Genomic DNA, 57,671 nt, shown 5'->3' on the forward strand with positions numbered 1-57,671 from the left:
TAGTCAGCTATTTGGTTGAACGAGCTAAACTATTTGGTTTGGTTAAAGCTGAGCGAAAGCGACACCGAGAAAAAGTCGCTCTCACTCAACAAATTTGGGAGGCTATACCGTTAAGTTGACACCAATGACCGCCGTTGACCCCTACATCGTCCGCATCTGTATAAAACGCCCTAACCCTAAAGGGTTGGGCTACAGGAACAAAGCCCCCCTGCGCGGGCTATCAGACGAATTATTAATATTTGAGCCTGCGTAGACAGGCCTCGTTTCTATAGCTCCAGGCTTCAGCCTGCGAGCATTTCAAAAGAATGAAATAGCCCCGGTAGAGACGTTTCCTGAAACGTCTCTACAATTATGGATTAATTATTAATAGAATAAACCCTTCCTTTCCAACCGCCTCCTTTACCGCGCCAATGTCGCCAAGCAGAATCTAAAGTCATTAAACTATATAAAAGACCAATAATAGGTAAACTAAATCCCCACAGTGGAGAACAGCGATATAATTTTAAGGTAGGCATATAAGAAATTGCCATCATTAACCAAGTAATTCCCCCCATAATTGCGATTAATTGATTTCCCATTAGTAACCCCAACATTAAACTAAGTGGCGCAACTAAATATACTAAAATCATTCCTAACAACGTTCCTAACAATAAGAAAGGGGAATAATATAACTGAGTATAGGCAGTTCTGGCTACCATATTCCAAATAGAATCTAAGCTATCATAAGGTCGTAAACTTCGGGTTTTTTCACTTAATCCTAACCAAATTCCTTGGCTGGGATTTTTGGTATTTTCTTGTAATTTAGCTTTAACTGCAGCCGCTAAAGAGCAATCATCAATTAACGCTTTCCGAACGACTTCTATACCACCAATTTCTTCTAAAATATCCCGACGAATTAAAATACATCCCCCTGCTGCTGCTGCCATTTTATGACGAGGATTATTAACCCAAGAAAAGGGATAAAGTTTCTCAAAGAAAAAGACAAAAGCAGGAATTAAAAATCGTTCCCAAAAACTCTGACACCGTAACCAAACCATCAAAGAAGTTAAAGCCAAATTTTCTTCTTCTGCTTTGGTAATTAATTCCCGTAAATTGCTAGAATGATGCTCAATATCAGCATCTGTTAAAAGGAAATAATCTGGCTTATTTTCTTGTTGTCTGGCTTGACAAATTCCCTGTTCCATGGCCCATAATTTTCCTGACCAACCTGGGGCTAAAGGTTGTCCTGAAATAACCGTTAATCGCGCTGATTGTTGACAGTTTTGAGCGACTTCTTGGGCAATATTTCCCGTTCCATCACTGCTTTGATCGTCTACTAAGATAATGGAAAAGTTGCCAGGATAATCTTGAACTAATAAAGATTTTAAACTAATGGGTAAGACATCCGCTTCATTACGAGCAGGAATCACAGCACAAACAGAAGGATAATGATTTAATGGCTTTAAATTAGGATTAATTCGTTGATTACTGAACCAAAATTCTCCCCTAAAGAGTAATAAATATAGCCAAATAATCAAAGATAAAATTGCTATTGAAACGAATATATTCATCATCATTGAAAATAACTAATAATTAATTATTGGCTGTTGAAAGTTCCCTTTTAAATAGTTAGCTGTGCTTGTTCATTAAAGCATTGACGATAAACTCCTTCTGTAACTAAAATAGCCGTCAGGATATTTGTTAACATAATCATAAAAAGGATCAAAATTTGATAAGAAGCCGCATTTAAAGGATCACTTCCCCCCAAAACCTGTCCCGTAAACATTCCCGGTAAACTGACAATTCCCACCACCATCATTTGATTTAAAGTAGGAATTAAACTCACCCGAATGGCATCTTTTCGATAAGCAGCGATCGCCTGTTGCGGAGTCGCCCCGAAACATAAATAGGTTTCTACCTCCCGTTGATTATGATTAATAGAATTAACCAAACGTTCCCCCGACAATGATCCACTATTCATGGCATTTCCCAAAACCATACCAGTCAAAGGAATTAAATATTGGGGAGAATACCAAGTTTCCGGCTGAATAATCAAAATTAGGGCATAACTGAGGGTTAAACCACTACTAACAAATAAAGACCCCCAAATCAACGCAAATAAGCCTCTACCCTTATGAGGAATGCGATTTCGGCTGACTTTGGCCGCAATAGTTAACATTACCCCTAAAATTGCTAAAACAGGGAGAGGATGATTTAATTCAAAGATGGCCGCGATCACATAACCTACCACTAATAGTTGTAGCACCGATCGCCCCGTCGCTAACAATAATTGTCCTTCTAAGCCTAATTTTTGCCAATTTGATAGAACAATAGCCATCGCCATAATGCCTAATGACCATCCTAAATCTACCGTATCTAATTCAATAACGCCTTTCACCCTATTTATCTCCTAAAACAATCCCTGTAGGGGTAATTCATGAATTACCCCTACAACATAAATTATTCTTATACTTAACCAAAATAAGGGGGTTCATTGCCTGGTTTCCATTTGATATTACAGCCAATACTGGGTTTTTGCTCAGAATCAAGAGATTTATCCCCTAAAACCCCTTCAATCGCTGCCCGTAAATCTTTACCCGTCACAGGGAGATCATTTCCGGGCCGACTATCATCCAATTGTCCACGATAAACCAGGGTTTTCTTCTGATCAAATAGGAAAAAATCGGGAGTACAAGCGGCAGTATAAGCTTTAGCAATTTCTTGACTTTCATCATAACAAAATGGAAAGTTAAAACCTAATTTTTCTGCCATTAGCTTCATTTTTTCGGGAGCATCATCAGGGTGTTTTACAATATCATTAGAACTAATAGCGACAATCCCTAGACCTTTTTTAAGATAATCTTTTCCGAGTTTTGCTAATTCTTCTTGAATGTGCTTAACAAAGGGACAATGAACACAAATAAACATCACTAACAGGGCTTTTTTGTCCCCAAAAGTATCTAAAGATATAGTCTTTTCTGATAGGGCATCAACTAAAGCAAAATTAGGGGCTTTTGTGCCAAGGGGTAACATAGTTGACAAAGTTCTTACCATAATAATCGCTCCTTAAAAAAATCTCTTTTTAACTTAGTGTAATGATCAGGAAATCAACCTATTTTTGTTGTCCAAAATACATTTTTACAATTTCTTCAACAACTCATCGACTTTAGCAATTCCCTCCTTATTATCATATTGTTGATAAAGTTTACGAGCTTGATCTAAGGCTTTTCTCGCTTCTTTTTTTCTGCCTCTTTCTTTAAAAGCAACCCCTAAATAATAATAAGGTTCAGGATTTTGGGGAATAATTTCAATTAAATCTTTATAAGTGACAATGGCACCTAAATAATCTTTTTGGGCCAATTGAATTCTTCCTACTCCTGCATGAGCTTCAGGAGATTTGCGCTTAACATAGGAAATTCTTCGATAAATTTTTAAGGCTTCATCTAAATTATTTTGAACTTCAAGAATACGAGCAATTTTCAATTGAACTTTATAATTACTTGGATCAATTCTTTCAGCCGATTCTAACTGCTGTAATCCTAAATCTAATTGTCCTTGTTGTAAAAAAGCACTGGCTAATTGTAATCTTAATTCACTATTGCTCGGAAACCGATCCACCGCGTTACTTAAATATTGAATCGCCTGATCAACCTGTTTTTGTTGCAGTAAAGAAGACCCCATAATAGCAAAAGCTTCAGGATTATTGGGATTAAGCGCAATTACTCGTTTATAGGCTTCTGCTGCCCCATCATAGTCTCCTTGACGCAGTAAAACCACCCCTAAACCGATATAATATTGCAGAGATTTTGGATCAAGTTGAATAGCATAATAATAAGCTGAAGCAGCGTTCCTATTATCCCCAATATTGGCCAAGCTATATCCTAACGCATAGTAAAAATCAGCATTACTGGAATCCAATTTGAGAGCTTGTTGATAATATTTAACTGCCCCTTGATAATTACCTTGTTGTGCGTGTAAATAAGCTAATCCAGAAAAGATTTTCGCATTGTCCCCATCGAGGGTAGATGCTTTTTCATAAATAGCGATCGCTTGTCGATAATCTCCCGCATCCACCGCTTCCCTTCCGGCCCGTAGCAAATCATCAAGTTGTTGATTATTAACCCGTTGAGCGAGCATTAAAGAGGGGTTAGGGTAGGCGAGGGCAGGTGAAATAGAACTACTCAGTAAAAGTGTTGCTATCCAGGGTAAGGTTGCTTTAGCAAACATGGCTTCAAACATTGGTAACTTCAACACCAGCATAGTAACAGATGAACTTACCTTCTTACTTGTTCCTTTGCCCTTATCTTGCCCGTAACTCGATAGTATTTTCCTTAATCATCACATCATAGTGGCCATAAAATGATTGTCCCAACAATCCAATGGGAAGGGCTGGATTAATGGCAATTTCTACACTGGATGATACCAGTTCCCCCGCCTTCACAGAAGCCACCTTACTAATACCAATGGGAACTACACCCCCGGCTGTCTGAGAGAAAGAGCCTCGTTCGGGTTTTAAGCCAATTATTGATGCCATATCGGTACTAATGGTAATGCCACTGGCTCCTGTATCAAAGAGCATCTCAAAGGTATGTTTACCATTAAACGTCACATCAACCACCGGAATACCTGAATCTCGGCGTTTAATGGGAACGGTAAAAACAGTTTGGTTGGGTGAGATGTTAGACTTGGGTGGATTAGACGAACCTCCCCCACAGAGATGACCTAAATCAATATTTTGCCCGTTGGCCCCTTGTAAAAAGCAAGCTTGTTGGGCTTGGGTGTGGGGAACCTGCGCCGTTAACGTGATGCTTGTAACCACAACGAGAGTGCTGAGGATTCGTTGAATGACCATAACAGCTAATAAACTAATGAGTATGAAAGCTTCTTGTTTAATATTCCCAAGATGATCAAGAAAATTAACAGCCCTCGGCAATCTAACTAAGTTGAGACAGTTTTCTGTGATAGGAGTCACATTTCAACTGTGATCAAAATCATCTCCTCAACTGAGATTTTTCAGAGAGATTGGGGAACACTCAACAATATAGCAGTACATTCCCAAATGCCAACAGGCTCAAGCCTGTGGCTATACAAACAAAGTCGGCCTTCGCGGACTTTCAGTAACATTAGCCTGCGTAGGTAGGTTTTGTACCGTTAACCCCACCCCAGAAGGGTGGGGGTGGGATGCGGGGAAAGGCTTGCACCCATTGAGTTTCACCTTAAGTTGACACCAATGAATAATATTAAGCCCCCACTGACTACTGACTACTGCCATAAGCCCTATTGTGAGAGTCTATGACCCATGAGAACAACCATTGCTTTTTGTGCTTCTTTGGTTTCTAGCAGCTTCATTTTGGCTGCCCCCGTAATGGCAGAAGAATTGTCCCGTAACAGCCCTTATAATATCAAAACTTGTGATTATGGCAATTATTTAATTACCAATAATGGACAGTGCGTCGATTTATCGGGAGATGGTTCCAGTCGCTATAATTTTTATGAAGGTAAATTTTTAACTGCCTTACAAAAAGCTGGGGTTTCTATTAGTTACGAAAGTTGTGAACCAGGTTTATTAGGTCATTATCAACCCGAACCTAACCGGATGACTATTTGTCAAAATAATCGAGAAGATTTTACCCTTTATATCGAAACCTTAGCCCATGAAAGCTGGCACGTAGTTCAAGACTGTGCCGCCGGATTTAATAATGGTAATGTTATCCCGATTATGAAGACAGATTCATCTACCTATCGTTCCATTTTAGTCAGTTTAGGTTCGGCTGATTGGGAAAGTTTGAATCTTTATGATCCCCAAGATTTACCCTATGAAATGGAAGCCTTTATGATGGAAAAACATCCTGATCAGGTTTTACAAGCGTTGAATGCTTGTGCTGCTCGTCGCTAAGTTGTGATTAACGAACTTGATCAAATAATTCACTTAATACCAATTTTCTATTCTAGCTAAACATTTTCTTAGGGGTTAACGGCCGTTGACCCCTACAACATCCACATCTGTAGTTCAAGTTGATGAAAATGGTATAAGATGATTGCCATTATTTCCCCAAAAATTGCCCGATTTGCTTCTCGCTTAAAGGCCTCGGTTCTATCCGTTGAAAATGCTCAATTCCTCTTAATTGAGTTTGGGCCAATTTCAGATTACTGATTTGGATTAGTACCATATCTTTATACATGGGATCTGAAGGGGAGATGCTATCAAGAAATAATTCTCTTAGCTGATTTTTATCAATGGCAAAATCTAAATGCTTTAAGAATAAATCTCGCTTGTTGGGACGGACAGACACTAGATACCAGTTCACTAAATTTTCAGAAAATATGGGTTATTTAATGTTACTTCAAATCAATTCTATTAGCAATTGACGGCCCACATAGGGAGTTTAGTTAGGGTATTTCACTTTGTGACTGTTGTTTGTTCCCTTGATTTCAAGACTAATTCTACTGTTTCCCCAGGTTTAGGGGTCATTACTTCCGTACAAAGATGATGATCGTTTAATTGTTGACGGAACCCCTCTATCGTTCCCTCTTGTCGCAAAATACTAGCAAGTATTCCTTGATATTCTGTCTCTTTTGCCTCTGCAGTAGGAAGAATAACTTGAGGTTTCAAGGTTTGACACAATTTAAGGGTGGTATTTTGCCCTTGTAAGACGGGAAGAAGATGCAAAATGCTAATTCCCACCACAGGGGTTAAAATCACATCAATGGGGGCTTCTTCCGTTAAGCTGGAGCTATGATAACCGTGGGGTTCATAGTAAAGTTTATGTTGTGTCATTAAATCAATGATGACATAAGCATTTTCCACTAATTGGGGGCCAATGGGAGAACCTGGAAACGCCTTAATTTTTACCTGCTTATCTAAGCTGTAGCTTTCCCCATGAGCTAAGGATGTAACTTGGGTGTAACCTAATTCTTGAGCGACTTTTGCCCCATTGGGAGAAGCTACCACAGGAATATTATGATCTAATTCTTTTAGGGTAGGAATGTGAGCATGATCATCTAATCCTTGGGACAAGAGAATTAAGTCAATGGGTTGCTCAAAATTATAGGTTTTTGATTTAACCCCTTTAAACAACCATTCTAAATTACCAAATACTAAAGATCCTACTAACCAAGGATCAAGAAGAATACGTTTTCCAGCGATTTCTATTAACCAGGAATTGTTATCAAGCCATGTCAACTGCATAAATCGTTTGATTAATTACTTTACATCTTCTCTCTATTGTAAAGATTTATGATGAAGAGTGGAGGCAATATCTGTCTTTTCTAGGGGGAATTCATGAATTCCCCTTACAGATAGGGTTATGCTTAAATAAAATCCCTTTTGCCTTTTATTATTTAACCCCTAATAATTCCACATCAAAAATCAGGGTGGCATTAGCAGGAATGACACCACCGGCCCCCCGCGCACCATAACCCAAGTCAGCAGGAATAATTAAAGTTCGTTGTCCTCCAACTTTCATGGAAGCAACCCCTTCATCCCAACCTTTGATGACTTGTCCTACGCCAATTTTAAAGGAAAAAGGCTGACCCCGATCACGGGAACTATCAAATTTCTTGCCATTTTCTAGGGTTCCGGTATAGTGAACTGTTACCGTTTGCCCTTTTGTGGGACTGGCTCCGTCTCCTTCTTTGACTTCAACATATTTGAGTCCAGAGGGAGTTTCTACTGCGTTTTCTAAGTCCATTTTGGTTAGTTCCTTATTCGTAATATTTAGGGATAAAAGGGTTTCTGGGGTAATTTGGCTGGTATTTTCCGTAAGTTCACCTTTTAGGGTGGCTGCGATCGCCGTTGGTTGTTTCGGGCTACTAAACACAGAACTCAGTAGCAATAGTAAACTACAGGTAGCAATAATGCCAAAACTAATCAAAATTTCTCGCATAGATTTTCTGTTTCCCTGGTTGGTTGTCTTTAACGCCATAACTTATTCTCTAAATCTCTCACTTGACGTTCTAAACGGTCAATACGTCCCCTTAATTCATCCATTTCTGACTGACGAGGTACGCCTAAATCTTGTAACATATTGCGGAGTTGACGTTCCATGTTACTCTCAAAGTTACCTTGTCCCGTTTTGATCTGTGTCATGAGATCATCCACAAAGTCTTGAGCTTGATCAGGATTAATTTTACCTTCTTTGACCCATTGTTCGCTGACTTCTTTTAATCTTTCTGCTACCAGTGACGTTGTTCCAATTCCCACTAGCAATAACTGTTTGAGCCAGTCATTATTGTCCATGGCTTCTCCTTGCCTCCCCAGCAAATTACAGGTGATGACACCTGTATTGATGACTTGACTATCTTATCGCAAGATATCATCAACCATGATTTATCTCACGGCAACTCAATTGCAGCAAATTCGTCTCCATGCTCAAACTACCTATCCCCAAGAGTGTTGTGGGTTACTTTTGGGAACCCTTGAAAATCAGCACAAATTTGTGTTAGAAGTGCGAGAAACTGAGAATAATTGGAGTTCTCAAACCGATGAAAGTTTACCTCATCTCCCAAGTTCTACTGGACAACCGTTAAGTAAGAACAACCGTTTTAGTATTGCGCCAGAGATTCTTTTACAAGTACAAAAAGAAGTCCGCGATCGCCAAATTAATCTCATAGGAATTTATCATTCTCATCCTGATTATCTGGCAATTCCTTCTGAGTTTGATCGCGTTATTGCTTGGCCAGAATATTCTTATTTGATTGTTTCTGTTGTTTTAGGAAAAGCCACTGAACTAAAAAGCTGGACAGTCAATGAGCATCAGCAGTTTCAATCAGAAATCATTAAATATGTTGCCTAATTCCCATAGACTCTATACAATGTCAGTGATTGTTCTTTAACTGGATAAATTGATGAAAAAGATCACAACATTTTTAGGGTTCTTTACTGGAACAACCTTGACTTTATTGATGGGTAATACAGCAGCATCTGCGGCTTCCTTTAATTTGTCTTACACCACAGCAGGAGGGAGTATGTATACAGGAATGCTTGATGGTGATCTTCAATTAGATGAAAATACTATTAATGTCACTTCTTTTATAATGAGTCAATTAAATGGAAGTTCTCTCCCTGAGACTCCTATTGTTCGTAGTAGTTCTGGTTCTTTAGGTTCTCTCGGAATTGTTTCTTTAAATGGTTCAATAATGAACTTAGGAGCTTGTACTAATACGACTTGTAACAGTGGAATTTTTATTGGTAATTTAGGATTTGAAGGTGGTGACTTATTTAGTGCAACTACCGCTTTTGGACCTAACTTTGAACCCTTTGAATCGAGTCGTTGGACGTTAACAGAAAAACCCCCTATACCTGAACCTTCTGTGACATTAGCATTAGTTAGTTTGGGTTTAGTTGCAGTTGCTAAGTCTTCTTTAAAGAAGCAATAAAAACATCAATAAAACAATATTTAAGTTTACTTCCCTCAGTGATGGGGGATTTATTTTTTGTGATAAAGCTGTAATAAAATATCTTGGTGAACCTGTCGGGTAATAGGATAAAAGTAAGCTAAAACTAAACTAATTATTAATAACAAGGTGGGTAAGGGGCCAATAATCATCCGAATGGCCCATAACGCTGTATCTGGTTGTTGTCCGGTACTTCCAGGAATATAACCAGCATTATCTAATAGTTTGCCAACCATAAATAAGGCTAAAGCGATGCCAATTTTTTGTAATTGTACCACTAAGGCAAAAAAGATTCCTTCTCGTCTTTCCCCTGTTTTTAATTGATCTAAATCGACAACATCAGGTAACATTGACCAAGGAACAATATAAGCTGTTGCAATGCCAATTCCGGCCATAATAGCAATGACATACATTAAGATTACTTGCCCTGGTTGTAATAAAAATAAGCCAATTACTGCTATAATTGTGAAGGGAATACCCATTAAATAAATCGCTTTTTTTCCTAGACGATGGCTGAGAAAATTCCACACAATCATCATCATTAATGCTGTTCCTTGAACCGTAATTGCCATGCGGGTAAAATGTTCCTCTGTTAACTGCATACAATTAATCACAAAATAGGGCAAAATTGCCGCAATTGTTTGAACACTTAACCAAGAACAAAGATAAATTGCCATCACACATAAAAAAGGAAAATTTGTCAAGATTACTCGTAATTTTTGCCAAAGAGATAAGGGTGATGATTGAGGGTGATTACCTGGTTCTCTTTGTACATAATGATACCTTTTGTAAGTTCCCCAAACACTTATATAAATAGCAATTACGGCAATAATTCCTGCTAATAATCCTAAAATTAAATATTGTTGTTGTTTATTATCAACCCAGAAAAAAATTAGTTCAGCTAAAATCAAAGAAAAAATACTCCCCCCAATACTAAAAGCAGAGCGAAAACTAATTAAATTAGTCCGTTCATCATAATCTTGAGTGAGTTCAGCAGATAAGGCACTATAAGGAAGGAGAACTGCTGTAAATGCAGCATAAAAAATTAAAGCAATGATGGTATAATAAACCATGAGCAATGTTTGATTATTAGTTGGGGGAACTGTCCACAACAAAAAACAACTTAACCCCAAAGGAACTGCACCCAAAATCATCCAAGGATAGCGTCTACCAAAACGAGAACGAGTATGATCGCTTAACCAACCAATTAACGGATCATTAATAGCATCCCAAATTTTTCCCACCATGACAATAAGTCCTGCTAAACTGGGATTTAATCCGACAACATCCGTCAAAAAAAAGAGAAAAAAGAAAACTAAAATATTACTGGGTAGAGAACCACTTAACTCTCCGATACCATAAGCTAACTTTGTTGAAAATTTTAGTTTTGCTTGGCATTCAAAGCTTTGAGAAGATGACATTTTTAATCTTTAAATAGTATTAAGTTTTGAGTGAATCGTAACCTTCAAAATCGCTCTATCATAGGAAATCGAAAGACATAATTAAGCAAAGGTTAATTAAAATTAACAGAATCAGGGTAAATAAACAGTCAAATAAATCTGCTACAATAAATAGTCCACGCCCCTCAAAAATCGTGCGTTTACTTAGGTAAAACAACACCTATGCTAAATCCTAATTTGGAAACCATCGAACTCAATAGAGAGGAATTCCAAAGATACTCTCGTCACATTATTTTGCCAGAAGTGGGGCTAGACGGTCAAAAACGCCTAAAAGCGGCCAGTGTTCTCTGTATTGGTACCGGAGGCCTCGGCTCACCCCTTCTACTGTACCTAACCGCCGCCGGAATTGGACGCATTGGCATTGTGGACTTTGACATTGTTGATAGTTCCAATTTACAGCGTCAGATCATTCATGGGACTTCCTGGGTAGGAAAACCGAAGATTGAGTCAGCTAAAGACCGAATTTTAGAGATAAATCCCTACTGTCAAGTAGATTTGTACGAAACTCGTATTTCTTCCGAAAATGCCCTAGAGATCATGAAACCCTATGACGTGATCATTGACGGGACAGATAATTTCCCCACCCGGTATCTTACCAATGATGCTTGTGTGTTGTTGAATAAACCCAACGTTTACGGGTCAATTTTCCGATTTGAAGGCCAAGCAACCGTCTTTAACTATCAAGGTGGCCCCAACTACCGTGACTTATATCCCGAACCCCCACCACCCGGAATGGTTCCCTCCTGTGCAGAAGGAGGTGTCTTAGGGGTGCTTCCTGGTATCATTGGCACCATTCAAGCCACGGAAACCATTAAAATCATTCTGGGGGCAAAAAATACCCTTAGCGGGCGTTTATTGCTCTATAATGCCTGGGATATGGTGTTTCGGGAATTGAAGTTACGGCCCAACCCTGAACGGCCAGTAATTGATAAATTGATTGATTATGAGCAATTTTGCGGCATTCCCCAAGCACAAGCAGCAGAAGCACAGGAAAAGTCTGCTATTCCCGAAATTACCGTTAAGGACTTGAAGGAATTAATGGATCATGGAGCCGATGCTTTTGTACTAATTGATGTTCGCAATGTCAATGAGTACGAAATTGCCCGCATTCCTGGTTCTGTGTTAGTTCCCTTACCAGACATTGAAGATGGGTCTGGCATTGAAAAAGTGCGAGAATTAGCCAAGGAACATCGTGTCATTGCCCATTGTAAGATGGGAGGGCGATCGGCCAAAGCTTTAGGCATTCTTAAAACTGCTGGCATTGAAGGAACTAATGTCAAAGGAGGTATTACCGCTTGGAGTCAAGAAATTGATCCCAATGTGCCTCAATATTAAGGTTAGCTAGTCCACTTTTCCCTAGTAGAAAAGTGGACTTTTTTACTCAATCTGTTGATATTTATAAAGTTTAACAATCTGTCAACCTTGTTCTTGGCTGACTTACAGAATTTTACCGATTTGAAAGCAATCCCATTCTCAAAATCCTCTTTTAGAATGGGATGAGGAGGGCAACCATTATGAATACAATAACAAATTATCAAACCAAAATCAATACTCTTTGGGCAACTTTTCTCTTAGGAACTTTATTCCACACTCAACTAGGTTTAATGCCTCTGTTTCATGGACAAGACATTGCCCATTCTCATGATACCAGTGATATTAGTTGGGTTTTATGGCTAATGTTAGGCTTTTTCCTTTTACCTATGTTTGCCATGATTGGGGCAGTTTTTACCCAGTCTAAACCGTTCCGTGTTGGGCATTTTTGGTTAACATTAATTTACTCTGTCCTAAATTTTAGTCATATTACGGCTGATTTATTTGTGACTCCTATTGCTTGGTTTCAAATTACCTTAATGGCCATTCTTTTCTGCATTGGATTATTACTCAATATTGTCTCTTTCCAATGGATGAGATATTACCCAAACCGTAGACGTTTAGAAGTGCAGGAAGTTATGTGATCTTGGTCTATCAAATTTGCCAAATAATTTAAAAGTAGATTTGAACCCTAAAGGTTCAAACTAGACAAACAAAACCTGCCTTTGCAGGTTGATATTTGGGCTGTGTAGACAGTCTTTATTTTATAGAATCAGGTTTTAACCGGTATACAATTATCAATCATGAAAATAACACTTCTCGAAAATAAAAAAATAGGATAGATTCTCAACCCATCCTACCAAAATAAAAGATCACTTAAGGAATTTGTAAGGACACTAAATTATTTTCTGGTAAATAGCTACGAAACTTACCATGATCTGCAAACACAGCAATTAAATGTAACCAAGCGTCCGGTTCCCGATGTAAGTCTGCCCAAGGAACAGCTAATTCTAAACATTGATTAAAGGCAACCTCTACCCGACTATTTTTAGGATGCCATTCATGATTATGCCAAGCTTGTTGTAACCACACTGACTGGGTAATTAAATTAATGCCCACATGATGATGAAAATGATAATTTAAAGGAGCTTGATCAGGCAAATCAGCAATAGGGGCAGGACTATTATAAACAGGAGAATCCGCATAGTACCAAAGCAAATGTAACTCATTGGGTAAATCTTTCCCTGGTTTAACCCCAGTTTTCAAATCAAACCGCAGATAAAAATTGAGGTGATCTAACCCATAAAATAACCGTTGCACCGTACTTGCTTTGTGCATAGTTCCCATGGCCCCACCAATTTCAATTCGTCCTGCTTTTTCCCAGTCCTGTTCATCCCCATAACCATCAATAATCGGTTGAATAAACCCTTGAGGACGACGATCTCCTTTGCGTCTATGATCCTCTAAGGGTTGATAAAATGAGGGGGGAACGGGTTCATTGAGACTATGATAAACTCCCCGTAAATGTTCCCGAAATAATTCATCAAACAGGGCATCATCATTAGAAGAATGACCTTCCCCAAACCACCAAAACCAGTCCGAACCTTCTGCTGCATATAACGCTTCCCAAGCATTGGGGTTCGTTTCTTCTGTTGCTTCAGGATGTTTGGCCATCATCTTACGGGTTTCGGTAAGCAAGTCCCAAGCTTTATTTTTAACAGGATCACCGATCCAAGTGCTAAAGCTTCCATCTACCCATGATCCACTATGTAACTTCTCCGCAGGAATCGTTTCTGTGGGAGGAAATCTGTCTAAAAATTCGGAAACTGTTACCAGTTTGATGTCTTGATCTTGACTTAATCGTTTATATAACTCTCTTAAGAAGGGTAAACCATCATCTTGATAGTATTCCCAACAATTCTCTCCATCTAAGGCAATGGTAACTAACCAAGGTTCTTGTAGACTGGTTTCTTCTCCTTTCTGTTGTTCAATTAAAGAACGGGAAATAGCTTCTAAATGACCCGCTAAATCAGAAACGGCATGATGGACATCCATTCCTCCATAGGTAAACCCAATTAAGTCCGATAAACGGTGATCCCTAAATACAATCGAAATATCACCATAGAGGGTTTCTAGGCGATAGGGACGATAAATTAATTTGGGTTCGTAGACGTTTCCGGTTTCATCTCGATGGAAAAAGTGTTTCAAACTCCATCCTAATACCGCTTCATCGGAACAAATCCACTTAAATTTGGCTTGGGCAATATATGGCAAAATGGCAGGACTCACGGACTGTTCTGAGGGCCAAAGTCCCCTCGCTTCTCGACCAAAACGGTCAGAATACATCTCTCTCGATTTCCGCAGGTGACGAGGGATGTCCTGGGGATACTGAAACCGTTTTTCGGGTAATTCCATCTGAGGAATAGCCACGAGTCCAGCATTAGTATCCGCGAGTAAGGGTAAAATAGGATGAGTATAGGGGGTTGTCGTTACCTCTAATTGCCCCGCATCCTGCATCTTTTTATGTTGGGGAATGATTTGACTGATAATCTCCCGATGTTTGGCAATGATTCGCTGGCGATCGCCGAGGGTAAAGCCTTTTCCTTGTTCAAACCAAGCGGCAATATCGGGATCTTTTTCCCGGAAAACAGGATCGATCCACGCTAAATTATGCCACGCTAATAAGTCACTATAATCTCGATCTGTCCAGTTTTCTAAACACCATCTGATGCCTTTTTCTTGTCTTTGTTCATACAGTTTGGCATAACGAGGATGGGGATCAATTAAAGTACGATGGTGGGCATCAAAGAAGTGTTTAATAATGCCTTGTTTTTGGGTCTGGGTAAGTTGTTCTTCTGGGGTTAGGGTCAAGGCCATATAAGGATCAATGGCTTTTCCTTGACTATAATCCTCTAGTTGCAAAATTAAGGACGGGACTAAATTTACAGTCTGATGTAATTGGGGATATTCTTCTAAAACGAGAACCAGATCTAAGTAGTCTTTTACACCATGTAACCGCGCCCAAGGCATCCGATATTGTCCATTGGGATCGGCAATGGCTTCACGGGATTTATATAAGGGTTGGTGTTGATGCCAAATAAATGCAACGTATAGGGGATGGGCCATTATTAATCTTTAATCTCTTTGCTGAGGTCACTTACCTATTTAGATTAACGCGAAATTTCCCCTTATTTGTCCTTTAGTCCTTACTTGTTCACATTTTCTGCTCCACCTGTATACATAAAATGTCTTTCGTGTCAAGCTCACTTTATAAAACTTGATAATCTAGTAAACAAATCTTCATAAGGCTGTCCGCTCACCCCCTAATAGTTAGGGATTATTTGTCAAGAATACTTAACAAAACTTGAATTCACTGGGTTATTTGCTTGTTTTATGAAATTTGCCTATAAAGCAAGCCTATCATATCATAATAGCACTTAAGTGTTAAAATCGCCAAAATCTGATTATGGAGCAAATTTTGGCAAAATCCGGCAAAATAGATCAATGATTTAGTTTTGTAAAGTTTCTGGATTGATTAAAAAGAATGATTATTTTTTTTACATATATAAATTAAATTAATTAATAAAGGTAATTTATCAATCTTGTAGAGATTTGTCTAAGTTTAGAACTCAAAATATTTGGTTTTAAGTTCAGCATAAATAAATGGGTTATGCCTATAAAAGAAATCACACAAGGTCAGTAATTCTTGTTCTTGATAAACTCAGCAAAATGTTCAAAACTAAAGAAAGTTGAGTTCAATATTTCGAGTTTTTTATGTTACAAAAAATCAAAGCTGTTTATTGGCAGGGAGCTTTTATTCCCACCGAATATTATGAACTTCCTGATGACACAAAAGTGGAAATCACGATTAATTTACCTCAAACTTGCTCAGCACGAAGTCTTAATTATGAAATGAGAAAGAAATTTCGTCAAGAGCTTTTACAGCGAATGAGAAGCAAATCAATTAGGGATTATAGACAAAGGTTTGTCAAGGATAAAGAATCTTAATAACACAAGTAAAAAACGACAGGCAGTTGAAAAGTTAGATGATGAATGCGATGGTAATAATGAATAAAGCTGATAAAGTATTAGAAAATAAAGGACAACAAACTTGTCAAGAGATTACTCTCCTTTATGAGCATTTCTTTAATTATGTTCAAACCGAGTCATCTGCTAAGATTGTAGAACGTTTTGGTTGGCTATTGAATGAGTATGAAAAGTATCCTAATTCCAACATTCAGACAGTCTTAGAAACCATGAACGACTCTTCAATTACCCAGAAAGATTGTTACTATTTTTTAAATCGTTGCTGTCAGTTGTTTATCAGTTATTGGTCAATACAATCAGAAAACAAGGCAGCTATTTTTAACTTATTAGCTCTATTTAAAAATTTACAATTGTCAGAAAAAAGTTCTTATAAACTATCGAAAACTTGGCAACAAAGCATCAAAAAGTTTCCTGAAACTCCTCAATATATTAAACTACAAAGACTGGCACGGATTCTTAATCCTCGTCTAGCATCGGATGCTCCTAAACCTGAATATTTAGGGGATTTACTAGGACGTTATCCATTTTTATATAAACATTGTTTACTCGATAATGATAATATCAAAGAATATCGTCGCTTACTGAGTCGCCTTAAACTACAACAACAAAAAGCCTTTGAACAAGGGTTGACTAAATCCGTAATTGATCATAAACAAAAGCTTCAGATAGAAAGAATTCGTCAATTATCCGGCCAGTCAAGTCAACTCTTTTCAATCGTTAAAAATCCAACTTTATTAAGTGGTAAAGCCTTCAGAATTGCCTTAGAATACTTTACTGAAATATGTCAGAAAAAGACCATTACTCTTTTCAGTAATGAAGGGGAGTCTCTCCAGTTCAGAGAATTCAAAATTTGGTTAGAAAACTATTTAGTACAAGACGTTGGAGAACAATCTGGCCAAAGACCATTAAAACAGCATCTTACTGCTAAAATTCCGCTACTTTTCTCGAATTGCGATGAACAACCTCTCAACGAATTTCTGATTCTACGGACTTGTACTCAGTTATTAAATGAGTTAGGAGTCGATCCGAATCAAAAGGCTAATCATCTTACCTTCATTAACTTAACCAATTGTTTAGGGGCAACCCAGATGGCTAGTTTACTGTTAAAATTAGTATTATTAGCCCCGAAACTTCAATCTTCCTTAAGACAAAGATTAGCACGACTCTTTGAATATTATGAGTCAACTTCCATTGAACAATCTCTTTGGTTAATTTATGTCCTAGAAAACTTTTTGCTTGCTTTTACTATGTGGGAAGAAAAAGGCAACCTTTTAACTCAGTCTAACCCTGATTAAAAATTCAGCGATCGCTCAAATCCATCCGCTAAAATAAAATAGTATTCCCCAGACTCAAGAATCATGACCATTACCACTCCCGTTGACTTCCAAGATAGATTTGATGTCATTGTTGTGGGTGCGGGCCATTCGGGATGTGAAGCTGCCCTGGCGGCGGCTCGCTTAGGGTGTCGTACCCTGATGTTAACCCTCAACCTCGATCGCATTGCTTGGCAACCCTGTAACCCGGCTGTGGGTGGCCCCGCAAAGTCCCAATTAACCCACGAAGTGGACGCATTAGGGGGAGAAATCGGCAAAATGGCCGATCGCACCTATTTACAAAAACGGGTTCTCAATAGCTCACGGGGCCCCGCAGTTTGGGCATTACGGGCCCAGACAGATAAACGGGAATATTCGGCAGTGATGAAGGAAATTGTCGAAAATCAAGACAATTTGAGCATTCGTGAAGGGATGGTCACAGATTTAGTTTTGGGGAACAATGATGAGGTCATAGGAATACAAACGTACTTTGGAACTTGTTTCGGGGCCAAAGCAATTATTTTGACCACTGGAACCTTTTTAGGGGGAAAGATTTGGATCGGTAATAAATCGATGGAAGCTGGCCGGGCCGGAGAATTTGCGGCTGTTGGGTTAACCGATACCCTCAATCAGTTGGGGTTTGAGACGGGACGACTGAAAACGGGGACTCCAGCGCGGGTAGACAGGCGATCAGTCGATTATACTAACCTGGAACCCCAACCCCCTGATGAGGAGGTGCGTTGGTTCAGTTTTGACCCCGATCTTTGGGTAGAACGAGAACAAATGAATTGTTATCTGACCCATACTACTGCTCAAACTCATCAATTAATCAGAGATAATTTACATTTATCCCCAATTTATGGCGGGTTTATTGACTCAAAAGGGCCTCGTTATTGTCCTTCTATTGAGGATAAAATTGTTCGGTTTTCTGATAAAGAAAGTCATCAAATTTTTATTGAACCGGAGGGGAGAAATATCCCTGAATTGTACATTCAAGGGTTTTCAACGGGTTTACCAGAAAATATTCAATTAGCCATGTTAAGAACCCTTCCTGGGTTAGAAAACTGTGTGATGTTGCGTCCTGCCTATGCGGTGGAATACGATTTTTTACCCGCAACCCAATGTTATCCTACCCTGATGACAAAAAAAATTGCCGGGTTATTTTGTGCTGGCCAAGTCAATGGAACGACGGGTTATGAAGAAGCAGCAGCACAGGGTATTGTGGCCGGAATTAATGCGGTTAAATATGTGAAAGATGAGGAGATGATTATATTTTCCAGAGAAGAAAGTTATCTGGGTACCTTAATGGATGATTTATGTACCAAAGATTTACGAGAACCCTATCGGATGTTAACTTCTCGCTCTGAATATCGTCTCATTTTACGGTCTGATAATGCCGATCAAAGAATGACTCCTTTGGGTCGAAAAATTGGCTTAATTGATGATCGTCGCTGGGATCTATTTCAACAAAAACAGGCTAATATTATAGCAGAAAAAGAACGTCTCTACGAAACCAGAATTAAAGAACGAGATGAAGTCGGAATGATGATTGCTAAGGATACTCAACAAAAAATTAAAGGCTCAGTTACCTTAGCAGACTTGTTACGTCGTCCCCAATTTCATTACAGTAATTTAGAAGACTATGGCCTAGGAAATGACCAATTAACCCTCGTTGAAAAAGAAGGGGCAGAAATTGATCTTAAATATTCTGGTTACTTAAAACGGCAACAAATTCAAATTGAACAAATTAGTCGTCATAGTAACCGAAATTTACCCGCAGATCTTGATTATATGACCATTGAAACCCTCTCGATGGAAGCTAGGGAGAAATTAACGAAAATTCGTCCCTTAACTCTTGGCCAAGCGTCTCGTATTGGGGGAGTTAACCCCGCAGATATTAACGCTTTATTAGTCTATTTAGAAATGCGATCGCGTTATCATTCCCTATCAGCTTTATCAGAATAAGGAGACTAGAGTGACATAGAAGATATAACTTTTATCGTCTTTTAAATTATGGCAACAAAGGTAAGGGATGTGATTAAATTACTAGAAAAAGATGGCTGGTTTCTGGTTAATACAGTAGGAAGTCATCGACAATATGAACATCCCAGCAAAACAGGAAAAGTGACGGTTGCAGGAAAGTTAGGTGATGATGTAAGAAAAGGTACATTAGCTAGTATTCTTAGACAAGCAGGATTAAAATGATCAACAAATATTTGATTGTTCTCGAAAAAAGCGAAACCGGATTTTCTGCTTATTCACCTGATGTATTAGGGTGTATTGCTACAGGTGAAACCTTGGAAGAAACCACTAAAGAAATGGAATCTGCTTTAGCATTACATTTATCAGATATGGAAGAATTACCTCAAGCACGAGGAATTGATTCTTATTTAGAAGCATTACAAGATTCAGAAGGAGAAGAATTTTATTTGACTTTTATTTCAATTCCAGTTTCCCGTCAACTATCACCAAGATAAAGAATTAAACTTAAAGAACCATATTTTTCAGGAAATTAATAATTATATCCTCAAACCCTTAAGGGTTAAGCTATACAGACAAAACCCGCCTACGTGGGTTTAATTTAGCCTCCCTTCGGATGCTTAGTTTCTATATCAGGCTTCAGTCTGTCTGTCGGTATTGATTTAGCATAACAAGTTCGGTAGAACCAATTTCATTAATCAATTCCCTCTGGCACACGAATACTAACACGGCCTTCCGGAGTGACAATGATCTCTCCTCCTAATGCTTTAATTTCTGTTAGGGCCCTTTCTTGGGTTTTGGTATCAGCTGCCCCCGATAAAACCTGTGTCCAAGCACCAATTTGAGCAACTTTACTCTGGGGATTTTCCTCTAAAAATTTAACCGTTTCTCGCCTACGTTTGGCAGTATTTTGACTGCCCTCATCAGGATAAGTTTCCGCCCAATTAGCTGCCATTGTATTTGAGTTTTTCGCAGCTTCAATATCCCCTAAAAATAATAACTCATCTATCCCTTTATAAATCCACAGATAATAGGGAGGATAAACAGGAGAGATGACTTTACTCGGTGTCTCTTTTAAACTTTTTTCTAGATAAGCCACAGTTTTGTCAGGTTGCCCTGCAAAAATAGAAGTAGACACCGCAATTTTAAGATTCGCATCAACAAACCGAGGATCGCGCTCAACCACTAATTCAAAATAATCAGGACTCAAAGAATATCCTGTCTCACCACGAGCTTCTCCATCACCAAAATATTGAATAAAACGCAAATAAAACCAATCAGCTAATAAGTTATTAAACCCAATATTGGGAACCCCTTTATACACATCTAATTGAACTTTTTCCAGTTGTTCTTGTTTTTTATATTCGGCGGTAGTTAACTTTGCTTGGTTGGGGTTAAGGCGAGATTTTTGTAGCCAAATAACCCCCGTTAAACTTAAGGAAATAATAGCCAAGGTTCCTATCATTTTTCCTACCTGTTGTGGTGGCAATTGCAGCTTCATTGATAGTTTTTGGGAGTAAGACTAGAATTAAGAATATCAATTCTATCCTAGCTTAATCAATGCTTCATTGTCTGTGCTACTCAACAATTTGTTAATGTTTCTTAATGGCTGCCACTCCCTAATAAAAATAGACTAATCAGCGTCCCACTATTCCAAAGACTATGAACTAACATTGAGGAAAGAAGATTCCGCGATCGCGTATAAACAACTCCTAACACAATTCCTAAGATGGCTAAAGGTAGCACCTCTGATAAATTTAAGTGAGCAACCGCAAAGATTAGACTACTCACAATAATTGCTCCCCATACGGGAAAATACCGGGTTAAGGAAGGTAATAAAAAGCCTCGAAACATGATTTCTTCGTAGACAGGGGCTGCGATCGCTGCGGTAACGTAGAAAATCCCTAAAACCACATTATCTTGTGCTTCTAAGGCTAGAGAAAGCAAGGGGTTACTGCCTCCTTGTCCCTGCCAAATTTGTTGATTAATTAAGGAGACAATTACCACTAATGGTAAGGCGACTAAATAGCCAGAAATTCCCCAAACTATCCAGTTACTAAATAACTTAAATTGAAACCAATCTTTCGGTAAGGGAAAAAAGGGTTTAATCGAAAAATATAGTACCCCAATTCCGCCTAATGCCATAGAAAGATAGCTTGCTAATACATAGATAGCTTTTCCCCTTAAGTCAGCATGAGTAAGATCAATGTTTAAAAAACTAAATAAAATGGGAAGGACAATTTGTCCCACAAAAAAGAAACCAACGACTAAAACTTGCCAAAAAGTTTCGGCTGTCCAAGGCGTTTGCCAATTGAATTGTTGATCAATGGCTAAAATAGCATTCCCTTTTTTAATAAATAACTGAATTAGGAGAAAGACCAATAATCCAAAGCCAATTAATCCCCCTAATATGGGAATAAATGCTACTAAAGTGAGTTTAATAATAGCTTGACTAGCGATTTTTTGCTGTTGAGTTTGTAAGCTCATTAAGTTAGCTTGACTATCTTGCAGTTGATAAATTTTACTGAGGGCATAATCACGAAACCACCCTGTTAATTGATCTGTGATTATTGTTTCTGAATTTGCTAAGATTTGGGCATTAGAACTCCATAAATTAATTAAGACATCAGCCAACATTTGAGAAGAAAAAATAGAGTTATTTCCCTTCTGGTTTGGGCCTATATTTTCCCAGGTTTCTAAGGCAAGTTGAACCTTTCCTTGATGAGCTTCAAGTAGACCTATTTTTAAGGCTAATTTATTGATTTCTTCAGCTTGTTTTTGAATTTCTAATTGTGATTTTTCTTGATCGGTAGACAGAGAGAGAATAGGGTTTAAATTGCTGTTAACATCTTCTTCTAAAGTCACAGATGGAGAATTTAGACTGTTTAAATGAGCTTCTAATCTGCCTAAATTCTTTTGCGAAAGTTGACGAGCTTCTTGATATTGCCTCAATGCTAATTGATAAGTATTTTTGCCTAATATAGCTTCTCTAATTTGGGCAAAGTCAGCGAGATTATCTCCAGAAAATTCTGACGCTTGAAGAACTAAATTAGTTTGATATAATTGTAAGTTTGATTGAATTTGTGGTTGATTAATACTCCCAATAATTGAGAAGAATAAAGGAATCACTGAAACAATAGTGATGACTATTAAGATTAATCGTTTTGTTGTCATTAAAAATCCTCGATTTTGTTAGTGATTTTCAGAGGTTGAAACCAAAATAAATCCTTCTGCTTTCCCTAATATTTTAGCATTAGATAGTGGTAAATTTTTCAAGCTATTTTGATCGAGAAGAAGATAAGAAGAGCTTAAAGCTAATTTTTCTAATGCGCTTTGATCTTGAGCAAGCACTTGGCGATCACTATAAAAATCTAAACTAGGACGACTGTAAGCAAATGAGGTATAAATGATTGTATTGGCTGGAGTATGCTGTTTAATTAAAGTAGCTACAGGTTTCACGGGAAATGCTTCATTTAATTCCCAAATCCACGACTGAGAGGTCATAAATATTCCCAGACTCATATATAAACCGATGATTAAAATTATAACAAAATCAGGAAAACTTTTGCGGATTTTTTGCCAAGATAATAAGAAAGTAAAGAAAACAATAAAACCAGTGATGATTAAACTAATTTCTTTTCCTTCTATCAATAAGTAAATTGCCCCGAATAATGAAGCAATACTGGCAAGAAAAAAGCCAAATATTAAACCGCTAGGAGAGGATTTATGCTCTTGCCAAAACTGAGATAAATAAGCACCAATTCCTAGGGCAAGAAAGGGATAAATTGGCATAATATACCAAGGAAGTTTCGTTCCCATCAGGGTAATAATTGCCAGAAATAGACAAAATCCGGTTAATACTAATTTCGCCCAAGATTGTTGTTTTTGTCGCCAAGCTAATATTAAACTTCCAGGTAAAAAGAGTAACCAAGGAAAACTATATTTAATCAATTCAAGTCCATAATACCAAAAAGAACCGCTATTTCCTTCTACTGCAGTTGCAAGACGATCAAAATTTTGTTGAAGAAAGTGAACTTGAATAAAGATATCTCCATAGTGATTAATTTGTATACAATACCAAATAAATACTGGCATAAATCCGAGGCATATTCCTAACCATAAAGCTGGATTTTTTAGATAGTTTGCAGGTTTATCTAGGAGTATATATACCCCTATAATAGCACCTAAAGCAATAACTAAAGTGCCTTTACTTAAGGCAATTAATCCTAAGCCAATACCATAACCAATGGCCCATCTAGGGTGTTTTCGAGATTTTACTAAACAGAGAATAGAAAAGATTAAAAAGGTGTTAATTATTCCATCTATCATCCCTAAGCGTCCATGACGAATAACAGGTAACAATGTTAGATAAACTAAACTACTTAAAATGGCTGGTAGTTGCTGAGAAAAGATATTTTTACCGACTAAATATAACAAAGGAACCCCAAATGCTGTTAGCAATGCACAGGGAAAACGAGTCGTAAATTCACTAATTCCTCCTAATTGATAGCTGAGGTTAATTAACCAAATAATTAAGGGGGGTTTTAAGAGAAAAGGTTGGCCATAATAAGTTAAATAAAGCCAATTTTCTGTTTTAAACATATCCTTAGCAACTGTTCCATAGTAACCTTCATCCCAGTCTCTTAAGGGTAAATTGCCTAAGCCAATAAACCAGAGAAATAATGCTAAAATCAATAAGATAAAGAAACAGAAATAGGTGCTTTTCAACGGATAACTTAAATCGAATTTATTCATTATTTTTTGGGAGTAATGAAGTAAAGATAATATTTCTCATTGTAGATAAATGCTTTTCTAAAACTTGCTAATAATTTAATATTTAGCTCAAAAAGAGGTTGATGAAATTCTCTATTTATAATTAATAAAATAGGTTTGTTTTGTTGATTAATTAACTGATTTATCTCTAGCATTAAATCAGAATCACTGATTAATTTTCTTTCTTGAGTAAATAAGACATAACTAGCTAAGCTTTGAGTTTCTGGATAGTAAATTTTTTGATTAAGATAACCACTAATGGGAGAGACAGCAAAATCTTCGGTTCCGATCATTAAATTGGTTGTTAAGTTGTTTTCTTGAATAAATTTTGCCGTTGCTTTACTTGCTGAGTAAGGGGTAATTAAATCTCGACTAAAAGCCACAATTCCTGCGATGACTTGTAACCATAATATTATCATAATTAAAGTTTGTTTATGAAGTTCAACAAATTTAAACCATTTTAGCCACATTCTTGAAAATTGGGCAGGAAGTTTGGCTAAATATTTAACAATTACATCAGAGTCAGGATAATAATAAGCGATCCACAGGGCGGTAATTAGGATAATATATAAATGCCCATAGTGTCTCTGAGAACCTAAAAACTTAAGATATGTAAAGAGAAGAATTTGTAAACTTCCCATGAGATAAAAACATAAAGCAATTGGTTTTTTGATGAGAATAGTAATTGCAAATCCGAATAACCCTAAAGAAAGAAAAGAAAAAAGAATAAGATCAGTGGGTTTAGAATCACTCGGAATAAGCACTAAAATATAGCTTCTCCAAATTCTTGTAATCGTTTGAGTAAGTCGGTTAAAATCAAACTGAAATAACCATTGATCAGCCCCTCCTTGTAAGGTACTATCTCCAGGAGGTAATAACATAAATACAGATATAATGATACCTATACCCAATAATATCAAAGCGTAAACAAGATTATAAATATTAGCTTTAGTCTCATAATTTAGCTTGTTTTTAAAAGCATACTCAATCATTAATGTCAATGCTAATGCTAGTGAAATTAGCAAACAATAAGCATTCGTATTCGCCATTAAAGCTAGAATCAAAGCTAAAAGCAAATAACTTTTATAACGACTGGGAAAAAAGACGCAAAAAAGAAATACAAATAAAATGCCAATAGAGTAATTACGACTAATCAAAGAATATTCATAGAGGGGAAGATAGCCAAAAAGAAACAAAATTTTTTGTAGTCTTTTAAAAGGAGCAAATAGCATAAATAAAGCGAAAGCCCCCGTTGCAATTAACCAATGAAAAATTTGCATAGCGAGGGGATTAGGAGTTAATTGATTAAGTATCCATAGACAAAGATACCAAAGCAAAGGATGTCCTTCATACTTAATATTGTGAAAAAAATCAACAAAAGAAACACTATCTCTGGCAATTAACCAACCATTTAATTCATCACGCCACATGGCATGATTTAAAGTACCTATTAAGATAATAATAGCAAATAAAGCCAGAAAACTCAGCTCAAAAATTTTATTTTGTTTGAGTTTAAAATAAGACAACATAGAAAATTTTAGCTGTTGTAAAATCATTAATGTTTTAAAATATCAAGAAAAATCTAACAACTTAAAAAACAAGTGATGAGAAAGCTCCAATAGCCTGTAATCTAGAAATTAAATAGAGCCTAGAGAGGATAGAAAGATTGGCTACTCGCGTTATTATAGTGCGTCATGGACAAAGCAGCTACAATGCTCAAAAGAGAATCCAAGGTCGTAGTGACGAATCTGTTGTCACAGAACAAGGTCGTCAGGATGCTCAAAACGTTGGTCATACCCTCAGTTCCCTTCCCATTGATGCTATTTATTGTAGTCCCTTACAACGGGCAAAAACCACTGCTGAGATTATCCAAAACTGCTTTATTAAAGCACCCAGTTTATCCCCCAGTGAGCAACTTAAAGAAATTGACCTTCCCCTTTGGGAAAATTTGCATAAACAGGAAGTCATTGCCAAATTTCCTACAGACTATCAATGCTGGAAAGAAAGACCTCATGAATTTAAAATGGTCATTGCCAGCCCTGAAGGACAAAAAGACCATTTTCCTGTCATTTCCTTATACAAACAAGCCCAAGAATTTTGGCAAAATCTCCTAGCTAAACATTCAGGAGAAACCATTTTAATTGTGGCCCATAATGGCATTAACCGCTGTTTAATTATGAGTGCCATTGGTATTCCTCCCTCTCATTATCATCGGATTCAACAGTCTAATTGTTGTATTAATGTGTTAAATTTTACGGGTAATTGGGGCGAAACCGTCCAACTGGAATCCCTCAATCAAACCTCCCATTTAGGCATTCCCATTCCTCCAACCCGTGCCGAAAATAATCGATTAAGGTTATTATTTATTCGTCATGGGGAAACCCAGTGGAACCGAGAATCTCGCTTTCAAGGAATCAGGGATATTCCCCTCAATGATAATGGCAAACAACAAGGGCAAAAAGCTGCTGATTTTCTCAAAGATGTGACTCTAAATTTTGGGGTGAGTAGTCCCTTATTACGTCCCAAAGAAACCGCAGAACTTATCTTACAATATCATCCTGACCTTACCTTAGATCTGCGTCCTCAATTAACAGAAATTTGTCATGGACTGTGGGAAGGGAAATTAGAAAGCGAAATCGAAACCGAATTTCCTGGACTACTTCAGGAGTGGAAAGATGCCCCAGAAACGGTGCAAATGCCCGAAGGAGAAAACCTACAACAAGTGTGGGATAGGGCGGTTGCTTGTTGGCAAGAGATTGTCAAAGATTATAGCAATTCATCCCATCCTCAAACCGGAATTGTTGTAGCCCATGATGCCATTAATAAAGTAATTTTATGTGATTTATTAGGGTTACAACCCGCTAATTTTTGGAATATCAAACAGGGCAATGGTGGAGTGAGTGTCATTGACTATCCCCAAGGAATAGAAGGGCCTCCCGTCTTACAAGCTATCAATTTAACCACCCATTTAGGGGCGGGAGTATTTGATAAAACAGCAGCCGGGGCCTTATAAAATTTTCTTGAAAGGGGTGAGGGTTTTGATACTGTCTTGAACCTCTTCTATTTAGCCAGAAAATTGATTTGCTTTTAGGGCTTGCTGAATAAAGCTATAAAGTATACAAAACAAGGGTTTTACGCTGTAGAAACTCTAAGTTACTTCGGTAAGCTTTATTCAGTAAACTCTGTTTATTTAATGCTCTAATAGAAAGGACTTTTGCGGTTAAAATTGAATAATTATTTAAGCCATGTTTATGATTTCCGATTCAGTTTTTTCCCCATTGAACTAATCCCTAAGCCACCTAAAATCAATAAAGCCAAGCTAGAATCACCCTCAGGAACATTAGTCATATTATCAGTATCATCGGGTGTTAGTTCAACTATATCTGGTATTTCTGCAACTACTCCAGTCTGTTGAAAATCATCTGTTAAAAGAATAAAATCTCCGTTTCTAAATCCATCAAAATTCCTCGCAAAATTAACATTAAACTCAATGTTTGGATCAATGACAGGATTTTCCGTTGGTCTATCGGTTCTGACATTGAAAAATAAGTTATTGGTTCCTATTGCATAGCTAAATTGATTAACAACTTTTGGTTCTGATGCTTCTAAGCTCAAGCTGGATTGATTACCATAATTAAACGTAGCTTGAAAAGTGTTAAACTCAACTTCATCAGCCAAAATAAAGCCGTCATTATTGTTGTCAGTTGCTTTAAAAACCCCCTCAAGTAAAGCCTTATTTTTCATGGTTTCATTGGCAGCATATTCTCTCGAAAAAGAGAACGTTAAAGCCTTAGCTGAAGTCACCCATAATGAGTTAACCAAAACACCAAATCCCAGAATCAATAAACTTTTATAATTCATTTTTTTACCTACTATCGATTATTACGAGAGCAAATGTACTGCATTTACTTTCTCATTAACCAAGAAAATACTCAGGGTCTTGTGGCAGACAAATCAATTTAAGCATATATAATTTAATTTCTATGTATATTTTCTGAGTTTCTTTGTATAACTTAATTCGATAACACTCCTTCAGGCTGAACTCAGATTGACAGTCCCACGGCTAATTGAATCAGGCAATGTAGCGGGTTATAATTGTTTCGCAGACTCGCCATCAGCCAGCAGTATTGGCTTACCTGCCCCAGAAAAACTAGACAGTCATTGCCAAGATAGTACCAATTTGTGGAAAAAACGGCCATAATAGGAGGCGTTAAACCCCTAGATTTAATTCTAGGGGCCAGACAAAATCGTCAATCTCGAATTTTAAATGGCTTGACTCTCAGCCAAATTCTAGTAAGCTACTATATCAACATGAAAAAATCCTAAAATCATAAACCCCCGTTTATTGAAATCTCTATTAATCTTTCGGAGTGAGGAAGTAAAAACATCGTGTCGTTTAGCACTATTCGACAACTGGCCAAAGGGAAGAAGCCCTCTTCTTCTGAGCCTTCATTTCAAAAAGGCGTTCTCAGAGTTGCCGGAGGAACCGTCCTCAGTCTCAGTTTATTAGCGAGTTCTATCTTTGCCGGAGGACTTGTCGGACTCGCCATCAGCTTTCGTAACCTTCCTGATGTACGGATGCTGAATACCTACGCCCCGACAGAAACCAGTTATATTTATGATGTCAAAGGGAGACTACTGTCCCGACTTCATGGAGAAGCTAACCGAGAGGTTGTCACCCTCGATCGCATTTCCCCTGAACTGAAACGGGCTGTAATGGCCATTGAAGACAGTCATTTTTACTTACATCATGGCATCAACCCCACCAGTATTGGTCGGGCCATCTGGGTTAACTGGAAAAGTGGCGGTGTGGTAGAAGGGGCATCAACCCTCACCATGCAGTTAGTCAAAAATATCTTCCTCTCCAGTGAGCGCACCGTCAGTCGCAAACTCTCGGAAGCCGTTTTGGCCATTCGGGTTGAACAGGTTTTTGACAAAGACGAAATTATGGAAATGTACCTCAATAACATCTATTGGGGTCACAACAATTATGGGGCCCAAACGGCTGCCCAAAGCTATTTTAATAAGCCAGCCTCTAAATTGAACCTAGCGGAAGCTTCCATGATGGCGGGTTTAATTCAAGCCCCAGAAAACTATAGTCCCTTTACCGACTATCAAAAAGCCAAAGAACGCCAGGCGGTTGTTCTCAGCCGTATGGCGGATTTAGGCTGGATCACCCCCCAAGAAGCAGAAGCAGCCCGTAAAGCCCCCTTAGGCATCGGTAAACCGACCTCATGGCAAGGCAGTAAACTACCTTATGTCACAGATACCGTGATGCAGGAGTTAGGGGAAAAGTTTGGCAAAGAAGCAACCCTGAAAGGCGGGATGCGAATTCAAACTACTGTTGATTACTTCATGCAAAAGCAGGCCCAAGAAGTAGTTCAGCGCGGCTATAAAAACCTACGGGGACGGGGAATTTATGCGAAAGATTTACAAGTCGCTTTAGTATCCGTTGATCCCCGTACCCACTTCATCAAGGCTATTGTTGGGGGTACTGATTATGATAAAAGTCAGTTAAATCGGGTGACTCAATCCCATCGTCAACCGGGATCATCTTTTAAACCCTTTGTTTACTATACTGCCTTTGCCAGTGGGAAATTTACCCCTGACTCTATCGTTAATGACAGTCCCGTTAGTTATCGTGATGGTAGTGGCCTTTATACCCCGAAAAACTACGGTGGTGGTTTTTCGGGGGCCATGCCTATCCGTACGGCTTTGATGCAGTCCCGTAATATTCCGGCGGTGGTCATTGGGCGCAAAGTGGGGGTTGATAAGGTGATTGAAGTTTGTCGCCGTATCGGCATTAAAAGTCCCTTACAACCCGTTACCTCCCTACCCTTGGGGGCGGGGGATATTACCCCGTTGGAAATGGCTAATGCCTATGCTACCTTTGCCAGTAACGGCTGGTATGCTGACCCGACCATTATTTTACAGGTCACGGATAGTCGGGGGAATATTTTATTAGATAATACCCCGAAACCCCAATTAGTCCTTGATCCTTGGGCAACGGCCTCCTTAACCTCTGTCTTACAAGGGGTAATTAGCGGGGGAACGGGAAGGGCCGCCAATCTTGGTCGTCCTGCTGCCGGAAAAACTGGGACTACTGATAATGAACGCAATGTCTGGTTTGTGGGCTATGTTCCTCAGTTGGCAACGGCTGTTTGGATCGGTGATGATACTAACCGCGCCCTAGGAAAAGGGGTGACAGGTGGGGGTAATGCTGCTCCTATTTGGCGAGAATTTATGCAGGAGGCCCTGAAAGGTGAACCTGTTAAACAATTCCCTGCTGCCTCTAAATTTCCCCGTCCTAAAGCCAAATAATCAGTAATTATGAAAAGGGGACGATTATCAGCAGAAAATCTCGAAAGTAGACAGTGGTTTCGTCTCCTTTTGCAATGGCAAGGCTCAGTGATGCCTGCCATTTTACCCCGTGTTATGTTCTGTGCGGGTTTTAGTGTGGTGATCACAATTTTATATGAGTCTGGGATTAATTTGGACTTACCTATCGACAGTGGGTTAGTGCCTAGTATTGTTTTGGGTTTGTTGTTAGTGTTTCGGACTAATACTGCCTATGAAAGATATTGGGAAGGACGAAAACTCTGGGGAACTTTAATTAATACGGTGCGAAATATAGCCCGAACAATTTGGGTGACAATTCGAGAAGATAGCGTTAAAGATCATCAAGAAAAGATTGCTATCCTCCGCCTTTTGGTTGCCTTTGCTATCGCTACTAAATTGCATTTACGTTTAGAGCCACCTAACGAAGAATTAGTCAAATTCATGCCACGACAATGTTATGAAAAATTACAAACTATGAATAATCCTCCTCTAGAAATAGCTTTTTGGATTGGGGATTATTTACAACAACAATATGAAAAAAACTGTATTGATTCTTATCAACTGATGACCATGTTTAAACTATTAGATACTATGGTTGATGTCCTTGGGGCCTGTGAAAGAATCCTTAAAACCCCTATTCCTTTAGCCTATTCTATCCATTTAAAACAGTTATTATTATTATATTGTTTAACCCTTCCCTTTCAATTTGTAGATGATGTAAAATGGGTAACTCCACCCATTGTTGCTTTAATTAGTTTTACTGTGTTTGGCATTGAGGAAATAGGGATTGAAATTGAAAATCCTTTTGGCTATGATGCTAATGATTTACCCTTAGATAAAATTTGTCAAACCATGGAAAAGAATATTGAAGACTTGGTTACTCTAGCACCTTGTGTCAGACATTGGAAAGATCGCATGAATGATTTTGTTTAATAGATATGATTGACTAAAATAAGTGACTATTTTAGAGAAAAAGCTTTAAACTAATAAATAGCTGTTAATTACCACTTAAGTTTATTATGAATTGGCACGTTCCTGACAATCTCTCCTTTGAAGATGCGCTTCAGTTAAGTGAAATTTTCCTTGAAGGTATGGAAAGCAACAGCTTAAAAGAAACTGAAATTCAAGAAATTATTACCATATTAATCAGTAGTGAAAATGGAGCAAGAGGTTTTTTTGTCACCTATCTAACGAGCGATAAATCTTTAGCTGATACCCCAACAGAAGAGGTAATTAATGCCTTAAAAACTTCCCCAGAAATTGTCAGCGAATTATTAGTTAAAAACTTAGCTATGTCCTCTGCAATGGCCATTACTCATCGTCGTAATAATGATGAAGAAATGGCCCAAGGTTCAGACAGAGTTTGTCAACGTACCACTCAATTAATTCAACAAGTTGATTTAGGTTTAATTACAGAAAAATTGCAACAATTACAAGAAACAATTGTCACAGGAGCAGGAAAATATACTCCTTTTTTGGAAAGATGGGGATATGATGAAGAACAAAAGACAGTCATTAAACATCAAGTAGAGATGAATTTGAATTAATGTTTTGCCAAGCCTTGATATTGCTTCTCATTAATTCTTCCAGCTTTGTATAAAGTTTCAGTAATTTCTGATATTTTTAACACAGAATAAGCATTATAACCCTGCTCTTTGAGTTTATCTTGAACTCCTTCCTCATGGTCAATAAATACCACAATATCTTCAACAATTAAACCCGAAGATTTTAATTTTTCGGCCCCTTGTCTGACACTTTTTCCGGTAATTAAAATATCATCAACCACAACAACTTTTTCCCCTGGATGAAAATTTCCTTCAATCAAACGACGGGTTCCATGGGCCTTAACTTCTTTGCGCGGATAAATCATCGGATGGTGTAACATTAAAGATAATCCCGTGGCTGTCGGTAAAGAACCATAAGGAATACCCGCAATGCGATCAAAATTTAAGCGTTTTAAAATGTCCGCATAAGCATTTAAAACTTGATGAAAAAGTTGGGGTTGAGAAATAATTTTCCTCAGATCAACATAATAAGAAAAAGTAGCTCCTGATGCTTGAACATACTCCCCAAACAATAAACAACCTATATCATAAAGTTGTAAAATCAAATCTTGATAAGGATGAGGACTTAATAAACAAACATTAGAACTCCAAAGCTCACAACTTTGAGCTTCTTGAATAATTTGTTCTCTCAATTGATTAATTTCTGTCTTGAGATTCGTAACTTTTTCCCTTAAATTATTGCTTTGTAAAAAATCTTGAGGAACCGGAATTAAGACCCCTTCTCCTGCTTGATTTAAACCTGCTTTTAAAATGCTAGTAATCTCATTTCCCTGGCTCCAAATACTCCGCAATAATAGAAATCTTTCAGACGCAACTGAGCGAATCTTGCGAATGACATCTAAATTAGTTGTTCCCACTTCTAAAAATAATTGTTCTAGGGTTCCCCAGGTTTTTGCTTCCTTAATGACTTGTAAATAAAAAGGTGCTTCATCCGTCGGATATTCCTGTAAATTAACCGCCCCAGGATTAGAAGTATGACACAAAACAAAAACCCCCTTATCGGGATAAACTAAAAACGGTGCAACATGATCTTGTCCCGCATAAGGACTGACCGTTACAGCATCTACTTGCCACTTTTCAAAAATCGTCTGAGCAAAAATGGTACTGGTATTAATATCCCCATGTTTAGCATCCAAAATAATCGGAATATCTTCAGGAATTGTCTTAATTACCCTCAATAATAAATCTAATCCTTGACCCCCAAACGCCTCATAAAAGCCTAAAGTTGGTTTGTAAGCACAGACTAACCCTGATGTCTGTTGAATCACGGATTTTAACCAATTTTCTAGGGAAATTATTAAACCTTCTTGTCCTTCCCCCGAATTTTCAGCTTGAGGCATCATTTCTGGGTTAGGATCAAGACCAATGATAAGTAAGGTTTGATAGGTGGCGATCGCTTGGGTTAATTTCTCAAAAAAGCTCATAGAATAATGTTACCTTCAAAATATGACCGATTGTAGCAGCAACCTCCCTCTAAATTGCCATTAGTTAGGATTCAACTGCCATGAAAACGAAGAAAACAATTACGGAATTGTTGACAATTGTGTTAAGTTCAGTCATCGTTTTTTCTCTACCCATAACGATGAGTTCTCAGGTCTTAGCTCAGACTAACATTGATAGTGCCATTCTCAGATCTAATGATCCCAATTCCCGCATTAATTTACGTTCTGGCCCCAGCATTTCTACCAAGAATTTAGGTTATGGTTTACCTGGAGATCAAGTTACCCTGTTAGAGTTTGCTGTTGGATCTGATCAAGGGCCGCGGGTTCCTTGGATTAAAGTTAAATTTGTGAAATCAGGGGCTATTGGTTGGATAAGGGGCGATTTTGTGAAAACAGATATCACAATTTTAACCGCTACTGATCCCAAGTCTCCCATTAACTTACGGTCAGGGCCTAGTATTTCTGCCAATAATGTAGGCTATGGGTTATCAGGCGATCGCGTTATCGTTTTAGGGTGTGAAACCGGGCCTGATACCGCCAACCGAACCCCTTGGATCAAAGTTCAATTTGTTAAGTCTAAAGCAACAGGTTGGATCAGAGGTGACTTTGTAGTGGTTCCCTTAACCTTTTGTTAAGGGAGTAAGACGTTGCAGAAAGAAATAAGATAGATCTAGAAGCCAGACGATGACTTTACCTGAAATCACTAGAGACAGAACTCAATATGGATTTAATCAGCTTACAAAATTTCCTCGATAACAGTTCATTCTTAATCCTATTCCTGACCATGCTTATTTATTGGTCAGGGGCAGCCTTTCCTCGTTTAACCTGGTTGCCTCCCCTGGGAACTGCTGGAGTAGCGATCGCTAATTTATCCATGGCCACCCTATTAGGGGCCCGTTGGATAGAAGGGGGCTATTTTCCCTTAAGTAACCTCTATGAGTCCCTATTTTTCTTGGCTTGGGGGATAACAGCCGTTCATCTCCTGGCCGAAAAAATGAGTCGCAGTCCCTTAGTGGGTGTGGTCACAACCCCTGTAGCGATGGGAATTACGGCTTTTGCGGCCTTATCTTTGCCCACGGAAATGCAGCATTCTGAACCCTTAGTTCCTGCCCTTAAGTCTAACTGGTTAATGATGCACGTTAGCGTGATGATGCTCAGTTATGCAACTTTGATGGTAGGGGCAGTATTAGCGATCGCTTTTTTGATCGTTACTCGTGGTCAAAATGTGGAACTCAAAGGGAGTTCCGTGGGAACGGGAGGTTATCGGGATAAATTAGGGCGACAACTGCTTAATAATAACCACAAAAACCCCACTGTTACCGTAGCTGAAAGCAATGGCAGTGGCGGGACAGCCGTGTTAAATGCGGTTGCTGCTTCAACCTTGACCACTAATGAAGTTATTCTTTCGCCCCAACGTCTTAGTTTAGCTGATACCTTGGATAATATTAGTTATCGCATCATTGGGTTAGGGTTTCCCTTATTAACTATTGGTATCATTGCGGGAGGAGTTTGGGCCAATGAAGCTTGGGGATCTTATTGGAGTTGGGACCCCAAAGAAACCTGGGCCTTAATTACTTGGTTAGTATTTGCTGCTTATCTTCATGCCCGTATTACTAAAGGTTGGCAAGGAAGAAAACCTGCTATTTTAGCCGCGAGTGGGTTTATTGTGGTTTGGGTTTGTTATTTAGGAGTGAATTTATTGGGTAAGGGTTTACATTCTTACGGGTGGTTTTTTTAGTTAAGTAGGGTGGGCATTGCCCACCTAATATATATGCTTTAAAATGAACCGATGACTAAAAATATAGCAGAAGGCAACGGGCAACAGGCAACAGTAAAACCTTTGTCATTGCTGGGTTTGAGCTTTTAAAAATGTCCTAAATGTCTTGGCTACTGCTATAAAAACTATCGTAAGAAGGACAACAGCTTGCGCTTGAAAAATATCTTAAATAAAATAGAAGAAGAACTTAAGAAACCGTTAGATATACAAGATCAAGGATTAATTGCTGATTGGGAAAAACTGTTGCTAACTGTCGTCAATAAATGAGTTAATTATCTATAAATGAGGATTATTGAGTTTCTGCTTGGTTTTTCTTAAACTTGAATTAATCTTCCCTTTGTTTTATCTTGAATTATCTAACATTTAGAATACTTAAGATGGTGAAAAATTTTTTATATTCAAATAAAATAGCTTACACTGAAAACATCTTGGCTTAAAAAGAAGGAGCAAGTCAGCGATGAATATGATTAATACAACACCCGTTCAAATTGAAGATGATCGTACAGGTTTAGAAATTTCTACCTTACGACGTGCCTTATTAGATAATCTTTTTTATATTCAAGGGAAATTCCCGGAAATTGCCAGCAAAAATGACTTTTATATGGCTTTAGCTTATACGGTGCGAGATCGTCTTTTACAACGGTGGTTAAATACGATTCAAACCGCCATGAAAAAAGAAGTCAAAAAGGTTTGTTATCTATCTGCTGAATTTTTAGTTGGCCCTCACTTAGAAAATAATTTAATCAATTTAGGCATTACAGAACAAGTTACTCAAGCTATTACAGAATCGGGTTTAAACCTGAAAGAATTGATTGAAACCGAAGAAGAACCAGGATTAGGCAATGGTGGTTTAGGCCGTTTAGCTGCCTGTTATATGGACTCTTTATCGAGTTTAGAAGTCCCTGCCATTGGTTATGGAATTCGCTATGAATTTGGCATTTTTGACCAAGAAATTCGGGACGGTTGGCAAGTAGAAATTACCGATAAATGGTTACAATATGGAAACCCTTGGGAAATTGCCCGTCCTGAAGCTTCTGTTACGGTTAATTTTGGGGGTCAGACAGAACCTTATACTGATGATCAAGGAAATTATCGGGTGCGTTGGGTTCCTGGTTATGTCGTCAAAGGAATTCCCTATGATACTCCTATTGTTGGCTATAAAGTTAATACGGTCAATACCTTACGATTATGGCGTTCTGAAGCTTGTGAATCTTTTGATTTTCAACGCTTTAATGTAGGAGACTATTATGGTGCAGTAGATGATAAAGTTCTCTCGGAAAATATCAGTAAAGTTCTTTATCCCAATGATGAACCGATTCAAGGGAAAAAATTGCGACTTGAACAACAATATTTCTTCGTTTCTTGTTCTCTTCAAGATATGATTCGGATTCATCTTAATGATAATCCTAATTTAGATAATTTCCAGGAACAATGGGCAGTCCAACTCAATGATACTCATCCTTCTATTGGGGTAGCTGAGTTAATGCGTTTATTGGTGGATGTTTATCATTATGAATGGGAAAAAGCTTGGAGTATTACACAAAATACTTTTGGTTATACCAATCATACATTATTACCTGAAGCTTTAGAAAAATGGTCCCTCGCTCTTTTTGGTAATTTGTTACCTCGTCTTTTAGAAATTATCTATGAAATTAATCAGCGTTTCTTAGAGCGAGTTCGCATTAAATTCCCCAATGATGATTACAAACTTTCTAGCCTTTCTATTATTGATGAAAGTGGGAATAAATATGTGAGAATGGCTAACTTAGCTTGTGTGGGTTCCCATCATATTAATGGGGTAGCTGAGTTACATTCAGAATTACTCAAAGAAACAGTTTTACATGACTTTTATCAACTGTTTCCCGAAAAATTTACGAATGTTACTAATGGCGTAACCCCTCGTCGTTGGATTGTCCAAAGTAACCCTCGGTTGACTGAATTAATTAACTCAAAAATTGGGGAGAATTGGATTAAGAATTTACAAGAATTACGTTACTTAGAAGGGTGTGCTGATGATGGGGGTTTTCGTTGGGCGTGGCACGAAGCTAAACACGCTATTAAACAAGATTTAGCCAATTATATTCACCAAAAATTGGGCATAATTGTTAACCCAGCTTCCTTATTTGATGTGCAAGTTAAGCGCATTCATGAATATAAACGGCAGCATCTCAATGTGTTACATATTATTACCCTTTATAACCGTCTCAAACAAAATCCCAGTTTAGATATTCCTCCCCGTACCTTTATTTTTGGTGGAAAAGCTGCCCCTGGATATTTCATGGCCAAGCGCATTATTAAGTTAATTACAGCAGTGGGAGATGTGGTAAATAATGATCCCGATATCGGCGATCGCTTGAAGGTTATTTTCTTGCCTGATTACAATGTAACCTTTGGTCAAAGAGTTTATCCAGCGGCGGATTTATCGGAACAAATTTCCACTGCAGGTAAGGAAGCATCAGGCACCGGAAACATGAAATTTTCCCTTAATGGTGCCTTGACTATCGGTACTTTAGATGGGGCGAATGTAGAAATTCGTCAGGAAGTGGGAGAAGAAAATTTCTTCTTATTTGGGTTAACAACCCCAGAGGTTTTAGAAACTAAAGCCCAAGGTTATTATCCTCGCGGTTATTATGATTCTAATCCCGAACTAAAAGGAGTTTTGGACTTAATTAGTTCTGGTTTCTTTTCTCGTGGTGATACAGAATTATTTAAGCCCATTGTGGATAATTTACTCTACGATGATCCCTATCTTTTGTTAGCTGACTATCAATCTTATGTTGAATGTCAAGAAAAGGTATCTCAAGCTTACAAAGATTCTGAATATTGGAGTCGGATGTCCATTTTAAATGTGGCAAGAATGGGTAAATTTTCCAGCGATCGCTCGATTCAAGAATATTGTGAACGTATTTGGAATGTCAAAGCTGTTCCCGTTGAATTGAAAAATTATGTGCAAGCTGAAGCCCAATTAAATCTGAGTAATGGGTTTTAAGCTTAGTAATAAAAGGGAAGCTTAGTCTTCCCTACCAATAACAACAATACACTTAAATTGATTTAGATAGGCCCCAAGATTATGAAAAGTTGCTGATACTGTAACAGTTTTTCTATTAAAGTAACCATTTAGGAGCGGTTAATAAAAACAATTCTCCCTGACCAATTGGTGATGTTTGATCGGGTAAATTAATCCCAATAATTCCCGCTTTTTTAAGCAATAATTTCCCATAATTATCGCCCCAAACTAAGATCTCTGCCCAATCTCCTAAATCGGGTTGATGCCCGACTAAAGCGAGACAACTTTCAGGTTTATTATAATAGGAATTTGTCCACCAATTGGTCCAAGAATCAATGTTTCCCCCAGGTGCAAGAAAGCTAAATTCTTCTAATTTGTCACTTAAACCCATCGTTTGTAAAATTTCAGCCGTTTGACGCGCTCTGACCAAAGGACTTGTTAAAATAAGATCAAAATTAATTCCCATTGCTCGTAACCGTTGAGCAACTTTTAGGGTCTTTTCCCGCCCAATTTCCGTTAAAGGACGGGTTTTATCATCCATATCGTTTTCTCGTTCAACCGCAATGCCATGACGAATTAAATAAAGTTGTGTCATTAATTTATTTTCATCCTAACTAGAGGTAACTATTGTGAGTAAACCAATTTATGAATTAGTGAACGAATTACCAACCGATAATATGACGGTGAAGGTATTACGAACCCTTGATTTTGTTGTTCCTGGAGAATGGGATAATGTCGTCGGTTTTGAAAATACTATCCGTAAAGTAACGGGAGAAACTGATGAGGAAATGATACAACAAATCGGCGATCGCGCTGTTCATTTATTCAATGATAAATCCCAAGGGTATCAACGGGCATTATGGTTATATCAAACCGTTGATCGTAGTGATAGCGCGTTAGGAGCGGCCGCTTTAGCCAATAAAATTGGAGAAAAAGTTTCTTTTCTGGGATTTTTAAACAATATTACTCCTAACCCAGATAAAGCCCAATCTCTCGATTTATCCTTAAAATTAGTGGTGGAATTGGTGGCTTTTTGTCAAATCAATGGCATTCCAGGGGACAGTATTGGGGATTTTGTGGCATCTTTAGGAGAATATAGTGGAGAATCTTTAATGCGGATGGCTGCCTTAGTTTGTTTAGATGGTTTAATTCCCTTGGGGCCTGATTTTATCTTAAAAGTTCAATCAAGTTTAAACAATCTTTCTCCCAAAGAATTAGATAACAATGGAACCTTTGGCAATATCAAAAAGCTGATTCCTGGGAATGACACCAGTAGTCAACTAGATTTTATTGGCAATAGTTTTGATTCCGTAAAAGGTTGGATGTCAGGGTTTGTCAGTGACCGAGATTTAACCCCTCAACAACTCTTTAAGAAGTTAGGGAGTTTTATTGAGTATTCAGAGGACAAATTAGATTATTTAGCCGCGTTTCTCGACATGAGTACAAATTATTATGAACATACAGGTACGCAAACTTTGGCCCGACGGTTAATTGAAAGGGCAGTCGCAGAAATTTAATACTTGATTGTGTGGGCATGATTTTGTTTATGCCCCGAACTTTACAATTATGTAAGAGGTTATTTTTGTAATGATGAACCGTCGTGAATTTATCAATTGGGTTGGAGTGGGAGCTATTGCCAGTTTTCTCCCTGTGGCGATCGCGGCCTGTTCTTCTAAAACAAAATCCTCTGGAAAAAGCGAATTTCAAGCGGTTGGGACTGTGACCGAATTAAAAGAAAAAGGTCAAATTCTCAACGAAAAATTGCCTGGTGGTGCCGTTTTGGTTGTGGAGAATGGGACTGGACTAATGGCAGTTAATCCCACCTGTACTCATGGGGGATGTACAGTAAATTGGGAAGCTGATAACAAAATTTTTGCTTGTCCCTGTCATGGGTCTAAATTTGCGGCAGATGGTCAGGTACTCCACGGGCCGGCGAAAGATCCCCTTAGTACCTATGAGTCTAAGCTAGAAGGGGATCAGATTTTAATTAAAGCCAAGGCTTAAAGGGTACTAGAATCAAGACTTTGGGCTGCTTCTGGGGTGAGGGGTAAATGCAAGCCACATTCTTGTTTAAGACCATGAAAACGGCTATCCCGTTCATTTTCATCTCCGGCCATCACGGGACGACTCGAATGCCAATCACCCACTGACACATAACCTTTGTCAAAATAAGGATGATAGGGAAGGTCATAAGCCGTTAAATAATGGTAAATATCGCGGGAATTCCAGGTTAAAATTGGATGAACCTTGTAGTATTCTCCCTGTTGAGCGACTTTATCCAAGGATTTTCGATGATTGGTTTGGTCACTGCGGAGGCCCGCTAACCAAGCAGTTGCCTTGAGTTCTTTTAAGGCCCGTTGCATCGGTTCTACTTTACGAATCAAATCATAGCGGTTAAGTGACTCAACATCTTGTTGACTCCAGAGTTTACCATGAAGGGCCTCCATCCGTGCGGGGGTGAGGGAAGATTGATAAACTTTTAAATTGAGGTTGAGGCGTTCGGTTAATTCTTGAGCAAACTGATAGGTTTCAGCAGGAAGATAGCCCGTATCCACCCAAATTACGGGAATATTAGGAATCACTTGGGTAACTAAATGAAGCATAACGGCGGCCTGAATACCAAAACTGGTACTCATCACCAATCCTTCCCCAAAGGTGTCTGCTGCCCATTCTACCAACTGTTGAGCATTAGCATTTTTTAGGGTTTGGTTGACTTCTTCTAAGGATAAATCGGGTTTCTGGGGTTGATAAAAATTTGTATTGTGGCGATGCTCAGAAACCGGATGGTTATCTACATGGGAGTTGACGAGATGTAGATTGGATTGGGGCATACTGTAACTTTTCCCTTACGTTCAGTAATCTGGATAATAATATTGACTATCAGTAATCCTATGTTGATTGTATCGCGGTTCACTCGAAGAAATCGTATCAATTAAGGGATTTTTATGGCAAAATCACTATAATACATGAACGACGATATTAACATCCTTTGAGCTAAGCAAACGGGAAGAAATAATAAAATGTTATTAGAGTTAAAACGGTTGGATATTCCCCCAGGACAAAAAATCTGGTTAAGGGATGTAAATTGGGAAGAATTTGAACAAATTCTCGAAGAATTAGGAGAACATCGAGGGTCAAGAATTGCTTATCATTATCATATTTTAGAAATTATGACTCCTTTACCAGAACATGAAAGCAATAAAGAAATTATTGGAGATTTAATTAAAGCCCTTTTAGAACAGTTAGAAATTGAGTTTTATCCCCTCGGTTCAACAACATTTAAAAATCAACAGATGCAGCAAGGAATTGAGCCAGATAATTGTTTTTATATTGCAAATGAAGCTCAAGTTAGAGGAAAAAATAGGCTTGATTTAACAGTAGATCCGCCTCCTGATTTAGCATTAGAAATTGATATCACCTCTCGCACTCATCAAGATATTTATGCAACATTAGGGGTTCCTGAATTATGGAGGTTTGAATCAGGAAAGTTAGAGATTAATGTCTTAGATAAGGGCAGTTATCAACAAGTTGAATTTAGTCCTACTTTTCCCAATTTAGCTATCAGAGAAATAATCCCACAATATTTAAAACAAGTGAAAATAGAGGGACGCAATAAAACAATGAAAGCCTTTAGAAACTGGCTCAAGGAAGAATTAATAAAGCTCTGACCCCCTTGAATGTTCTGCAAAAGTATTTCAAAATAAAGATTAAATAAGTCCCCTTATCTCCATTGCCCATGAGCGTATTTGATGATTTTAGTCAATTTCTAGAAACCAGACTCGAAGAATTTCTTCGCAATAATCCCCATCTGGAGTTACAAGCACTCTTAGAACAACTCAGAGAGCAGGAACAAGAGGCCATTAAACTCATTTTAGACAAAGAAGGGCAAAAAAAACGCCTAGAAAGTGAAATTCTGGCCTTAGCTGAGGAGATTCAAACCTGGCATAAAAGAATTGCTAAGGCCAAAGCTGCTAACCGCTTAGATTTAGCCCAGGCAGCCCAAGAGAGAGAAGCAGCATTGTTACGTCAGGGAAATCAACTTTGGGGACAGATGGAAGGGGCTAAACAGCAAATTGCCCAAACCCAAACCCTATTAACTCAAATTAGACAACGGAAACAAGAAGTTCAAACCCAAGGGACACAAACAAAAACCAGCCAAGCTAGCACAAATTGGGATACGACTGGTTGGAATCAGGGGATGAATTATCAAACTTATCGTAAAGCGGGTGATCCCTTAGAAGCTGAATTTCAACGGTGGGAATTAGATGATGAATTAGAACAATTAAAACGGGATTTATAAGAGTAAGATTGCTCTCTTTTCTTATTCAGTTAGTCCATGTTTCAGTGCAAAACGAACTAATTCAGTGCGGCTATTCGTTCCAGTTTTACTAAACAAACGACTAACATATTTTTCAACATTTCTGACGCTTGTATTTAACCGGGCAGCAATTTCTTTATTCATTAACCCTTCTGCCACCAAATCTAACACACTTTGTTCCCTCGGAGTTAAATCAATTTTCATCGGGGGTGGGGTTGTAATTAAGTGAGGTTGTTGTCCAAGTTTTTCCTTTAATTCTCGGATTTCTTGGGCGATTTCTTCTAATTTTGCTGACTCACTATTAGCTTGAATATTGACTTTACGGCGTTCTAATAAATTTTTAACAATTGCTTCTAATTCTTCGGGATCAAAGGGTTTTGATAAATAGGCATCACATCCGGTATGATAACCTTGAATACGATCTGATGTCATGCCCCTTGCTGTTAGAAAAACCACAGGAATTGCTTGAAAACGGAGATCATTTCGCAGTTTTTCTAAAAATTGATAGCCGTTTATTTGGGGCATCATAACATCAGAAATAATTAAATCAGGAATTGCTTTTTCAAGCTGTTCCCATGCTTCCGTTGCATTACTTGCTACGTCAACCTTTAAGTCTCCACTGTACTCTAAATAAGCTTGTACAGATTCACGCACCCCAGGTTCATCATCAACCAGTAAAATTGTAGCAGTCTCAGACATAATTTTTACTTGATATAATTAGTTTAATGCTTAGGATTCATCAATAGAAACTGCTTTAACTTCTATTGTTTCTCCTTCAGGAGATTCTTCCACGGTTATTTCAGGATTGTTTTGAAATCGTTCAATAATCATTTGAAAAATTTCAGTCATCAATAGAGTAACGAGAACAAAATCATCAAGTTGTCCCGCGATAGGAAAGATATCAGGAGAAATATCAAGGGGACTAATAAAGTAAACTAATGTGCCTAAAATTACCCACCAGCGATATTGAGGGTGACGAATTGCACCACGATACCAATCATAAATAAATTGTAGCGGAAATTTCATTGAGTAGCTTTTCCTTGATGATTTGATGATTATTTATATTTTACCTTAGATGATTTAGAATTCGTGAGGTACGGATAACCGATAAACTTTTTTTTTAATGTTTAAAACTGATTTTTTTTATTGTTCCGTTGCGCGTTGAATCATCAGTGTATCTGTAAATTGCTGAAATTTATAAATTTTCAAGTCTTTTAACCAATAAACATGGGCAAAATCTGCTTTCATTAATTTACCTGTTTTTTTGTGAATTCCTTCATAATATCCCAGGCAAATAATCGCATGACCTGAATCAAACCACTCTTTAACTACAGCATTCCATTGCTTCCAATCTTTCTTAAAATTAGTAAGAACTCCACTCAAAACTTCCTCAATGCCATAATGAATACTCCCCCCAGGAAAACCTTCATTTTGAATCCATTCAATATCTGAACTTAAAATAGTGCGAATTTGGTCAAATTGTTTTTGACTAAACCATTGATATAATTGTTGAACGACTTCTAAATTATTCATAAATTCTCCTAACTATTTTATTCTGGTAAATAATCTGAATTTAATATTTGTTCAGAGGTAAAGGGACAAGTAACAGGAAAAGTATCTAAAGATAATCCAGTTTCTTTTGCTGCTAATTTTATCGCTTTTTCATAACATTCATCGAGAGATTCTAAAAAATAAGGTTTAAGACTAGGACTGGTTTTGAAATCATCTTCAAGACGGTTTCGATGTTCAGCAATGGTAAAATCCCAGCTATTAGTTCGTTTAGATGGTTGATATTTCCATTTGAGAAGGTGCATTAATAAAATTCTTAAATTGCTCAATAGAGCTTTTTTTTCACTCCTTCCCATGGCCGTTAATTCTTCAATTAAATTAGCCCAATCAATCCCTTCTATTTGTCTTATTTTGAGTTTTTCAATTGTTGTCTGAATCCATTTACAATAATCTTGCTCATACAAAATTTTGGTTGAAGTGATAGGTATAGTCATCTTGATTTTCCTATTATTACTAATTCTTGAATTAGCTGTAGAGACGCTTTTAAAACTGTCTCTACAGTCAGACTAATTTACACAGATAATAATGCTTCTTCAGGGGAATTATCTTTAAGTAATCCCATTAATAAAGAAGCAGGTGGTTCTTTATAAGGCCAAGCAAACGCATGGCGAAATGCCGCATCCTGACAAGCTTGTAACTGATGAAAATCAATCACATCTTTGGTCAAAAGGTTTTCGTATTCAAAGGGTAAACGGACATTATGTAACCCCGCATTATCGGTACAAATTGCAATATCAACCCCTGCCTCAAAACAGCGATCAAAAACCACTTTTAATGCTGATAAATCCTCTAAAGTTCCTGTCTTCAAATAAGTGGTCGGGCAAACTTCTAAACACTGTTTAGCTTGGGCAATTTCTGGCAATAGTTCAGGATATTTCAAAGGAATTTGAATGCCGTGACCAATTCGCATTAAATAGGGGAGTAATTCAGGATAGCAACCATCAGGGGTTTCATAGAGATGGCCCGTTGTTTTTAGTCCGAGCGATCGCGCGTATTTATACAGACCAATAAACTCCTCTAACCGTTCCCGATAATGGGAGTCACCCCCCGCAACATCAATGGCGCAAACATAGTCTTTCCTATCAGCAGCTAAGTCTACAATTGCCTTATTTACTTCATAGGGTAAACGGGAATGAGTACAAAGAATTTGACTAATAATGATCGGATATTCTGAGACTTGACTCGCTTTTCCCACAATTTCAACAATATTAGTCATGGCCTCAATTCTTTGGGATTGATCGAGGTGTTCTGGGGTGCGAAGATAGGGAGTATAACGCAATTCTAAATAGGCCAAATTCTCGAAAATATAGGCCCCTCGAATTAAGCGATAAATGAAATAGGGAAGGGTGTCTTCCGTTTGCACACTTTCCACTAAGGTGTGTAATTCTAAATACTCATCTAGGGTGTTCCGTTTGCGGGTGTAAAATTCCTCAAACCCAAGATATTTGGGGAACCGTTGCGCCATTTCTTCGTTATGACGCTTAAAATACCGCCAGAGAACGCGGGGAACCACAGATCCCCCTAAATGGCGATGTAAGTCCGCATATAGTGCCACAGAAACCTCCTGATGCTGTCTGTTAAGTTTTATTTTAGAAGGTATTGGAAAGTGTGGGGAAAATTAATCCTAATCTTGAGGATTCTATGGTTGCTCAGGAATTGCTACCCCCGTTGTTCCTAATGCTTCGATAAACTGTGCCTCTGATAGCTGAGAAATGCCTAATTTTTGCGCTTTTTTAAATTTATCCCCTGGCTCTTTTCCAACTACGATATAGTTAGTTTTTGAACTGAGGGAACTGGTAATTGTTCCCCCTACTTGTTGAACTAAAATCCTTGCTTCTTCCCGATTTAAGTGAGTAAGACTACCAGCAATTACTATTTTTTTGCCTGATAAAATATTCTCAGGTTTTATTTTTTCTTTGCTTTCTTCTTCTTTTTTTTTCTCTTCGTTGGGAGAACTTTTTTTCTGAGTTAATTCTGTTTTTTCTTCAGCTTTCGATTCAGTATTTTTGAGATCGGTTAGTTGTTTTGTTAGCTGTTCCTTTTCTTGAGTTAAGGCAGTTATTTTTTGCTGTAGCTGACTTTCTAATGTGGTTTTTTCCTGTTCTACTGTTTGCAGTTGCTTTTCTAAGGTTGAAACTTTTTCTTGTTGTTTTTCTAATTGTTTATCTAGAGTTTCTTTCCCTTTGGTGACTTTTTTCGCTTCCTTGAGTTCGGTTTCTAGACTTTCTTTTTCTGTTGCGATCGCTTGGATTTGCTTTTCTATCGTTTCTTTTTGCTGAATGACTGTGGTTATTTGCTTTTGCAATTCACTTTCTAATTTTAGTTTTTCTTGTTCAATGGTCTGTAATTGCTGGGTTACAGATGATGCCTGTTTTTGTTGTTTTTCAAGATTTTTTTCTAATTCATCTTTTTCTTTTGTGATGGTTATAATTTGCTGTTGCCACTGAGTTTCTAAGGTTTCTCTTTGTTTCTCTAGGGTTTGCAATTGTTTTTCTAATCCATCTTTTTGCTTTAATTGACTTTCTAAACTGACTTTTTCTTGTTCAATGGTTTGTAATTGTTCTTCTAAGGAACTCACTTGTGATTGTTGTTTTTTCAGACTTACTTCTAAAGCTTCTTTTTGTTGCTTAACTGTCGTAATTTGCTCTTGTAATTGACTTTCTAAACTGACTTTTTCTTGTTCAATAGTCTGTAATTGTTCTTCTAAGGAAGTCACTTGTGATTGTTGCTGTTTCAGACTTGCTTCTAAGGCTTCTTTTTGTTGCTTAACTGTTGTAACTTGCTCTTGTAATTGACTTTCTAAACTGACTTTTTCTTGTTCAATAGTCTGTAATTGTTCTTCTAAGGAACTCACTTGTGATTGTTGTTTTTTCAGACTTACTTCTAAAGCTTCTTTTTGTTGCTTAACTGTTGTAACTTGCTTTTGTAATTGACTTTCTAAGCTGACTTTTTCTTGTTCAATGGTCTGTAATTGTTCTTCTAAGGAAATCACTTGTGATTGTTGCTGTTTCAGACTTGCTTCTAAGGCTTCTTTTTGTTGCTTAACTGTCGTTAATTCTCGCTGTACAGAAGCTGCCTTTTGTGTTTCCTGTTGTAATTGAGTTGCAGTATTTTCCTTTTCTCGACGTAAACTATCGCGTTGTTTCTCAAGAGAGGATAAATCTTGTTTATATTTTGCGTCTAACTGTTCTTTTTCTCTCGTTAAATCTTGAGCCGTTTTTTGCAAAGAATTTAACTTATCTTGCTCTTGCTCTAATTCATCAGATAAACGAATTTTTTCCTGATCTAATTCAGTAATGGTTGTTTGCAACTTGTTAATTTGCTGGGTTGCGTTACTAACATCTTGAGTTAGTTGCTGATTATTTTTGAGCAGAGAGGAATTCGTGACGGCTAAATCATTTAGTTTCGCTTCTAAAGTTGCCTTTTCTTGAGTAAGATCTTGTTGTTGTGCGAATAATTTCGCCTCTTTTTTCAGACGACTGTTACGAAGCTGCCGATAGTTGACACTAGAAGCACCCAAAACAAGCATTAAAGTGGCAATTTCGTAAACGATTTCATTAGTCATCTTTCTTACTCCTGATAAAAGCAGCAACTACCAAATTCTTATGTAGAGCTTATGTAGCGTCCAAACTGATAAGATTGTTCTATGATGTCTATCTTACCATTAAGGGGAATTTTTGTTTTAGGGTAGGCACGGGGACATTGTCCCGACGGGAAATCTAGGTAAATCCTAAATCTGTGCCTTTTCCTGCATGAACTAGGGCTAATTTTTCGTAACGTCGGGCGTGTTCTATAATTTTTTCAGCTTCTTTATCTGATAAATCTCTAACCTTGCGGGCCGGAACTCCGACAACGAGCGATCGCGGGGGAACATCCTTATTAACAATAGCACCCGCACCGATTAAACTGCCACTGCCCACCCGAACCCCTTCTAAAATAACAGCCCCAATACCAATCAGACAACCTTTTTCAATATGGGCCCCATGAATGACGGCCCGATGGCCAATCGTGACATAATCTTCTAAACAGGTCATTTTTCCGGGATCACCATGTAAAATGGCTCCATCTTGGATATTCGTATGGGCTCCAATGGCGATTTTTTCCACATCACCCCGCAGCACAGCACCATACCAGACACTTGATCCGGTAGCGAGGGATACTTCTCCCACAATTACCGCATTGGGGGCAATAAAGGAAGCTAGAGACAGATCGGGAGGGGGCCAATAAGTAGGAAGGGAAAATAACTTGTCTTGCATAAATCTAAGCCAAATCTAAAATCTCACGGTAGCATCTGGGCCCCAAGGATTTAGTCGATATAATATCTACTAGCAACTGGTCTAGACCACCAAATGCCCTATAGACAACTTAAAACAGATGACTCTAAGTTTACAATACCCTATTTATGGCCCAGACATCCAATGTCCTCATTGTCGTCAAGTGATTCCTGCGTTGACTTTGACGGATACTTATCTCTGTCCGCGTCATGGGGCTTTTGAGGCCGATCCCCATACCAATGAATTAGTTCATTTACAATCGGGTAGGCATTGGCGACGCTGGGAAGGAGAATGGTATCGACAACATACCCATCCTGACGGAATTCGCTTTGAAATTCATGAGGCGTTAGATCGTCTTTATACCCAAGGATATCGTGCCACTAAGGTGGTTATTGCTAGTCGTTATAAGGATTTAGTCAGTACCTATTTGGAGCGTAACACTTCTTGGCGGGGCAATTCTGAATTGGTTCCTCGGTTGTATGGCCTTCCGGTGGAATTTAGTGCGGATTTTCAGCCAGATTCTTGTTGGAATGTCATTAATTTTGACTTAGAAAAGGAACCCGGAGTTCCCAAACGTTATCCCTATTTTCGTTTGTTTGAATAACTGGTTAAACTGAGTTAAATTCATGCACCATGCTTCCATTCGCACGGCTAATATTCATCACGCGATCGCCTTTTATGAATTGTTAGGATTTACGGTTCAGGAACGCTTTACGACGGGTTATACTTTAGCCTGTTGGATGGAAGGGTTAGGGGGAAGAATTGAGTTAATCCAAATTCCTGAACCCAAACCGGCCCCTGATGCTTTTGGAGATGAGCATTATGTGGGGTATTATCATCTCTCTTTTGATTTAAGCGATCGCGTTTCGGATCTTTCTGGTTGGTTAGGCCAACTTAAACTTAAGTTGCTTGAACTTTCTCAAGAAGATCCGACCCAATTTAGTCCTTTGACCATTTTACTGGAACCTCATCAACAAATGATTGGCGATCAAGTTTATGAGGTGGCTTTTATTGCTGATACTGATGGGTTGCCCTTAGAATTTATTCGGGTGATGAAATCCTAATACTGGCCAATTATTTCCAGCCAGGAAACAAAGAACTTAAGCCATCGGCCATAAATTCAACTGCGATCGCCATTGTAATTAATCCCATGATCCTAGTGACGATATTCATCCCTGTTTTACCAAGTAATTGACCAATAGCAGGTGCGAAACTATAAGAGATAAAAATCAAACCAGCTAAGACTAAAATTACGATTGCTAATCCTATCTTTTCACCCCATGATTGGGTGTTATGAGCAAAAACAATCACGGAACTAATTGTACCAGGGCCAGCTAATAAAGGAATAGCCAAGGGAACAACAGCAATAGAAGACGCTGTTTGTGCCTCTTCGTTTTCTTCTTTTGTATGAGCAATTTGACTTGTTTTTGCTTGAAGCATATGAAATCCCATCAAAAAAATGAGAAATCCTCCCGCTACTCTGAAAGAAGCGATACTAATGCCAAAAGCTGCCAAAATGGCTTGTCCCATGACTAAAGAAATCAGTAAAATAATGACAAATGCTAAGGAAGCAGTTCTAATAGTTTGTTTTTGTTCTTTTACACTTTTTGCAGCAGTTAAACCCAAATAGATAGGTAAATTGCCAATAGGATTAGAAACGGCAAATAAGGCAATAAAGGTATTAAGATACTGGGAAAGTTCTGTCATGATTTTATTTCTTTTTTATCAAATTAAAAATTTTATAAACACGGGATTTTGTCTGTAAGCTGTTGTGCATTTAAACTGGGTATTATGTCAACCAAATAAAAAAGATGTATCCCAGTTCCCTTTTGCTTTTTACCTTTTGCCTTTTGCCTTGCTAATACGCATTTTAAATGCGTATTAGCTTATCCCGTGCTGGTTAATAGAGATTAAGCCTTAAACTGATCTGTAATGCGTTTCATGGCTTCTTCTACGTTGGCCCGACTATTAAAGGCAGAAATGCGAAAATAGCCTTCTCCTGCGGCCCCAAACCCTGATCCTGGGGTTCCCACAACATTCGTAGTCTGTAACAATTTATCGAAGAAATCCCAACTTGACAGATTATTCGGGGTTTTTAGCCAAATGTAGGGGGCATTTACCCCACCATATACCTCAAATCCGGCTGCTGTGAGTTGATTGCAGATAATTTTGGCATTTTCGAGGTAAAAGCTGACTAAAGCCTTAACTTGGGCTTTTCCTGCCTCAGAATAGACGGCTTCTGCTCCTCGCTGCACTAGGTAGGAAACCCCGTTAAATTTGGTAGATTGGCGACGGTTCCACAATTTCCATAATTCTACCTCAGAGCCGTCTGATGCTTGGGCTTTCAAGGTTTTGGGAACCACAGTTAAGGCGCAACGAGTCCCTGTAAACCCGGCATTTTTGGAAAAAGAGCGAAATTCGATGGCGCACTCTCTGGCCCCTTCAATTTCATAGATAGAATGGGGTAAACTAGGATCGGTGATAAAGGCTTCGTAAGCGGCATCAAAGAAGATAATTGACCCGTTCGCCTTGGCATAGTCTACCCAAGCTGTAAGGTACTCTTTTGTTGCGGTGGCCCCGGTGGGGTTGTTGGGGAAACAGAGATAAATGAGGTCAACTTTTTGACTGGGAATGACTGCGGTAAAGTTGTTTTCGGTGGTGATGGGTAAGTAGACTAAACCGTCATATTCTCCTTTTTCGTTGATGTCTCCCGTATGGCCGGCCATGACATTGGTATCAACATAAACGGGGTATACGGGGTCTGTTACCGCAATTTTGTTATTTTTGCCAAAAATATCGAGAATGTTGCCTGTATCGCATTTAGAGCCGTCTGAGATGAATATTTCTGAAGCATCTATATTACATCCTCTGGCTTGGAAGTCGTTGGCAGCAATTTTTTCCCGTAACCACCCGTAACCTTGTTCGGGGCCATAGCCTTTGAAGGTGCTGCGATCGCCCATTTCTTCTACCGCTTTAATCATAGCGATACGGCAAGCTTCGGGCAAGGGTTCGGTTACGTCGCCTATGCCTAGTTTAATGATTTTAGCATTGGGGTTTGCTTCCACAAAGGCGTTTACCCGTCTTGCTATTTCGGGAAAGAGGTATCCTGCTTTGAGTTTGAGATAGTTATCGTTGATGGTTGCCATATTTTAATCGTTACAAATGCCTTTACTTAGCTTACTGCTAATGATTACCCCTTATCTACATTGGGGTTAAAATTTAATCAGTAATAAGTAAGACAATAAGCAAAGACATTGAATCAATTATGGCTTTACCCCAAGAAAAAATCATCAATATATTCCTGGGAAGAAAATAGCGGGAGTGGGAGATATTTTAACCTATAAATATGATCAAATTAATTTAGAAATTGTTGAAGATGTAATGAGAAATCCTCTTCCTGAATTTTCAGCAATGATTGAACCCTGATTGCCGACAGAAGAATCATAACATGGTGGGCATTGCCCACCCTACTGGCAAATTTTTGTTAAGAACTGTAACATAAAGATTAAAGCCCTTAGCCTCAGTTGTAATTATGGAACAGACTTCATTAAATTTAGTGGCGATCGCAGTCTTTCTGATGACTTTATCTGCGTTACTTAGTCCCGTTTTGCATATATCTCCCTTCATTCCCGCCGGAACTACCTTGGGCATTTTAACACTAGCAACCTTGGATAGTGTCAGTTGGGGAGGGAGAGGGTTAAACATCTTCTTAGACTTCTTTGCTTCTTCACAACAACGTCAGCGGGTCATTCATCATGAAGCAGGACACTTTTTAGCTGCTTATTGTTTAGGAATTCCCATCACTGGCTATACTTTATCAGCTTGGGAAGCCTTTAAGCAAGGACAACCAGGGTTAGGAGGAGTACAATTTGATCTTACCCTTTTATCTGATACTAAAACCATTCAAAAAACCCCTTTAATTCTTGAGAGAACTTTAACAGTTTTAATGGCAGGAATAGCGGCAGAAATGATGATTTATGATAACGTAGAAGGAGGAGAAGAAGATAAGAAAAATTTGCGATATATTATGAGAATTATGGGCATTCCTAACTCCCTTTATCAACAAAAAGAAAGTTGGGCGTTATTACAAGCCAAAAATTTAATTACTCGTAATCAAACTGCTTATGATGCTTTAATTGAAATGATGGAAAAACGGGCTTCTCTTGAAGCTTGTCAGTCCTTAATTCATGAAAAGCTCAATCAAATAGAAGTGATAACATGACTGCGATCGCTAACTCTGATTAGAGATTATTGTATAATTATAACCAAGGGTTTTAAATAATATTTAACTTCATTTTATGGCAACTGCAAGACTCCGACAACTGGCCGCTTATCTTCGTCCCCATTGGCGAATCGTTACCCTAGGAATGGTGTCCCTTTTAGTTGCTAATGGGTTAGGGGTTTATATTCCTTTATTAATTCGAGATAGTATTGATGATTTACGGGAAATTTTGAGTTTTAATTTTAATCAAGTTTTACGATCTGTTATCCTCATGTTTATTCTAGCTTCAATTATGTGGGGAATTCGGATGTTATCTCGTCTCTTTATTTTTGGCATTGGACGAGATGTAGAATTTGCTTTAAAACAACGAATTTTTGAGCATTTATTGACCCTAGAACCCGCCTATTTTGCCACGAATACCTCTGGAGATTTAATCAACCGCGCGACCAGTGATGTAGACAATATTCGCCGTTTGGTGGGGTTTGCTTTACTAAGTCTAGCAAATACAATTTTTGCCTATGCTTTGACACTTCCCGTCATGTTATCTATTAATGTACGCTTAAGTTTATTAGCGGTTGCTGTTTATCCTTTAATGTTAATTACGGTACAAGTATTTAGTGGGAAACTGCAAGAACAACAATTGAGAGTACAACAAAAACTTTCCGATCTCAGTGAATTAATTCAAGAAGATATGAGTGGCATTGCTTTAATTAAAATTTATGCCCAAGAAGAGAATGAAAGACGGGCTTTTGCTCAGAAAAATAGCCAGTTACTCACGGCTAATTTAACCCTAGCTAAAACCCGAAATTTTTTGTTTCCTTTAATTGAAGGATTGTCCTACATTAGTTTATTATTATTGTTAATTTTTGGCACATCAGCCATTAATCAAGGTATAATTAGCATTGGGGATTTTGTCGCTTTAATTATCTTAGTAGAAAGATTAGTTTTTCCCACAGCTTTATTAGGATTTACCATTACAGCTTATCAACGAGGAGAGGTTAGTGTTGATCGGGTAGAGGCTATTTTTGAGGCAGAATCAAAGATTAAAAATACAAAAGAAAGTCAAAATTTATCAAAACAAAAAGTTCAAGGAGAAATCAAGTCCCGGCATTTAAGTTATACTTATCCTGGCAGTAACACCCCGGCATTAAACAATATTAATTTTACCATTCATCCAGGGGAAACCGTAGCAATTGTCGGAGAAATTGGGTCAGGGAAATCAACGTTAGCCAATAGTTTACCCCGTTTGTTAGAAATCGAAAAAGGACAAATTTTTCTCGATGGTTATGACATTACTGAGTTAGAATTAGAAGGGTTACGAGAAGCGATCGCCTATGTTCCCCAAGACAGCTTTTTATTCAGCACAACTATTCTTAATAATCTTCGTTATGGCGATCCTTTAAAAGAACAATTTGAAGTAGAATATGCGGCTAAACAAGCCCAAATTCATGAAGAAATTATCAACTTTCCTCAACAATATGAAACCCTAGTGGGAGAGAGAGGAATTACTTTGTCAGGGGGACAAAGACAACGGACAGCATTAGGCAGAGCTTTGTTAATGAATGCTCCTGTTTTAATCTTAGATGATGCCCTTTCTAGTGTTGATAATAAAACTGCAACACAGATTTTAGAGAGTTTGTCAGGGGAGAAGAAAAAAACGGTTATTTTTATCTCTCATCAACTATCTGCTGCTGCCCAAGCTGATAGAATTTTAGTAATGGATCAAGGTAAAATTGTTCAAATAGGAACCCATGCAACCCTATTAAATGAACCAGGAATCTATCAATCTTTATGGAAACAACATCAGTTAGAAGAGAGTTTATCTGATGCTATTTAATAAGATTATGATCCAAGGCAAACCTCACTAATTCAGCGCGGTTGCTGGTTTCTGTTTTTCGTAATAAACTACTTACATATTTCTCGATAGTTCGGGGACTCAGATGAAGTTTTTGACCAATTTCTCCGTTAGAAAGTCCGGTAGTTAATAAGTCGAGAACTTCTGTTTCCCGTGTGGTTAATTGTAAAAAATCGAGTTCTGCTTGAATTGAAATTTTAGCAGCTTCTTCTCGCGCTAAATCTTTTTGATTTTGGGCATTTTTTTCAGAAAAACGCCATTCAGATTGAACAATTTGCGATCGCTCTAATAAATTGCGAATAACTGCCTTTAATTCCTCCATTTCAAAGGGTTTAGGCAAATAGAGATCACATCCCACCTGATATCCCTGAATTCTTTCGTCTGTGGTACTACATTCCGTTAAAAAAATCACAGGTAACAGACGAAATTCAGGCCGTTGTCGCAATTCTCTGACTAAGGTATAACCGTCCTTTTGGGGCATTTTGATATCAGACACCAACAAGTGAGGACGATAAGTTTGGACAAGGGAGAGAGCCTCTTGTCCATTTTGGGCAGAAATCACCGCATAACCCTGGAGTTCTAGGTAATCTTTGACAGCAACGCGAATTCCTAGGTCATCATCAGCAATTAAAATCAATAAAGGCATAGGTTGAGTCTGTCTCATTACCCCTAACATATCATTTTTTTGTCTTGCCTGGAGACTGTGAGGTGTTTAATCGCAATTATTATTAATTATAGAAGTCATTTAATATCAATAAAACTAAAAATTTTATCGGCATCCGATGATGATAAACGGATTACCTGTTGCTGTTTAATCACTGCTTGTGCTTCTTTAACTGCCGCAGATATTAGAAATTGGTTTAAGGTTGCCCCTGTCAAGTCTGCCGCCTTTTGTAAGGTTTCTTTGACTGATACAGGAACCCTAGTGGTGACACGGACATTATTAGGCAAGGGACTTGACATTTTAGTTATCACAAAGCTCGTTTTATCTTAACACTCACGGTGTCATTTTGTCACCAAATTTCCTTATTAGAACTAATCCAAATCAGATATTTTCATTTTGTAGGGGCAATTCATGAATTGCCCCTACTGATCTTAAATATCGCCGCGAATTTCTTCTACAACCCCATCCCGAAGGACAATTTCAACATTCAATTTTTTGACTAAATTATCTCCTTGTTCGAGACGGAAAAAGCTTTCCATTTGTGCTTGTACAACCTCTTGATCCAATTCTAATAATTGAACTTGCTGCATTTGTTGCAAAAATTGGTTTTTCCGTTCTAGAAACTCACTTTTTTTCTGGTTAACTTGAATTTGAATATTGTCAATTTGTTGGGAAACTTCGGGCCCTGGGGGAGAAATACTTTGTTTTTGAATTTCAGAGATCGCCCGTTGTCCTTGCATTTCTAATTGTTGCATTTGGCCATCAATTTGGGTAATCTGTGCTTGCAGTTGTTGCTGCATTTCTTCTTTCCAGCGAGTCGTAACAATTACCTTGACATTGATTGGCCGTTTTAGCATTAAGCTGGTGTTTGCTTCATCCATAATTCGTCTATCCTTTAGTTAACTTCGTTATTTTCTAATGATTTTGGCCAGTTTAGTCATCTAAGAATTAAACATCCCGTCAATCATACCCTGATACCGTTCCGTCACCACAGGACGTTTAACTTTTAAAGTTTGAGTCATCATGCCATTTTCAGAAGTAAAAGGTTCTAAAATTAATTCAAATACCTTTATTTGGTCATCAGCGCGGTATCCTGGGCGATTTTTAACCTCTCGGTTTAATTCTTGACGGAATAAGTCTTGAACAGGTTTCCCATAAAGATCACTGTTAACAACCTCTTCCTTGGATGCTTCTTGAGCAGGTAAATTGAGGGTAATTTGTTGGGTTTTTCCCCAAGTTTGCAATGCGTCTAAATTGGGTACAATTAAAGCCCCTAATGCTTTTTGATCCTGTCCCACCAACATGATTTGATCGATATAGGGACTCCTGATACAAGCGTCTTCAATGGGTTGGGGTTCGATATTTTCCCCATTACTTAAGACAATGGTATCTTTGGCCCGTCCGGTAATTACTAAATCATTCAGGGGAGTGATCCATCCCAAGTCCCCACTATCAAACCATCCTTGGGGATCGATCGCTTTGGCCGTTGCTTCGGGTTTTTTATAGTATCCTTGCATTACTTGGGGGCCACGAATCAAAACAAGTCCGGTTTTCCCTTGGGGTAAGGGTTCGCGGGTATCAGGGTTAACAATGCTTATTTCTGTACCAGGAATGGGTTGACCAGAAGATCCCCGTAGGTTATGACTATGGGTGCGGGCATTGGTGACGGGAGAGGTTTCTGTCAGGCCATATCCCACTAAAACCGGAAGGTTGACAATTTCGTAAAAGTTATCAAGATGTTTGGCCAGGGAACCTCCCCCACTAACCAAGGTTTCCATATTGCCTCCTAAACCATCCCGAATTTTCTGATAGACTAATTTATCCCCCAAGCCGTGTAATGGGGCGAGGAAAGCGGCTTTAAGTTGCGCTGTGAACCGTTCTAGGGCAGAGGCATCAAAGTGATCTAAGCTTAAATTATTAGCAATGCGTCGTGACAGGATGAAGGTTTCTGAGATATTTAAGAAAAATTGCACAATTTTTTGTTGGGTGGGACTTTGATCCCTGAATTGCTTCTGAATACCTTCATAAAGAGAATCCCAAAGACGGGGAACTCCCACCATGTGATGGGGTTTAAAACGTTTTAAATCTGTCTTAAAGTTGCGGATATTGGTATAAATGAGGGTGCATCCTTGGGACAATAGAAAATATTCGCCACTGCGTTCGTAGGAATGCCAAGAGGGTAAAATACTGAGGGCGCGATCGCCTGTTTTGGGTTCAATAACTGCATCTAAATTCTTGACTTGATGTAATAAGTTACCATGGGATAGCATCACCCCTTTGGGTTGTCCGGTGGTTCCAGAGGTATAAATTAAAGTTGCTAAATCTTGGCTATTTTTGGAGACAGATTGTAAGCTATTTTCTGCCCCTAATTCCATCAATT

General features: G+C 38.2%; 59 protein-coding genes (1 of these 59 running past the window's edge). 27 read left to right on the forward strand and 32 right to left on the reverse strand.

The annotated features are described in order from the left end of the window. Window positions 1–356 precede the first annotated feature (356 nt). The 5 genes from VB715_RS18905 to VB715_RS18925 all read right to left on the reverse strand — a co-directional run bounded on the left by VB715_RS18905 (window position 357) and on the right by VB715_RS18925 (window position 4,951). A complete protein-coding gene (locus tag VB715_RS18905) occupies window positions 357–1,553 on the reverse strand; it encodes a glycosyltransferase (protein WP_323302851.1) in 1,197 nt (398 codons plus the stop codon). 47 nt (window positions 1,554–1,600) lie between these two features. Next, a complete protein-coding gene (locus VB715_RS18910) occupies window positions 1,601–2,377 on the reverse strand; it encodes an ABC transporter permease (protein ID WP_323302778.1) in 777 nt (258 codons plus the stop codon). A 74-nt stretch (window positions 2,378–2,451) separates the two neighbouring features. Next, entirely contained in the window at window positions 2,452–3,033 is a 582-nt protein-coding gene (locus tag VB715_RS18915) for a thioredoxin family protein (RefSeq protein ID WP_323302779.1), read from the reverse strand. Window positions 3,034–3,117: 84 nt separating this feature from the next. Then, entirely contained in the window at window positions 3,118–4,218 is a 1,101-nt protein-coding gene (locus VB715_RS18920) for a tetratricopeptide repeat protein (protein WP_416336959.1), read from the reverse strand. Window positions 4,219–4,279: 61 nt separating this feature from the next. Further along, the gene (locus VB715_RS18925; protein ID WP_323302780.1) at window positions 4,280–4,951 is read right to left on the reverse strand and encodes a retropepsin-like aspartic protease; all 672 of its coding nucleotides are present in this window, start codon (window positions 4,949–4,951) and stop codon (window positions 4,280–4,282) included. Window positions 4,952–5,278: 327 nt separating this feature from the next. Between VB715_RS18925 and VB715_RS18930 the strand changes: the two genes are divergently transcribed. Next, window positions 5,279–5,875 (forward strand): hypothetical protein, encoded by a 597-nt coding sequence (locus tag VB715_RS18930; RefSeq protein ID WP_323302781.1) that lies wholly within the window; start codon window positions 5,279–5,281, stop codon window positions 5,873–5,875. Between the two features lie 148 nt (window positions 5,876–6,023). On the opposite strand, the gene VB715_RS18935 is transcribed toward VB715_RS18930, so the two are convergent. From VB715_RS18935 to VB715_RS18950, 4 genes are all read right to left on the reverse strand, one after another. Further along, the gene (locus tag VB715_RS18935; protein ID WP_323302782.1) at window positions 6,024–6,287 is read right to left on the reverse strand and encodes a hypothetical protein; all 264 of its coding nucleotides are present in this window, start codon (window positions 6,285–6,287) and stop codon (window positions 6,024–6,026) included. A gap of 92 nt (window positions 6,288–6,379) precedes the next feature. Further along, window positions 6,380–7,168, reverse strand: coding sequence for an MBL fold metallo-hydrolase (locus VB715_RS18940; protein ID WP_323302783.1), 789 nt, complete (start codon window positions 7,166–7,168; stop codon window positions 6,380–6,382). Window positions 7,169–7,316: 148 nt separating this feature from the next. After that, window positions 7,317–7,865, reverse strand: a complete 549-nt coding sequence (locus tag VB715_RS18945) for an FKBP-type peptidyl-prolyl cis-trans isomerase (protein ID WP_323302784.1) — start codon at window positions 7,863–7,865, stop codon at window positions 7,317–7,319. 29 nt (window positions 7,866–7,894) lie between these two features. After that, on the reverse strand, window positions 7,895–8,218 hold the full coding sequence (locus tag VB715_RS18950; RefSeq protein WP_323302785.1) for a phasin family protein: 324 nt from the start codon (window positions 8,216–8,218) through the stop codon (window positions 7,895–7,897). A gap of 85 nt (window positions 8,219–8,303) precedes the next feature. Here VB715_RS18950 and VB715_RS18955 point away from each other — a divergent pair, with 85 nt between their 5' ends. Continuing rightward, window positions 8,304–8,774: a M67 family metallopeptidase gene (locus VB715_RS18955; RefSeq protein WP_323302786.1), complete on the forward strand. Its 471-nt coding sequence runs from the start codon at window positions 8,304–8,306 to the stop codon at window positions 8,772–8,774. A 52-nt stretch (window positions 8,775–8,826) separates the two neighbouring features. Beyond that, on the forward strand, window positions 8,827–9,357 hold the full coding sequence (locus VB715_RS18960) for a hypothetical protein (protein ID WP_323302787.1): 531 nt from the start codon (window positions 8,827–8,829) through the stop codon (window positions 9,355–9,357). 50 nt (window positions 9,358–9,407) lie between these two features. On the opposite strand, the gene VB715_RS18965 is transcribed toward VB715_RS18960, so the two are convergent. Next, entirely contained in the window at window positions 9,408–10,796 is a 1,389-nt protein-coding gene (locus VB715_RS18965) for an MFS transporter (protein ID WP_323302788.1), read from the reverse strand. A 201-nt stretch (window positions 10,797–10,997) separates the two neighbouring features. Here VB715_RS18965 and moeB point away from each other — a divergent pair, with 201 nt between their 5' ends. Together moeB and VB715_RS18975 are read left to right on the forward strand one after the other, a co-directional pair. Further along, window positions 10,998–12,170, forward strand: a complete 1,173-nt coding sequence (moeB, locus tag VB715_RS18970; RefSeq protein WP_323302789.1) for a molybdopterin-synthase adenylyltransferase MoeB — start codon at window positions 10,998–11,000, stop codon at window positions 12,168–12,170. A 179-nt stretch (window positions 12,171–12,349) separates the two neighbouring features. Continuing rightward, entirely contained in the window at window positions 12,350–12,790 is a 441-nt protein-coding gene (locus VB715_RS18975; RefSeq protein WP_323302790.1) for a hypothetical protein, read from the forward strand. A gap of 232 nt (window positions 12,791–13,022) precedes the next feature. On the opposite strand, the gene VB715_RS18980 is transcribed toward VB715_RS18975, so the two are convergent. Then, on the reverse strand, window positions 13,023–15,272 hold the full coding sequence (locus VB715_RS18980; protein ID WP_323302791.1) for a glycoside hydrolase: 2,250 nt from the start codon (window positions 15,270–15,272) through the stop codon (window positions 13,023–13,025). 648 nt (window positions 15,273–15,920) lie between these two features. Here VB715_RS18980 and VB715_RS18985 point away from each other — a divergent pair. The 5 genes from VB715_RS18985 (at window position 15,921) to VB715_RS19005 (ending at window position 19,983) form a co-directional block, all read left to right on the forward strand. Further along, window positions 15,921–16,154 carry an antitoxin AF2212-like protein gene (locus VB715_RS18985; RefSeq protein ID WP_323302792.1) on the forward strand — a complete coding sequence of 78 codons (234 nt, stop codon included), beginning with the start codon at window positions 15,921–15,923 and terminating at the stop codon, window positions 16,152–16,154. Between the two features lie 59 nt (window positions 16,155–16,213). Then, complete coding sequence (locus VB715_RS18990; RefSeq protein WP_323302793.1) at window positions 16,214–17,488, forward strand: hypothetical protein; 1,275 nt, start codon at window positions 16,214–16,216, stop codon at window positions 17,486–17,488. 63 nt (window positions 17,489–17,551) lie between these two features. After that, the gene (mnmG, locus tag VB715_RS18995; RefSeq protein ID WP_323302794.1) at window positions 17,552–19,471 is read left to right on the forward strand and encodes a tRNA uridine-5-carboxymethylaminomethyl(34) synthesis enzyme MnmG; all 1,920 of its coding nucleotides are present in this window, start codon (window positions 17,552–17,554) and stop codon (window positions 19,469–19,471) included. Window positions 19,472–19,519: 48 nt separating this feature from the next. Then, window positions 19,520–19,711, forward strand: a complete 192-nt coding sequence (locus VB715_RS19000; RefSeq protein WP_323302795.1) for a type II toxin-antitoxin system HicA family toxin — start codon at window positions 19,520–19,522, stop codon at window positions 19,709–19,711. After that, on the forward strand, window positions 19,708–19,983 hold the full coding sequence (locus VB715_RS19005; protein WP_323302796.1) for a type II toxin-antitoxin system HicB family antitoxin: 276 nt from the start codon (window positions 19,708–19,710) through the stop codon (window positions 19,981–19,983). The genes VB715_RS19000 and VB715_RS19005 overlap by 4 nt, the downstream gene beginning before the upstream one ends. Window positions 19,984–20,180: 197 nt before the next feature. On the opposite strand, the gene VB715_RS19010 is transcribed toward VB715_RS19005, so the two are convergent. The 4 genes from VB715_RS19010 to VB715_RS19025 form a co-directional block, all read right to left on the reverse strand. After that, window positions 20,181–20,987: a hypothetical protein gene (locus VB715_RS19010; RefSeq protein WP_323302797.1), complete on the reverse strand. Its 807-nt coding sequence runs from the start codon at window positions 20,985–20,987 to the stop codon at window positions 20,181–20,183. Between the two features lie 101 nt (window positions 20,988–21,088). Beyond that, entirely contained in the window at window positions 21,089–22,660 is a 1,572-nt protein-coding gene (locus VB715_RS19015) for a CPBP family intramembrane glutamic endopeptidase (protein WP_323302798.1), read from the reverse strand. An 18-nt stretch (window positions 22,661–22,678) separates the two neighbouring features. Next, the gene (locus VB715_RS19020) at window positions 22,679–24,241 is read right to left on the reverse strand and encodes a glycosyltransferase family 39 protein (RefSeq protein WP_323302799.1); all 1,563 of its coding nucleotides are present in this window, start codon (window positions 24,239–24,241) and stop codon (window positions 22,679–22,681) included. Further along, complete coding sequence (locus VB715_RS19025; protein ID WP_323302800.1) at window positions 24,241–25,815, reverse strand: hypothetical protein; 1,575 nt, start codon at window positions 25,813–25,815, stop codon at window positions 24,241–24,243. Before VB715_RS19025 ends, VB715_RS19020 begins: the two co-directional genes overlap by 1 nt. A 110-nt stretch (window positions 25,816–25,925) precedes the next feature. On the opposite strand from VB715_RS19025, the gene VB715_RS19030 reads away from it, so the two are divergent. Next, window positions 25,926–27,272 (forward strand): histidine phosphatase family protein, encoded by a 1,347-nt coding sequence (locus tag VB715_RS19030; protein WP_323302801.1) that lies wholly within the window; start codon window positions 25,926–25,928, stop codon window positions 27,270–27,272. A 236-nt stretch (window positions 27,273–27,508) separates the two neighbouring features. On the opposite strand, the gene VB715_RS19035 is transcribed toward VB715_RS19030, so the two are convergent. Next, the gene (locus VB715_RS19035; RefSeq protein WP_323302802.1) at window positions 27,509–28,120 is read right to left on the reverse strand and encodes a hypothetical protein; all 612 of its coding nucleotides are present in this window, start codon (window positions 28,118–28,120) and stop codon (window positions 27,509–27,511) included. A gap of 187 nt (window positions 28,121–28,307) precedes the next feature. Between VB715_RS19035 and VB715_RS19040 the strand changes: the two genes are divergently transcribed. The 4 genes from VB715_RS19040 (at window position 28,308) to VB715_RS19055 (ending at window position 32,145) form a co-directional block, all read left to right on the forward strand. Continuing rightward, window positions 28,308–28,460: a hypothetical protein gene (locus VB715_RS19040; protein WP_323302803.1), complete on the forward strand. Its 153-nt coding sequence runs from the start codon at window positions 28,308–28,310 to the stop codon at window positions 28,458–28,460. Window positions 28,461–28,648: 188 nt separating this feature from the next. Continuing rightward, window positions 28,649–30,580, forward strand: a complete 1,932-nt coding sequence (locus VB715_RS19045; RefSeq protein WP_323302804.1) for a penicillin-binding protein 1A — start codon at window positions 28,649–28,651, stop codon at window positions 30,578–30,580. A 9-nt stretch (window positions 30,581–30,589) separates the two neighbouring features. Next, window positions 30,590–31,531: a bestrophin family protein gene (locus VB715_RS19050; protein WP_323302805.1), complete on the forward strand. Its 942-nt coding sequence runs from the start codon at window positions 30,590–30,592 to the stop codon at window positions 31,529–31,531. 86 nt (window positions 31,532–31,617) lie between these two features. Further along, complete coding sequence (locus tag VB715_RS19055; RefSeq protein WP_323302806.1) at window positions 31,618–32,145, forward strand: hypothetical protein; 528 nt, start codon at window positions 31,618–31,620, stop codon at window positions 32,143–32,145. Here the strand turns inward: VB715_RS19055 and VB715_RS19060 are convergent. Continuing rightward, the gene (locus VB715_RS19060) at window positions 32,142–33,587 is read right to left on the reverse strand and encodes a bifunctional orotidine-5'-phosphate decarboxylase/orotate phosphoribosyltransferase (RefSeq protein WP_323302807.1); all 1,446 of its coding nucleotides are present in this window, start codon (window positions 33,585–33,587) and stop codon (window positions 32,142–32,144) included. The two genes, VB715_RS19055 and VB715_RS19060, sit on opposite strands and share 4 nt — an antisense overlap. Window positions 33,588–33,667: 80 nt before the next feature. Between VB715_RS19060 and VB715_RS19065 the strand changes: the two genes are divergently transcribed. The 3 genes from VB715_RS19065 (at window position 33,668) to VB715_RS19075 (ending at window position 38,371) form a co-directional block, all read left to right on the forward strand. Further along, on the forward strand, window positions 33,668–34,240 hold the full coding sequence (locus VB715_RS19065; protein WP_323302808.1) for an SH3 domain-containing protein: 573 nt from the start codon (window positions 33,668–33,670) through the stop codon (window positions 34,238–34,240). 86 nt (window positions 34,241–34,326) lie between these two features. Beyond that, window positions 34,327–35,343, forward strand: coding sequence for a c-type cytochrome biogenesis protein CcsB (gene ccsB, locus VB715_RS19070; RefSeq protein ID WP_323302809.1), 1,017 nt, complete (start codon window positions 34,327–34,329; stop codon window positions 35,341–35,343). A gap of 502 nt (window positions 35,344–35,845) precedes the next feature. Further along, window positions 35,846–38,371, forward strand: coding sequence for a glycogen/starch/alpha-glucan phosphorylase (locus VB715_RS19075; protein ID WP_323302853.1), 2,526 nt, complete (start codon window positions 35,846–35,848; stop codon window positions 38,369–38,371). A 115-nt stretch (window positions 38,372–38,486) separates the two neighbouring features. Here the strand turns inward: VB715_RS19075 and sixA are convergent, their stop codons facing one another. Next, the gene (sixA, locus tag VB715_RS19080; protein ID WP_323302810.1) at window positions 38,487–38,984 is read right to left on the reverse strand and encodes a phosphohistidine phosphatase SixA; all 498 of its coding nucleotides are present in this window, start codon (window positions 38,982–38,984) and stop codon (window positions 38,487–38,489) included. A 34-nt stretch (window positions 38,985–39,018) separates the two neighbouring features. On the opposite strand from sixA, the gene VB715_RS19085 reads away from it, so the two are divergent. Further along, window positions 39,019–39,906 (forward strand): hypothetical protein, encoded by an 888-nt coding sequence (locus tag VB715_RS19085; RefSeq protein ID WP_323302811.1) that lies wholly within the window; start codon window positions 39,019–39,021, stop codon window positions 39,904–39,906. Between the two features lie 70 nt (window positions 39,907–39,976). Continuing rightward, a complete protein-coding gene (locus tag VB715_RS19090; RefSeq protein WP_323302812.1) occupies window positions 39,977–40,393 on the forward strand; it encodes a ubiquinol-cytochrome c reductase iron-sulfur subunit in 417 nt (138 codons plus the stop codon). Here VB715_RS19090 and VB715_RS19095 read toward each other — a convergent pair. Further along, complete coding sequence (locus tag VB715_RS19095; RefSeq protein ID WP_323302813.1) at window positions 40,390–41,220, reverse strand: phosphoadenylyl-sulfate reductase; 831 nt, start codon at window positions 41,218–41,220, stop codon at window positions 40,390–40,392. The genes VB715_RS19090 and VB715_RS19095 overlap by 4 nt on opposite strands. 189 nt (window positions 41,221–41,409) lie before the next feature. On the opposite strand from VB715_RS19095, the gene VB715_RS19100 reads away from it, so the two are divergent. After that, window positions 41,410–42,057 carry a Uma2 family endonuclease gene (locus tag VB715_RS19100; protein ID WP_323302814.1) on the forward strand — a complete coding sequence of 216 codons (648 nt, stop codon included), beginning with the start codon at window positions 41,410–41,412 and terminating at the stop codon, window positions 42,055–42,057. A 68-nt stretch (window positions 42,058–42,125) separates the two neighbouring features. Continuing rightward, complete coding sequence (locus VB715_RS19105; protein WP_323302815.1) at window positions 42,126–42,689, forward strand: TIGR04376 family protein; 564 nt, start codon at window positions 42,126–42,128, stop codon at window positions 42,687–42,689. A 21-nt stretch (window positions 42,690–42,710) separates the two neighbouring features. Here VB715_RS19105 and VB715_RS19110 read toward each other — a convergent pair whose 3' ends face one another. The 7 genes from VB715_RS19110 to VB715_RS19140 form a co-directional block, all read right to left on the reverse strand. After that, on the reverse strand, window positions 42,711–43,406 hold the full coding sequence (locus VB715_RS19110) for a response regulator transcription factor (protein WP_323302816.1): 696 nt from the start codon (window positions 43,404–43,406) through the stop codon (window positions 42,711–42,713). Between the two features lie 30 nt (window positions 43,407–43,436). Then, window positions 43,437–43,733 carry a YkvA family protein gene (locus tag VB715_RS19115; RefSeq protein WP_323302817.1) on the reverse strand — a complete coding sequence of 99 codons (297 nt, stop codon included), beginning with the start codon at window positions 43,731–43,733 and terminating at the stop codon, window positions 43,437–43,439. Window positions 43,734–43,850: 117 nt separating this feature from the next. After that, entirely contained in the window at window positions 43,851–44,240 is a 390-nt protein-coding gene (locus tag VB715_RS19120; RefSeq protein WP_323302818.1) for a nuclear transport factor 2 family protein, read from the reverse strand. A 17-nt stretch (window positions 44,241–44,257) separates the two neighbouring features. After that, the gene (locus tag VB715_RS19125) at window positions 44,258–44,710 is read right to left on the reverse strand and encodes a DUF29 domain-containing protein (RefSeq protein WP_323302819.1); all 453 of its coding nucleotides are present in this window, start codon (window positions 44,708–44,710) and stop codon (window positions 44,258–44,260) included. A 77-nt stretch (window positions 44,711–44,787) separates the two neighbouring features. Continuing rightward, window positions 44,788–45,831, reverse strand: coding sequence for an adenosine deaminase (locus VB715_RS19130; protein ID WP_323302820.1), 1,044 nt, complete (start codon window positions 45,829–45,831; stop codon window positions 44,788–44,790). An 84-nt stretch (window positions 45,832–45,915) separates the two neighbouring features. Next, on the reverse strand, window positions 45,916–47,841 hold the full coding sequence (locus VB715_RS19135; protein WP_323302821.1) for a BRCT domain-containing protein: 1,926 nt from the start codon (window positions 47,839–47,841) through the stop codon (window positions 45,916–45,918). Between the two features lie 154 nt (window positions 47,842–47,995). After that, window positions 47,996–48,532, reverse strand: a complete 537-nt coding sequence (locus tag VB715_RS19140) for a gamma carbonic anhydrase family protein (RefSeq protein WP_323302822.1) — start codon at window positions 48,530–48,532, stop codon at window positions 47,996–47,998. 118 nt (window positions 48,533–48,650) lie between these two features. On the opposite strand from VB715_RS19140, the gene VB715_RS19145 reads away from it, so the two are divergent. Together VB715_RS19145 and VB715_RS19150 are read left to right on the forward strand one after the other, a co-directional pair. Continuing rightward, a complete protein-coding gene (locus tag VB715_RS19145) occupies window positions 48,651–49,154 on the forward strand; it encodes a TIGR02652 family protein (protein ID WP_323302823.1) in 504 nt (167 codons plus the stop codon). A gap of 22 nt (window positions 49,155–49,176) precedes the next feature. Continuing rightward, window positions 49,177–49,614: a VOC family protein gene (locus VB715_RS19150; RefSeq protein ID WP_323302824.1), complete on the forward strand. Its 438-nt coding sequence runs from the start codon at window positions 49,177–49,179 to the stop codon at window positions 49,612–49,614. Between the two features lie 10 nt (window positions 49,615–49,624). On the opposite strand, the gene VB715_RS19155 is transcribed toward VB715_RS19150, so the two are convergent. After that, on the reverse strand, window positions 49,625–50,257 hold the full coding sequence (locus VB715_RS19155) for a YchE family NAAT transporter (protein WP_323302825.1): 633 nt from the start codon (window positions 50,255–50,257) through the stop codon (window positions 49,625–49,627). Window positions 50,258–50,460: 203 nt separating this feature from the next. Beyond that, window positions 50,461–51,696 carry an LL-diaminopimelate aminotransferase gene (locus tag VB715_RS19160; protein ID WP_323302826.1) on the reverse strand — a complete coding sequence of 412 codons (1,236 nt, stop codon included), beginning with the start codon at window positions 51,694–51,696 and terminating at the stop codon, window positions 50,461–50,463. A 112-nt stretch (window positions 51,697–51,808) separates the two neighbouring features. On the opposite strand from VB715_RS19160, the gene VB715_RS19165 reads away from it, so the two are divergent. From VB715_RS19165 to VB715_RS19175, 3 genes are all read left to right on the forward strand, one after another. Continuing rightward, window positions 51,809–51,976: a HepT-like ribonuclease domain-containing protein gene (locus VB715_RS19165; RefSeq protein ID WP_323302854.1), complete on the forward strand. Its 168-nt coding sequence runs from the start codon at window positions 51,809–51,811 to the stop codon at window positions 51,974–51,976. 106 nt (window positions 51,977–52,082) lie between these two features. Beyond that, a complete protein-coding gene (locus tag VB715_RS19170; protein ID WP_323302827.1) occupies window positions 52,083–52,772 on the forward strand; it encodes a hypothetical protein in 690 nt (229 codons plus the stop codon). Window positions 52,773–52,848: 76 nt separating this feature from the next. Beyond that, window positions 52,849–54,609 (forward strand): ABC transporter ATP-binding protein, encoded by a 1,761-nt coding sequence (locus VB715_RS19175; protein WP_323302828.1) that lies wholly within the window; start codon window positions 52,849–52,851, stop codon window positions 54,607–54,609. Here the strand turns inward: VB715_RS19175 and VB715_RS19180 are convergent. From VB715_RS19180 to VB715_RS19195, 4 genes are all read right to left on the reverse strand, one after another. Beyond that, on the reverse strand, window positions 54,602–55,273 hold the full coding sequence (locus VB715_RS19180; protein ID WP_323302855.1) for a response regulator transcription factor: 672 nt from the start codon (window positions 55,271–55,273) through the stop codon (window positions 54,602–54,604). The genes VB715_RS19175 and VB715_RS19180 overlap by 8 nt on opposite strands. Before the next feature lie 95 nt (window positions 55,274–55,368). After that, window positions 55,369–55,590 (reverse strand): YlcI/YnfO family protein, encoded by a 222-nt coding sequence (locus VB715_RS19185; RefSeq protein WP_323302829.1) that lies wholly within the window; start codon window positions 55,588–55,590, stop codon window positions 55,369–55,371. Window positions 55,591–55,722: 132 nt separating this feature from the next. Continuing rightward, window positions 55,723–56,172: a YlqD family protein gene (locus VB715_RS19190; RefSeq protein ID WP_323302830.1), complete on the reverse strand. Its 450-nt coding sequence runs from the start codon at window positions 56,170–56,172 to the stop codon at window positions 55,723–55,725. 60 nt (window positions 56,173–56,232) lie between these two features. Further along, window positions 56,233–57,671 carry the 3' portion of a long-chain fatty acid--CoA ligase gene (locus VB715_RS19195; RefSeq protein WP_323302831.1) on the reverse strand. The gene runs 478 nt beyond the window's last position, so 1,439 of the gene's 1,917 nt are visible here — the last part of the coding sequence; the start codon falls outside the window, past its right edge; the stop codon is at window positions 56,233–56,235.

The organism is Crocosphaera sp. UHCC 0190 (assembly GCF_034932065.1).
Classification (GTDB): domain Bacteria; phylum Cyanobacteriota; class Cyanobacteriia; order Cyanobacteriales; family Microcystaceae; genus UHCC-0190.

Coding starts and splice junctions, on each gene's coding strand:
- VB715_RS18905 (WP_323302851.1), bottom strand. CDS start 1,553: ATGATGAATATATTCGTTTCAATAGCAATTTTATCTTTGATTATTTGG.
- VB715_RS18915 (WP_323302779.1), bottom strand. CDS start 3,033: ATGGTAAGAACTTTGTCAACTATGTTACCCCTTGGCACAAAAGCCCCT.
- VB715_RS18920 (WP_416336959.1), bottom strand. CDS start 4,218: ATGTTTGAAGCCATGTTTGCTAAAGCAACCTTACCCTGGATAGCAACA.
- VB715_RS18930 (WP_323302781.1), top strand. CDS start 5,279: ATGAGAACAACCATTGCTTTTTGTGCTTCTTTGGTTTCTAGCAGCTTC.
- VB715_RS18940 (WP_323302783.1), bottom strand. CDS start 7,168: ATGCAGTTGACATGGCTTGATAACAATTCCTGGTTAATAGAAATCGCT.
- VB715_RS18945 (WP_323302784.1), bottom strand. CDS start 7,865: ATGCGAGAAATTTTGATTAGTTTTGGCATTATTGCTACCTGTAGTTTA.
- VB715_RS18950 (WP_323302785.1), bottom strand. CDS start 8,218: ATGGACAATAATGACTGGCTCAAACAGTTATTGCTAGTGGGAATTGGA.
- VB715_RS18955 (WP_323302786.1), top strand. CDS start 8,304: ATGATTTATCTCACGGCAACTCAATTGCAGCAAATTCGTCTCCATGCT.
- VB715_RS18960 (WP_323302787.1), top strand. CDS start 8,827: ATGAAAAAGATCACAACATTTTTAGGGTTCTTTACTGGAACAACCTTG.
- VB715_RS18965 (WP_323302788.1), bottom strand. CDS start 10,796: ATGTCATCTTCTCAAAGCTTTGAATGCCAAGCAAAACTAAAATTTTCA.
- moeB (WP_323302789.1), top strand. CDS start 10,998: ATGCTAAATCCTAATTTGGAAACCATCGAACTCAATAGAGAGGAATTC.
- VB715_RS18975 (WP_323302790.1), top strand. CDS start 12,350: ATGAATACAATAACAAATTATCAAACCAAAATCAATACTCTTTGGGCA.
- VB715_RS18980 (WP_323302791.1), bottom strand. CDS start 15,272: ATGGCCCATCCCCTATACGTTGCATTTATTTGGCATCAACACCAACCC.
- VB715_RS18985 (WP_323302792.1), top strand. CDS start 15,921: ATGTTACAAAAAATCAAAGCTGTTTATTGGCAGGGAGCTTTTATTCCC.
- VB715_RS18990 (WP_323302793.1), top strand. CDS start 16,214: ATGAATAAAGCTGATAAAGTATTAGAAAATAAAGGACAACAAACTTGT.
- mnmG (WP_323302794.1), top strand. CDS start 17,552: ATGACCATTACCACTCCCGTTGACTTCCAAGATAGATTTGATGTCATT.
- VB715_RS19000 (WP_323302795.1), top strand. CDS start 19,520: ATGGCAACAAAGGTAAGGGATGTGATTAAATTACTAGAAAAAGATGGC.
- VB715_RS19005 (WP_323302796.1), top strand. CDS start 19,708: ATGATCAACAAATATTTGATTGTTCTCGAAAAAAGCGAAACCGGATTT.
- VB715_RS19010 (WP_323302797.1), bottom strand. CDS start 20,987: ATGAAGCTGCAATTGCCACCACAACAGGTAGGAAAAATGATAGGAACC.
- VB715_RS19015 (WP_323302798.1), bottom strand. CDS start 22,660: ATGACAACAAAACGATTAATCTTAATAGTCATCACTATTGTTTCAGTG.
- VB715_RS19020 (WP_323302799.1), bottom strand. CDS start 24,241: ATGAATAAATTCGATTTAAGTTATCCGTTGAAAAGCACCTATTTCTGT.
- VB715_RS19025 (WP_323302800.1), bottom strand. CDS start 25,815: ATGATTTTACAACAGCTAAAATTTTCTATGTTGTCTTATTTTAAACTC.
- VB715_RS19035 (WP_323302802.1), bottom strand. CDS start 28,120: ATGAATTATAAAAGTTTATTGATTCTGGGATTTGGTGTTTTGGTTAAC.
- VB715_RS19050 (WP_323302805.1), top strand. CDS start 30,590: ATGAAAAGGGGACGATTATCAGCAGAAAATCTCGAAAGTAGACAGTGG.
- VB715_RS19055 (WP_323302806.1), top strand. CDS start 31,618: ATGAATTGGCACGTTCCTGACAATCTCTCCTTTGAAGATGCGCTTCAG.
- VB715_RS19060 (WP_323302807.1), bottom strand. CDS start 33,587: ATGAGCTTTTTTGAGAAATTAACCCAAGCGATCGCCACCTATCAAACC.
- VB715_RS19065 (WP_323302808.1), top strand. CDS start 33,668: ATGAAAACGAAGAAAACAATTACGGAATTGTTGACAATTGTGTTAAGT.
- ccsB (WP_323302809.1), top strand. CDS start 34,327: ATGGATTTAATCAGCTTACAAAATTTCCTCGATAACAGTTCATTCTTA.
- VB715_RS19075 (WP_323302853.1), top strand. CDS start 35,846: ATGATTAATACAACACCCGTTCAAATTGAAGATGATCGTACAGGTTTA.
- sixA (WP_323302810.1), bottom strand. CDS start 38,984: ATGACACAACTTTATTTAATTCGTCATGGCATTGCGGTTGAACGAGAA.
- VB715_RS19090 (WP_323302812.1), top strand. CDS start 39,977: ATGATGAACCGTCGTGAATTTATCAATTGGGTTGGAGTGGGAGCTATT.
- VB715_RS19095 (WP_323302813.1), bottom strand. CDS start 41,220: ATGCCCCAATCCAATCTACATCTCGTCAACTCCCATGTAGATAACCAT.
- VB715_RS19100 (WP_323302814.1), top strand. CDS start 41,410: ATGTTATTAGAGTTAAAACGGTTGGATATTCCCCCAGGACAAAAAATC.
- VB715_RS19105 (WP_323302815.1), top strand. CDS start 42,126: ATGAGCGTATTTGATGATTTTAGTCAATTTCTAGAAACCAGACTCGAA.
- VB715_RS19110 (WP_323302816.1), bottom strand. CDS start 43,406: ATGTCTGAGACTGCTACAATTTTACTGGTTGATGATGAACCTGGGGTG.
- VB715_RS19115 (WP_323302817.1), bottom strand. CDS start 43,733: ATGAAATTTCCGCTACAATTTATTTATGATTGGTATCGTGGTGCAATT.
- VB715_RS19120 (WP_323302818.1), bottom strand. CDS start 44,240: ATGAATAATTTAGAAGTCGTTCAACAATTATATCAATGGTTTAGTCAA.
- VB715_RS19125 (WP_323302819.1), bottom strand. CDS start 44,710: ATGACTATACCTATCACTTCAACCAAAATTTTGTATGAGCAAGATTAT.
- VB715_RS19135 (WP_323302821.1), bottom strand. CDS start 47,841: ATGACTAATGAAATCGTTTACGAAATTGCCACTTTAATGCTTGTTTTG.
- VB715_RS19140 (WP_323302822.1), bottom strand. CDS start 48,532: ATGCAAGACAAGTTATTTTCCCTTCCTACTTATTGGCCCCCTCCCGAT.
- VB715_RS19145 (WP_323302823.1), top strand. CDS start 48,651: ATGACTCTAAGTTTACAATACCCTATTTATGGCCCAGACATCCAATGT.
- VB715_RS19150 (WP_323302824.1), top strand. CDS start 49,177: ATGCACCATGCTTCCATTCGCACGGCTAATATTCATCACGCGATCGCC.
- VB715_RS19155 (WP_323302825.1), bottom strand. CDS start 50,257: ATGACAGAACTTTCCCAGTATCTTAATACCTTTATTGCCTTATTTGCC.
- VB715_RS19160 (WP_323302826.1), bottom strand. CDS start 51,696: ATGGCAACCATCAACGATAACTATCTCAAACTCAAAGCAGGATACCTC.
- VB715_RS19170 (WP_323302827.1), top strand. CDS start 52,083: ATGGAACAGACTTCATTAAATTTAGTGGCGATCGCAGTCTTTCTGATG.
- VB715_RS19175 (WP_323302828.1), top strand. CDS start 52,849: ATGGCAACTGCAAGACTCCGACAACTGGCCGCTTATCTTCGTCCCCAT.
- VB715_RS19180 (WP_323302855.1), bottom strand. CDS start 55,273: ATGCCTTTATTGATTTTAATTGCTGATGATGACCTAGGAATTCGCGTT.
- VB715_RS19185 (WP_323302829.1), bottom strand. CDS start 55,590: ATGTCAAGTCCCTTGCCTAATAATGTCCGTGTCACCACTAGGGTTCCT.
- VB715_RS19190 (WP_323302830.1), bottom strand. CDS start 56,172: ATGGATGAAGCAAACACCAGCTTAATGCTAAAACGGCCAATCAATGTC.